This is a genomic window from Lagierella massiliensis, from assembly GCF_001407835.1.
GTDB classification, from domain to species: domain Bacteria; phylum Bacillota; class Clostridia; order Tissierellales; family Peptoniphilaceae; genus Mediannikoviicoccus; species Mediannikoviicoccus massiliensis.
In genome coordinates, this window is sequence record NZ_CYUO01000005.1 from 922743 (window position 1) to 980413 (window position 57671).

The window sequence follows — 57671 nt, forward strand, 5'->3', positions numbered from 1 at the left end:
CAGATAAAAGTGTCAAACTTTGTAATTTTTTTCCAGGAGGCTCTGCAACTATTTCAACTCCAGACTCTAAAGGATTTGTTCCCTCTAACTTAAGCTCTGCATTTCCTCCATCAAAAAGAATTTTAAAAATCTTTTGAAATCTACCATTTATATCTTTAAACGATGTTGTAAACATCTCTTTCATTTCCTTGTTAAGATTTTTAATTATCTCCTCAATATCATTTTTAGATTTCATCAAGTCGTTCTTCTGGTTTAAAAGAAAATTAAGGTCTTCATCAACGATTTTAAATTCTTCAATTGTATCTACACTGAAATAACCAAGTTCTCTTAAATCTTTTTTTAATATTTTAAGTTCTTTTCTTGAAGGTTCCTCTACCTCTTCTACTAACGTAAACTTATCAATATAAACCGAATACTCCTCAAGACAATTATTACGTATTCTAGAAATATTTGAATTTAAATTTTCAATTTTTTCAAAATTCAACCCCATTGAGTATTCTAATTTTACATTTATCTCCTTATTGTCTCGTAGCTCTTCTCTTCTTTCCAAAAGTTCATTTTGTCTCGATTTGAAATCAACTTCATTTTCTTCTAAAATATTTTGAATTTCAATAATCTTTCTATTTAAAACTTTAAGTTCAGAATTGTATTTTTCAATATTTTCTCTATTAACTCTCAAATCTAATTCTACTTTTTCTTTAGACTCCATATCAAGCTTAAGTCTATAAGAAAAATCTTCATTTTCATTTTTAATATCTTTTTCTTTATTTAATAAGATATTTAAATCCCTCTCTAAGCTCTCTATTTTAGAGTTAATATTTATCTTTTCGATTTCTTGTTTTCTATTTTCAGAGTTATTGTTTTCAAACTTTAATTTCAACTCATCATTCTCTATACTTAGTCTTTGAATTTCTTCTTTTATGCTTTCAGGATTTTCTAAATCTAATTCTTCAAAAGAAATATTTAATATGCTTTCATACTTACTAACAGCTTTTTCATATAATGATTGTTTTACTTTTATATCATTGGAAAGAATTTGAATTTTTTCTTCTAATTCAATCTTTTCTTTTTCTTCTATATTTTTTTCTACTTCAATAAGCTTATGTTCTTCATGGTAATTTTTTATTAAGATGTCCAATTTCTTAAGTTCTTTAATTAATTTCTCTTTTTCATTTGACATCTGTTTAGTTTCTTTTTCAAGTTCTAAAATCTTATTGTTTCTATTTAATATTTCTGTATTAGAAGATTTTCCAGTATATCCGCCTACTATAGATCCCCATGAGTTAAATATCTCTCCGTCAAGGGTGACAATTCTATACCTATTATATTTTTTAGAAACTTCTATTGCATCTTCAAGATTATAAACTACTAATGTATTATTTAAAAAGTGATTTATAAGGCCCTTAAACTTTTTGTCACAGTTAATTAATTCTGAAGCAATAGCCAAAATTTTAGGATCCTCAAATTTAAAATTTGAATCATGTTTATTTATTTTATTAAGAGGTAAAAATGTTAGTCTTCCAATTCGTTCTGACTTTAAAAATTCTATTAATACCTTAGCATCATATTCATTTTCAACTACAACATTTTGTAAAGAGCCTCCTAAGGCGTTATTAATTGCAATAAGATATTTATCTTCGACTTCAATTAAATCTGCCAAGGTTCCAATGCACTTGTCTTTTAAGTTAGTTTTTTTAATACGATTAAAAAAATTTGAAACCTGCTTACTATATCCTTCGTAATTATTTCTAACATTTATATAGAAATTAAGTTCCCTATCTTTTGTCTGTAGTTCAACTTCAACCTTATGATACTTTTCGTTTAATTTTGTATAATCATCTTTACAAAACTCGATTTTATTTTTTAATTCTTCAATCTCTGATACTTGTCCAAAAACTTTATTTCTAACTTCATTATAGATTTTATTTAAATTATTATAATCTTGTCTTAATTTTTTTAACTCTTCTTCTAAAGTATGTTTATCCTGGGAAAGTTTTGAAATATCCTCTTTTCGACTTTCAAAAATCCTTTCTCTGGTAAGCTTTTCTACCTGTATATTATTCAAAGTTTCTTTTAAAGAAAGAATTTTAGATTCTTTTTCATTTAGTAATAAATTTAAACTATCTATCTCTTTCTTAAATTCTAATACTTTACAATTGACATTCTCAAGTTCTTTTTTCCTATTGAGCAAAGAGTTATTTATTTCTATTTTTTCTACATCTATTTCTTCAGATTTTATTTTATTTGTTTCCAATTTTTCTTCAAAATACTTAATCTCTTTTGAAATTCTATCAATTTCATTATTGCCATTCAAAACCCTTTCTTCAGTAAGCTTGAGTTTAAGATTGTAATCTTGAATTTTATCTTTTACAGAACTTTCATCCGTCGAAAGTCTTTTTATCTCTTCTTCCAAACTTTTAAGACTATTACTCTCTTCTTCAATCTTTGGTTCAATTTTTGAAATAAGATCGTTATAGTAGTCTATTTCTTCTTTAATTGACTTATTTTCTCTTATTACTTCATTGTATTTATTTTGTATTATCTCAACATCTACTAAGTAATAATAAAGATCTAAAAGCTTTATATCCTTTGTAAGTTTTAACCCAATGGTTGCTTTCTTAGCTTGCTTTTCAAGATAGTCTCTATTTTCTTGTTTTTGTATTAAAACATCTTCAATTCTTCCAAGATTTGTAACTGTCTTGTCAAGCTTTTTTAAAGCTTCTTCCTTCTTATACTTATACTTCGAAATACCAGAAGCTTCTTCAAATATATATCTTCTGTCTTCACTCTTATTAGAAAGAATCTCATCAATTCTACCTTGTCCGATAATAGAATACCCTTCCTTACCTATACCAGTATCCATAAAAAGTTCTCTTATATCTTTAAGACGACAAGCTTTTTTATTGATGTAGTACTGAGACTCTCCTGTTCTAAAAACTCTTCTTGTAACAACTACCTTTTCATATTCTATAGGTATCCACTTTTCGCTATTATCAAATGATAGAGAAACTGAAGCAAAATTTAATGGCGCAATTTTTTCTGTACCTGAAAATATAACATCTTCCATCTTGCTTCCACGAAGTGACTTTGCAGATTGTTCTCCCAAAACCCATCTTATGGCGTCAGAGATATTTGACTTTCCACTTCCATTAGGTCCAACTATGGCACATATAGGATTATTAAATTGTAAATTTACTTTATCTTTAAAAGATTTAAAACCCTTTAATTCAACCGCTTCTAATTTCACCTAATCCAAACCCCTATAACTTTTCAAAAACTTGTCCATGTCAAGATCTACCGAATCCATACTTGATTGAATCCTAATCTTATCAATATTTGTTCCATGAACTCTAAACTTTTTTATTTTGTATTTTTCTATTAAAAATTTCTTATTCGTTCCTTTATTTCCAATAAGATAGTTTAATTCACTATTTTTTACATATACATCTATCTCTTGTCTAATAAAGTTTTTCAAAGCTTCATCCATAGCATCTTTGTAGAGTTCTTGAATCGTAAGCTGTCTTATTGATGGATGAAATGGCCCTGCAACAACATCTTTCCCAAGAGTTATATTATCTGTAGGCTGTAACCCTATTCTTATAACATCAATTCCATTTTTATAAAATTTACAAAAAATATCTTTACAGAGAATTATTGTGTCATTTAGAGTATACGGATTGTACTCTCCAGCTAAATAAAGTTTCTCCAAGAAGCTATCTTTAATTACAAGAGTTGGATATATTCTTACAAATTCTGGCCCAATTTTTATAAATTCATCAGCTGTATATAAATCCATTTCCATATCTGATTTATATAGACCTAACATCTGTTGTAGTCCAAGTCTAAATCCGAATTCCTTTATTAGTTTTGAAGATTTATAAACTACATCTGACAGATGATTTCTTTGGTTTGCAATAAGAACCTCATCCACAAGAGACTGAACACCGAGTTCTATAGTTGAAACTCCATATGCTTTCAATATGTTTAGAATATTTTCATCAATATAGTCAGGTCTTGTTGAAAGTCTCAAAGAATTTACAACCCCTCTATCAATAAAACTCTTTCCTATACTTAAAAATTCCTTCATTACATCCATAGGAAGCCCTGTGAAGCTACCTCCATAAAATGCAATTTGTGTTTCATTATCCTTATTTGAAAAATAATTCAAATACTCTTCAATAGAATTCTTTGTATCTTCATAATCTTTTATATAATCTTGATTTGTTATCTTTCGTTGATTACAGAAAACACAATCATTAGGGCATCCATAATGTGGAACAAATACTGGTATAATATTTAACTTACTCAAAGTCTATCCCCATTTTTATAATAGAATTTTTTGCAGCATCTTGTTCTGCTTGTTTTTTATTTTTCCCAACTCCCTGTTCCAGTGCAGTTGTTCCACAAAATGCAGTAACATAAAAAGTTTTATCATGATCTGGTCCAGTAGAATTGTCAAGTCTATAAGTCAATTTTTCCTTCATTTCCCTTTGAATATAATTTTGTAATATCGACTTGTAATTTAAGCTTGAAGTTTCTAGATATTTCATAAAAAGTCCTATATGTTTTACAGTAATCAAATCATACACAACCTCGTATGAAGAATCTAAATATATTGATGCCATCAAAGCTTCAAATGTGTCTGAAAGAGTTGATATTCTTTTTTTTCCTCCAGACTTAGCCTCTCCCTTTCCCATAATCAATAAATCTCCAAGCTTAAAATGCTCTGCTGCATAACCAAAACTTGGCTCACATGTAACCATGCTCTTCAACTTCGTTAGTTTACCTTCATCTTTCTCATGATATTTTTTAAAAAAATATTCAGCAAATACCGCTCCAAGTATTGCATCTCCTAAAAATTCTAACCTTTCGTTTGATTTGTAATTTTTATTTTTTGACTCATTTACCTTTGAAATATGATGGAAGGCATAATCTAAAAGTTCAATATCATTGAACTTATAGCCTATACGCTCTTCCAAAGCATTCAATTGTTTAAGCCTTTCACCACTCAATATCAATTTTAACCTCTTTTGCTGCTTTCGATGTATGAAACTATATCTGAAACTGTAATTATTTCATCTAACTTAGAATCATCTATTTCAATATCAAACTCATCTTCGAGGGCCATAACAAGTTCTACAAGACCGATTGAATCAGCACCTAAGTCTTCTCTTATTACAGTATCCATGTTTACATTTTCCACATCAAATTCTTCTTTTATAACTTCTGAAACTTTATCAAAAATCATTTTAAACCTCCAAGTTTTCTTCTATTTTTCTTACAACATCTTTTTTTACAAATTGAATTAACTTATCTATTCCGGTTTCGATTGCTCTTTCATTCGAACTTCCATGAGCTTTAAAAACAGCTTTTTTAACCCCAAGAAGTGGTGCTGCACCAACTTCATTATAATCAAAACTACTTTTAAGTTTATATAGTGCAGGTTTCATTAATGCTGCACCTATTTTTGTTCTAAATGAAGACATTATTCCTTCTTTTAAAATTTCTGTAAGTCTTATGGCAGTGCCCTCAATGCTTTTTAATAACACATTTCCTGAAAAGCCATCGGTAACTATAACATCTACATTCCCACTTAATGCGTCCCTTGCTTCAATATTACCTACAAAGTTTAAGTTCATATTCTTTAGATGTTCATAAGTTTCTTTTCTTAAACTGTCACCTTTATTTTCTTCTGTACCTACAGAAAGGAGTCCTATTCTTGGTTTTGCTACATTTAAAACTTCTCTTGAATAAACATTTCCCATTACCGCAAACTGATAAAGAAGTTCTGGAGTACAGTCCATGTTAGCTCCCCCATCAAGTAAAAGTGTATAATTATCTTTTGCAGGTAATACCACCGTCAAAGCTCCTCTTGATATATTATCTATTCTCTTAACTATCAGAGTCGCACCTGCAAGAAGTGCTCCTGTGCTTCCACAGGAAAGAATTCCATCATAGTTCTCTTCTTTTAATTTTTTCAACCCCAATGTAATTGAAGAATTCTTTTTTCTCCTAATTGCAAGAGCCGGCTCTTCCTCGTTAGAAATAAATTCATTTGTATCTATTATTTCTATTCTATTTTTGTTTTTTGAATCTTTAATTAATTCTATAATTTCCTTTTCAGGTCCGATAAAAGTTATTTCAATCTCTTGATGGTTATCTAAAGCTCTAAGTCCACCTTTAACTACCACTTCGCACCCTTTATCTGCACCTAATGTATCCAATAATATTTTCATATTACACCTCACTATATTTTACCATATAAAAAGTGTTTTATGCATTCTTAAAGTTTTATAGATACATTTAATTCAAATTTTGTTACATTCCATTTATTTAATTAATTCTAAAATAAAAAAGAGAGGAAAAATCCTCTCTAATCTCTTATTAATCTTCATCAACTGATAAGATTGATTTGCCATCATAATAACCGCAATTTCTACAAACTCTATGTGGTAATTTTGGTTCATGGCATTCAGGGCATTCAACTATAGTTACTTTAGGTAACTGATATGATGATGCTCTTCTCTTGTCTCTTCTAGCTTTGGAAGTTTTTCTCTTTGGTACTGCCATTATTACACCTCCTCAATAGTTAAATCTTTTTTAATTTTTTTAAATTATGGGAGGCTAACAGTCCCATAAGCTAATAAGTTATGATTTAAATTTATCTAACGTTAGTATTATACTTATTTTTAGAAACCTTGTCAACTACTTACTTAATTCTAATGTATCTCTTGCTATCATAAGTTCTTCATTTGTTGGAACAATAAATACTTTTATCTTAGAATCATCTGCAGAGATTAAAGCTTCTTTTCTAACTTTGTTCTTTTCTTCATCAAGTATGATTCCAAAGTTTTCAAGATCTTTTAATATAGCAGCTCTTGAAGTTATACCATTTTCTCCAATACCACCTGCAAAGCATATTGCATCAACATGACCAAGTTCAAGAAGGTAAGCACCTAAGAATTTTCTAACTCTGTTGTGGAACATGTCAAGTGCAAGTTTTGCTCTTTCATTTCCTTCGTTGCTTGCTTGTTCTAAGTCTCTAAAGTCTGAACTTAGTCCTGATATTCCAAGAACACCAGACTTTTTATTAAGGAATTGATTCATTTCATCTGGTGAAAGACCTTCTTCATTTTGAATAAAGTTTAAAACTGTTGGATCTAAGTCACCTGATCTTGTTCCCATGATAAGTCCTTCCAACGGAGTAAGTCCCATTGTTGTGTTTAAACATTTACCATTTTTTATAGCTGCTAAAGATGATCCATTACCTAAATGTAGAGTTACTATATTAATATCTTTTTGATCTTTTCTCAATAATTCAGCAGTTCTTCTTGTAATATACTTATGACTTGTTCCATGGAAACCAAATTTTCTTAATCTATATTTTTCATAGTATTCATAAGGTATTCCATACATATAATTATATGCTGGCATTGTCATATGGAAAGCTGTATCAAATACTGCTACATTTGGTTTGCCAGGAAGTATTTTTTCACAAGCTTCAATTCCCATTAAGTTTGCTGGGTTGTGAAGCGGACCAAATTTAATATATTCTTTAATGATTGATTTTACATGGTCATCAATAAGTGTTGAGTCAACACATTCTTCTCCACCATGAAGTACTCTATGTCCAATTGCATTAATTTCATCAACGCTCTTGATAGCTCCTTTTTCAGGATCAGTTAAGAAATCAAATACTAAAGTTAAAGCTTCAGTATGTGTAGGCATTGGAGCTTCTTTAGACATTTTTTTGTCTCCAACTTCTTGAGATATCTTTGATCCTTCAATTCCAATTCTTTCAACTAAACCTTTTGCGATAACTTCTTCATTTTCCATATCAAATAATTGATACTTCAATGATGAACTACCACAATTTACTACTAATACTTTCATACACCCTCCTGAAATATTATTATTCACAATTTTACTAAACAATTATATCACAAATTATTATTTTTTGCCTAATTTAGACTCTTGTCCCATTCTAATTCTATGGATATTGGATCTATGTCTCCATATAGCTATAGCTCCTAAAATTATTAAAAGGGCCGCTACTTCATATTTTTTAGTAACAAGGTAATATATTCCTTTGATAACACTTGTACAAGCTGCTGCAATAGAACCCAAAGAAACCATCTTAGTTATTCCAACCACAATCGAAAAAATTAATATTAAAGTTAGTGCAAATAAAGGACTTAAAGCTATAAATACTCCTAAAGAAGTAGCTATTCCCTTACCACCTTTTAAATTAAAGTAAATGGGCCAGTTATGTCCACATACAGCACCAACTCCTCCAAGTAAAAGGCCTACATCTCCAAAAAGTTTATAGCCTATCATTGATGGCAAAAATCCCTTTAGTGTATCGAGTAATAATGTAGCTATTGCAAAGTTTTTACCAAAAGTTCGTAGTACATTGGTAGCTCCAGCGTTGCCTGAACCAAAGTCTCTTATATCTTCTTTGCGAAAAATCTTTCCAAGTATAATAGCCCAAGAAATAGATCCTACAAGATAGGATAATAAAAGGAAAATAAACTTCATTATCTACTCCTTGGTCCCCTTGGTTTTAAATCAAATAATATTGGGACCCCTTCAAATTTAAAATACTCTCTTATTTGATTTTCTAAATATCTTAAGTAAGAAAAATGCATTAGTTCTTTTTTATTTATATGAAAGACTATCTTTGGAGGTCTTGTAGAGACCTGAGATGCATAAAATATCTTTAATCTTTCTCCTTTATCTGTTGGTGGAGCACTATGAAGTACTGCTTCGTTTATGATTTCATTTAATGTCCCAGTACTGATTCTCATTGAGTAATTTTCATTTACCTTTTCAATCATTTGAAATAAATTATAAACCCTTAGATTATTTTTTACTGACATAAAAACTATCGGAACATAATTTATAAATCCAAGTCTTGTCCTAATTTCCTTTTCAAATTGTCTTTGAGTTGTTTCGTCCTTGTCTATTAAATCCCATTTGTTTACAGCAATAATCATTGCTTTTCCATTGTCATGAGCATATCCTATTATTTTAGAATCTTGTTCTGTGACTCCCTCAGCTGCATCAATCATTAAAACCGATATATCTGAATTGTCAATTGAAGAAAGTGTTCTCACAACACTGTACCTTTCAACTTCTTCATCAATATATCTCTTTCTTCTAAGACCTGCTGTATCAATAAGAATATAGTCATGCCCATTATATTTAAAATTTGAATCAATAGAATCTCTTGTAGTTCCAGCAATATTTGTAACTATCATCCTTTCTTCACCAAGAAGCCTGTTAATTAGTGAAGATTTTCCTACATTTGGCTTTCCAATTATGGCAACTTTAGTAACATCGTCTTCAAATTCAGATGTCATTGGTTCAAAGTTTTTAACTATTTCATCTAAAAGATCTCCAATTCCTCGAGAGCCTTCAGCGCTAATTCCCATAACTGTAGGTATTCCAAATTCATAAAATTCATATATTAGATTATCATTTTTTCTGCTATCTATCTTATTAACTACTAATATTATCTCTTTATTTGTTCGTCTTAAAAGATTTAATACATCTCTATCTTCTGGAGTAATACCAGTTTTTGCGTCTACAATAAACAAAATTATATCTGCTGTATCTATTGCTAAATCAACCTGATTAACTATTTGTTTAGAAAATACGTCATCACTTTTTACTTCTATACCTCCAGTATCAACCAACGTGAAGTGTCTGTTTTGCCACTCTGCATCTTGATATAATCTATCTCTTGTTACTCCTGGATCGTCTTGAGTTATAGCAACTCTCTTCCTAACAATTTTATTAAATAAAGTTGATTTTCCTACATTCGGTTTACCTACAACCGCTACTATAGGTTTTCTCATAGTTCCACCTCTTTTCATACAATATAATTTTATCATCTTTTTAGAAAATTAAAAAACATCTTCTCTATTATACTGCATTTTAAAAAAGTTACAAAAATCCCTGAGATTTCTCCCAGGGATATAAATTATATATATAGTGGATATTCATTAGCCAAAGCTAATACATCTTTTTTAATTTCTTCAGGACTTCTTTCTTTCTTTAGTGTTTCTATTATTAATTGACCAATCTTTTTGAAAGCTTCTTCCTTCATTCCTCTTGTTGTACAAGCAGGTGTTCCAATTCTTATACCTGAAGTTACAAATGGTGATTCAGGATCATTTGGAATTGTATTTTTATTTGTAGTTATATTAACTTCTGATAAAAGTGCTTCTGCTTCTTTACCTGTTAAGTTAAGTCCTCGTACATCAAGAAGTAGTAAGTGGTTATCTGTTCCTCCAGATACAAGTCTAATTCCACCTTCTTGTAATGTTTCACCAAGAACTTGTGCATTCTTTACAACTTGTTTTATATAATCTTTGAAGTCATCTTGTAGTGCTTCTTTAAAACATACTGCCTTTGCTGCAATAACATGTTCTAATGGACCACCTTGTAGTCCTGGGAATACTGCTTTGTCGATTGCCTTTGCATGTTCTTCTTTACAAAGGATTACACCACCACGAGGTCCTCTTAAAGTCTTATGTGTAGTTGAAGTTACAAAGTCAGCATATGGTATTGGGCTTGGGTGTTCTCCAGCAGCTACAAGACCTGCAATATGTGCCATATCAACCATTAAATATGCTCCAACTTCATCTGCAATTTCTCTAAACTTCTTAAAGTCAATAATTCTTGGATATGCACTAGCACCTGCTACTATTAGTTTAGGTTTATGTTCTAATGCTTTTTGTCTAACTTCTTCATAGTCTATAGTTTCAGTTTCAGAATTTAATCCATATTCAACAAAGTTGAAATAAAGTCCTGATATATTTACAGGTGATCCATGTGTTAAGTGTCCACCTTCTGAAAGTTTCATTCCTAAAACTGTATCTCCTGGTTTTAAGCAAGAAAGGTATACAGCTATATTTGCATTAGCACCTGAGTGAGGTTGAACGTTTGCATGGTCCGCACCAAAAAGTTTGCAAAGTCTTTTTCTTGCTAAGTCTTCTGAAACATCAACGAACTCGCAACCACCATAATATCTCTTTGAAGGATAACCTTCAGCATACTTATTATTTAATGTAGTTCCAAGTGCTTCCATGACAGGTTCAGAGATAAAGTTTTCCGAAGCGATAAGCTCCAAATGTTCTCTTTGTCTGTTGGTTTCATCTTCAATTACTTGATAGATTTCACTATCAAATTCTTTTAGAGTTGGTAATTCTCTTAAGCTCATCTTGAAATTCCTCCTAAAATGTTTAGTTAATTTTTTTTATAGTTAGAATATTATTAGTATTCTTACTTACTTTTTTGTCTACTCCTCTTAAAATAAAAATAGAAATTGCTAAAAACAATAATCCAAACAATAAACTCAAAAATTCACTGTTCTTTATATTGTACTTTCCAAGTATAATTGTAGCACATCCAACACCTGCGATAAAGGCTATTATCGGTATGATATATACTATTGCAGAGTACTTTAACACAGTAGAACTGTCCATGTTAAGTTCTACTCTATCACCTTTATTAAATCTTCCATCATCTTTAACATTTATAATTAGAGGCTTATCTTCTCCTGAGCATCCAGCACAGCTTTCACACTTTCCGCCACAGGCGCTCTCTCTAATTACAAGTATATCCAACATATTACTGTCTTTATTTATAACAAGACCGCTTTTCTTCATTTAATCATTCCTTTATTAAATCTTTAATCACTTCTCCTGCAATTACAAGTCCACAGGCAGGTGGTACAAAACTTATACTTGAAGGAGAAATTTTACCTGTAGATTCATCAACAAATCTTTCCCCTGAAGGACTTTCTTTAGACCACACAACCTTTAACTTTTTTACATTTAAAGCTTTGAGCTCTCTTCGCATAATGCGAGCAACAGGACACATTTCAGTCCTATATATATCTGATACCCTAAATCCTGTTGGTTCAAGCTTATTTCCTGCGCCCATTGCAGAAATTAATTTCAAATCATAATCCCAAGCGTATTTTGCCAAAGCTATTTTACCCTTTAAAAAGTCTATACAATCTACAATATAATCATATTCCTTGAGATTAAAAATTTCAATATTTTCAGTTGTCAGCTTTTCTTTAATTGGATTTACATTTAACTCAGGATTTATTTCAAGTAGTCTATCCTTCATGACTTCTGTTTTAGCTTTTCCTACAGTTTTTGTTGTAGCAATAATTTGTCTGTTGATATTTGTAATATCTACATCGTCAAAGTCTACGATGGTTATATTGGAAACTCCTGCTCTCACGATCGACTCAGTACATATTCCTCCAACTCCTCCAAGACCAAAGACTATTACTTTGGCCTTGGAAAGTTTTTCTAAAGACTCAGTTCCGATTAGAAGTTCGGTCCTTTGAGTAAATTTATTTTTCATCTTTTCTTAATGATACATGAATTTCTTCTAATTGTTTTTCATCAACTAACGCAGGCGCGCCTGTTAATAAATCTGTGGCAGATTGTGTCTTAGGAAAAGCTATAACATCTTTTATATTATTTGTTTCACAAATTTGCATTGCAAGTCTGTCAATTCCATATGCAATTCCACCATGTGGAGGTGTACCGTATTTAAGTGCATCTACAAAGAATCCAAATTTTGCTTCGATTTCTTCGTCAGATAACTTAAGGGCCCTAAATACCCTTTCTTGAATTTCGGAATTATTTATTCTTATAGATCCTCCCGCAGCTTCTTCTCCATTAATAACAAGGTCATAGGCTTTAGATTTCATCTTTTCAGGAGCTGTTTCTAATAATTCTAAATCCTCTTCTTTAGGCATAGTAAATGGATGGTGTTTCGAAACCATTCTACCTTCTTCTTCAGAGTATTCAAACATTGGGAAGTCAACAACCCAAGCCATCTTAAACTCTTTTGGATTCAATAGGCCAAGATTTGACGCAATATGTCTACGAAGAGCACCTAATGAATCAAATACAACTTCATCTTTATCTGCAACTATTAAGATTAGTGCATTGTCTTTAGCATCAAATGCATTTAAAATGTTTTGAAGCTCTTCTTCGCTTAAGAACTTTGCAATTGGAGAATTTACTTCACCATTATTTACCTTAATCCATGCAAGACCCTTAGCGCCATAGTCCTTAACAAATTTTTCTAAAGCATCTATTTTCTTTCTTGAATATTCACTTTGATACTCTCCAATATTTATACCCCTTACTGAATGTCCTTCTTTAACATTTCCTGAAAAAACTTTAAATTCTGCATCTTTTACAATTTCAGATATATCTGTAAGTTCAAAACCAAATCTAAGGTCCGGTTTATCTGATCCATATCTTGACATAGCTTCATCAAAAGGAATTCTTTTTAGAGGAATTTCTATATCTACTCCCTTAAGTTCTTTAAATACCTTTTGAACCATTCTCTCATTTATATCCATAACATCATCTTCATCAACAAATGACATTTCAATATCCATTTGAGTAAACTCTGGTTGTCTGTTTGCTCTAAGGTCCTCGTCTCTAAAACATCTTGCAAGCTGATAATATCTATCCATACCCGCAACCATTAAAAGTTGTTTCATTAACTGTGGACTTTGTGGCAATGCATAAAACTTATTTGGATTTACTCTTGAAGGAATAAGGTAATCCCTTGCTCCTTCTGGAGTTGGCTTTCCAAGGTAAGGAGTTTCTGTTTCAATAAACCCTTCACTGTCTAAAAAACTTCTCATAAGAGTTATAAGACGTGCCCTCTTAATTAAATTTGCTTGAATAGATTCTTTTCTAAGGTCTAAAAATCTATACTTTAATCTCATTTCCTCTGAAACATTATCATCACTCTTAATGTAAATAGGTGGAGTTTGTGCCTTATCCAAGATTCTAAATTCGTTACATAAAATTTCTATGTCACCATTTGAAATATTTGGATTTATAGATTCTCTCTCTCTCACGCGACCCTTAGCTGCAACGACAAATTCTGATCTTACAGTCTTAGCCTTTTCAAAATAGTCTTTACAATCTTCATCATTAACAACAATTTGAACTATGCCAGATCTGTCCCTAACATCCATAAATATAATATGTCCAAGGTTTCTTTCCTTTGCAACCCAACCCATTACAATAACTTCTTTTCCAACTAATTCATTTGTAACATCTGCACACATGTTAGTTCTTTTAAAATTTTTAATATTATCCATATCTTCTCCTAAATTTAAAATTTTACACAAAAAAACTCGTCACAAAGGGACGAGTTAACTCGCGGTACCACCCTAATTAGGTAAACCTCACTTAAAATTTATAACGCAATTACCATAGCTCATAGGCGTCATCAAAAGTTAGAGCAAGTAGTTTTCACCAAACCCTACCTCTCTTTGTTACTCTTAGCTTTATCCTTCCTAATCAACGCTAATATTAACATGTTTTTATTGTATATTATTTAATATCAAAGGTCAAATGATTATCTTTTTGATTTGACCTTTGACTTTATTTGTCTAATTAAGTTTTCAGCTTCTTTAACTTTAAATACCATTACAAGTACTGCATATATTAAAGCCCCTACAACTATAGCTATAAACATTGCATTTCTATTTCCAAGACTATTGACCAATGCATTATTTGTAAAATATACTGCTACACCCATAACTATAGAAGCTACTGATATTTTTAAAGTTTCTACCATCAAGTGTTTCATCTTAGAAAACTCACCAATTTTTTTCTTTAAATTGTGATAAAGAAGCAACGCTCCAAAATATGCGGCAGTTGTAGTGCCAAGTGCTAAACCATTAAGTCCCAAATATCTTGAACTTCCTACAGATACAATTACGTTAACTAAAATCATCCACATTGTATTTTTTGTTGGTGTTTTAGTGTCTTTTAAACTATAGAAGGATTTAAATAGTATATCTCTAAGTGCTATTGCTACAAGCCCTGATGAATAAAGCATTAAAACAGGTGCAGTCAATGCTGTGTCTCCACTTGTGAAGTTTCCGCCTTCATAAATAAATTCTACTATTGGATGTGCAAGTATTATAAGTCCAACCATTGCAGGTATTACAAGAAAGAACATTGATGTAAAAGTATCTACTATAGCATCTTTAAAATCCCCTATCTTGTTTTGTCCAGCGAATTTACTTAATATTGGATACATTACCGTGCTCACAGACACTATAACAATTCCATTCACAAGTTCACTTAGTCTTGAGGCATATTCCATTACATTTATACCTCTTTCTCCCATAATTAGTGTAGCCAAATTTTTGTCTACAATGACATTAAGTTGATTTACTGAAACTCCAATAATTATAGGAATGGCCATTATTAGCATAGATTTTATCTCAGGTTCTTTTGTATTTAAAATCTTTGTCCATTTATATCCTTTTTTCTTAACTGCTGGAATATATGGTGCAAACTGTAAAGTTGATGCCACTGCAATTCCTATGGCAAGGTAGTACTTGTTTATATACTTACCAAGGTATAGTCCAAGAATTATAAATACATTTAATATAAAACCTTGTAGCGCCGTTACAATAAACTCTCCATGACAATTTAAATAACCCCTATATACAGTTGCTATTCCAATCGGTATTAAGGACACCATTGAAATACGCAAGAAGTTTGTAGTTAATACTCTTGCAGGCTCATTTAATTTAAACGCAAATATATAGGTTAATTGCCTTGCAAATATTTGACATAATATTACAAGAACAATTGTTATGACTATAGTTATGTTAGCTAAATTACTTGTAAATCTATCTGCAAGCTCAACGCCTTTGTTCTCTTCCAATCTCTTATATGTAGGTATAAAACCTGTTGTTATACCTACTGCAATAAAACTGAACACTAAAACTGGAATTGACATTGCCAAGTTAAACGCAGCCGCTTCAATTCCCGTACCAAAAAGCCTTGAAAGAGTTGCAATTCTTACAGCACCCAATATTTTTGAAAGCACCGTTAAAACCATTAATATAATTGATATTCCTCTCATAGTCCCCCTCTTTTCCAATTAGCTCTATAACTTTATCATAAACAGGAATTTCAATCAATATTTTAATATTTACTTTGAGATTTTCACGGTATTTGATATACTCAAAGCAGATAAATATGAGGATAAGGTGAAAAAATGCTCTTAAGTCAAATTATTGAAGTAAAAGAATTAAAAATAAATAATTCAAATATAATTTCAAACGAGGACATCTATACATGTTCAGTTATAAATTCATTTGTAAAAAATAATTTAAACATTGTAAATATTGTAAATGAGGAAGAAATTAGTAATTTAAATCCCACAAGTGGAAATTTTTTAATTGTTAATTCAAAGAATAAATTTCAAAGTAAAAATAACATCAATTACCTACACTCAGGTGTAGATAGCGCTGAAAATGCATTAAAGATATTGCAAAATTCAATTATCGAAAATCAAAATTTTTTAGAACAAATTTACTCAACCATTTATTTAGATAAGGGTATCGAATCTTTACTTAATGAGATTAGTTTAAAATTTTCAGATTTGGTTTGTATTTTAGACAATAATAAAAAACTACTATATAATCCATTTGATTTTAATAAGGTCAGCGAACTCTATCCACTGAAATTTATTTCGTCAAATTCATCAAGATTATTTGCATACTTGGCATTTGAAAACACTCACGAAGAAGAAAAAGAAAGTATAAATAAACTTTGTAATATAATTTCCAACTATGTTTATAATGAAGTTAAAAACCTTCAAACTTCTTTTGATAACTTTTATTTATGCCTAAAGAATTTATTAAAAGGCGATTTCTCAGATGAAGATTTTAAAATACTAAAGGGACTTAACTGGAGTACAAATGATAATTATAAAATGTATGTCATTAAACTTGAATCCGGACTTTTTAAGTATAGGGATATGTTTATTCATGGAAATCGCTTTATACTCGACAACCCACAATATCTTTTTTCAATTTTAAATTCAAACTACCTTATACTTTTAATTAATAAGACAAGACTTAATGGAAACAAATTGGAAGATGAAATATTAAATTACATTTCGAAGTATAATTTAAAGTATTATAGCCATGATTTAAAAAATAAATTATCTAACTTTAAAAAGGCATATGACTTATCCAAATTTATTTTTGATAATGAAATAGCTGTTTCCTCTGACGGACAAGAAGAACTACACTTTTTAATAAAGCCTTTACTCGGACAAATGGATTTTTTAGAAATACTTATACCTGAAGTTTTAAAACCACTTCTTGAACATGATTTAGAAAAAAATTCAGAGTTTTTAAAAACATTATACCTTTATCTAATAGAAGAAAGATCTCTAATAAAAGTTGCGGAAATTATGGATATTCATAGAAATTCTGTAGTTTACAGAATAAATAGAATTTCAGAAATTGTAGATATTGATTTTGAAGACTCTAAAACGAGATACAATTTATTGATTGGAATTGAAATATTAAAGGAGTTATATCCAAAAATACTAGACCTGTAGGCCTAGTATTTTTTATTTTGAGTTTTTTATTTTTTCTAATAAAATCATAGCGTTATTGAAGAGCTCTTCAGATATATCATAATAACTAACTACATTTTCCAAATCCTCTTTTGCCTTTTCAACCTCACCAATGTTTAAATATATGATTGCTCTATTGAATTGTAATGGAGCATTATCCCCTATATTATTAAGAGCCATATTTATAAGACCAAGTGCTTCTAATACAAGCCCTGCTTGACCAAGCACAAAACTATAATCTATAAAAAAATTAGGATCTTTTAAATCTTCATGTTCTTTATGAGCTTCTTTAAAAAGTTCTAAGGCTTTCTCTACCTCTCCCTTGTTATAATATGCCATTGCAAGATATTGCTCTTTTTTATAATTAAAAGTATCAACATCTTCCAAAATTTGAATAACTTCATTGTAGTTTCCCTTTTGAAGTAATTGAAAAGCTTCTTCTATTTTAGAATTTGTTACAACTTCATGTAAAAGCGGTGCAACTTTTTCTCTAAGCTCTGCTTCAAATGGACTACACTTAGAAAATTCCAATGATTTTCGGAAATATAGTTCCGCCTTCAAAAAATTTTGTTCAAACATTTCAATAGTTCCAAACAGAAAGTAATTATATGGAAAATCAGGATAGTTTTTTATATTTTTATTTAAAACTCTCTTTGACTCCTCTAAAAACATCGTCTCTAAAGTGTTATCAAAATAGTCTTTGAGTGCAGATGCGTATGCAAAAGATGAGGAGCTTTTTGGAAAGTTTTCGTATATAAATTTAAAAAATATCATGGCATTTTCATAATTAAGTTCTATCTCTTCAAATGCCATAGTCATTAAATAACTTTCAGTGTTTTCTATATTCCCAATCAAGAAATCCACATAGTCATCTTTATAAATAAAATCTTCATCTAATGCACAAATATACATCATTCCTCTAACAAAATAGATCATATCTATCTCTTCTGTAAAGGTTTCGTTTTTTAATTCGTCCATAAAATCAGATTTTATTATTGGCAGCGGAAATCCGTATACACTTTTATCTTTAAGCTCCAAAAAATATATATTATCTGTCTTAGATTCAAAAAACTCTTTAATATTATTCATTAAAATTCCTCATAAACTCTCTTTTTCTTCTTGATGACCCGTTTAATATTTCAAATAACATTCCTCGATATACTAAATATATTCCCATTATTAATATAACTACTACTGACTCTGCTATAGATTTAAGTTCGCTAAAATTCAATCCATTTAACATTGATACGCCATTGGAGTAAATGTAAATTAAAACAAGAATAATCAAATTTGGAAGTCCCCAGTTAAGGACATTGTCTTTTAAAAATTCCACACTTTTTATAATAGAATTATATCCATCATATTCTTCAAGATAGAGAGTTTCTGGAAGTGCATTTAAAACCATCATAGCTAATATTGTAATAATAGAATAAAAATTCGCTGCAATTGGTCTTAATATTAACTGGGCAATATATATAACAAATCCAACTTGTATAATCTTAAGTGCAAATGGTTTAAAGTCATAATTTTGAAATACAATTGTGTTTTTTGTTTCTTTAACCCCAGTATATAAAATGGACATTAAAAAACCTATTATACAAACTTTAAAAATATAAACTAAAAGTCCTGAAATATATCCATTTAGTTTAAGCACGCCAAATAAAATATTTGTAATAATATTTGTAGCTATGATACCAATAGCTAAAATAACGGCACATAGCACAATATATCTTGGATTTTTAAAAGTGTTTTTTAAAGCATCTTTTTGAATCTGAATAAAATCATTTAAAATATCCATTCTACCTCCAACTTTCTGTAATATCGTAATGTTTTCTATCCTTAATCCTATAAATTAAAACTAAATCTTCTTTCTTGAAGTCACTTATAATTTGATAGTCATATTTTATAAAGATATAATTTTTAATCAGTTTTTTTGCAGGAACATCATGTTCAGATATTTTTTCTAAAACAACTTCATCCCTTAACAAATCATGTTCCCTTCCGCTTTCAATCTTTTTTGGATTTAAAAACCAAGGAACTTTTCCATTAGTTAGTATATAATCATGTGTCAAAATTTCATTTAGTAAATCAATCTCTTCAAATTTTTTTTCAATTAAAAAATCTTTTAGAATCTTATATAAGGAATCTCTTGATTGATTCACAAATAGATAGCCATTTTCTTCCCAATAATTTCCTATCTCTATAAAAAATTCATAGTAATCACTGTAATAATTTTCAAAAAGATAATTTATTGTGTTCTTAAAATAGCCCTCGTTGTAATACTTATCGAGCATCTGTTCAATCTTCTTAACTTCTTGTAGCTCCATATAGCTAATCCACTTTGTGGAGATAACTTCAAAGGGCGATTTCTTATCATAAACTATTTCATATTGCTCTGCTTTGTTGAAAATTGGCGAACCTTTTAAAACCTTTAGAAAGCCTAATTGAAGTTTGTCTGGCCCAATGGATAAGATATCATTAAAAGACTTTCGTAAACTCTTTAAATCTTCATATGGAAGTCCTGCAATCAAGTCAAGATGAAGATGTATATTTTGAAAAGACATTATCTCTTTACAAACATTTTTAATGGTTTCGAAGTCTCCAACCCTTTTAATAGCCTTACAAGTTTCTTCGTTGGTGGATTGAACTCCTACTTCAAATTGAAATAGATCTTTTCTTGCATTTTTAAACAATTTCAAATAGTCTTCATCAATAAGTTGAGGATGTATCTCTAAGTGAAAAGTAGTAAAATTGTTGTCATTATCAATAATATATTTTAGTATTGTAAGACTTCTCTCTTTGTTGAAGTTAAATGTTCTGTCAATAAATTTAACAAGTGGAACATTTTCATCTAAAAATAATTTTATATCCTTTAAACATCTTTCAAGTGGATAAAATCTTACACGTCCCGTAGATGAAGACAAACAAAATTCACAATTATAAGGGCAACCTCTGGAGGTTTCATAATAGACTATTTTCTTGTCTTTAATGTAATCTAAAGTGTATTCTATTTCTGAATTTTGAAGATCTACCACCTGGTAAATATCATTGCCAACTACTTCCTCATCTAACATTGTAACTACACCTGCTGGCAAGTCATTTCTTTCACCATGAACATAGTCAAGTAGTTTTAAAAAGGACTCTTCACCCTCTCCACTCATAATATAATCAACATATGGATGTTCCTTTATTATTTCTTTTGAATTAAAAGAAACTTCTGGACCTCCCATAAAAATAATTAGATTTGGATTGATTAATTTCAGTTTTTCGCAAATTTCTAATGTCATTTCCACATTCCAAATATATGTGGAGAATCCTACAATGTCGTACTTCCCTCTTATTATTTGAAATATTATCTCATCACTATTTTGATTTATAGTAAAGTCAATAGTATCGCATTTGTACTTTGGATACACTGTGTCTTTTAAATATCTAATTGCTATGTTGCTGTGAATGTACTTTGTATTCAATGATGTTAAAAGTATTTTCATCTAATCACCTATTTCAATTGTGCTATAGTAACACCTAATCCACCCTCATTAAACTCACCATCTCTGAACTTTTTAATGAACTTGTGCTTTCTAAGATATTCCTGTACTCCCTGCCTTAGTACTCCCGTACCCTTTCCATGTATAAGAGAAACTTCTTTTAATCCAACTATATATGCATCGTCTAAAAATTTATCAATTTCGAAGATTGCCTCTTCTATATTCTTACCCCTTAAATCAAGTTCACTTTTTACATTTGACCCTGATTTAGATTTTATAATGCTTTTAATATTATAATTTGACTTTTTCTCTTCTTCTGATTCAACAAGCTTTAAATTTTTTATATTAGCAGATATTTTCATAATTCCAACTTGAACCTGTAAATCGCCTTTTCTATCTGGCTCTGTAACAACTTCACCAACTCCACCAATACCTAAAATCTCTACAGTATCTCCAAGCTTAATTTCCTTTTTATCTTTCTTTTTATTTTCTTTTAATATAGATTTTTCTTCAGCTTGCTTGTTTAAATGTGTATTGAATTTATTTTCAATTTCAACTGCTCTTGAAGCAATATTATCCTCATTGGACTTTGAAAGAAATTTCAATTCTTTTAGCAAGCTTGCAGATTCATTTTTAGCCTCGTTTATAATATTGTATGCTTCATCCTTTGCATCTTCTATAATTTTTTCTCTATCATTTTTCGATTTTTCTATTTCTAAGTTAAGTCTTTCTTTTAAACTGGCAACTTCTTCTTCAAATCTCTTTTGTCTTTGTCTACTTTCTTCTATTTCTTTTCTATCTGAGTCAATTTTGTTTAAAATGTCTTCAAAAGATAATTCTTCTTGTGGAATAATCTTCTTTGACTCTTCAATTATATCTTCTGAAAGCCCCAGTCTTCGAGAGATTTCAAAAGCATTTGACTTTCCAGGAATACCTATTGTAAGTCTATATGTTGGACTTAGTGTCTTTACATCAAATTCTACACTTCCATTTTTTACTCCAGGTGTATTTAATGCAAATAGTTTTAATTGTGAGTAATGTGTTGTTGCGACAGTTCTAATATTTCTTTCAAGAAGTTTTTTTAGAATTGATATTGCAAGGGCAGCTCCTTCTGTTGGATCCGTCCCTGCTCCAAGCTCATCAAATAGAACAAGTGACTTATCATTCACTTTTGAAAGTATACCTACAATATTAGTCATATGTGATGAAAATGTACTTAATGATTGTTCTATACTCTGTTCATCACCAATATCGCTAAATACTTCATCAAAAATTGCAACAGTTGTGTCCTCTTTACAAGGTATTAAAAGTCCTGATTGGGTCATAACAGTCATAAGACCAAGAGTTTTTAAAGTAACAGTCTTTCCTCCTGTATTAGGTCCTGTAATTACAAGAGTATTGTAATCTTCTCCAAGAAAAATATTGATTGGCACAACCTTTTTCTTGTCAATCAGAGGATGTCTTGCACTTTTTAAATCTATAACACCATCAGAATTAATATTAGGTTTAATAGCATTCATTTCAATACCAAGAGAGCCTTTTGCAAACACAAAATCCAAATGGGCCATATTTTTTTGATTAAATATAAAATCATCATAAATATTTAAGAGCAAATTTGAAAGTTCTTTAAGAATTCTCTTTATCTCTTCCTGTTCTTTAAGTTCTAAGGTTTTAATATCATTATTTATTTGAACCACCGAGATAGGTTCTATGAAAACAGTTTGTCCTGAACCAGACTGGTCATGTACAATTCCCTGAACAGAGGACTTATTTTCAGATTTTACAGGGATTACATATCGACCATCTCTCATGGTAACATATGCATCTTGAAGTAATTTTTGAGAACTTTGAGCTTTTAAAATTTGTGATAACTTTGTTCTGATTGATTCTGTTTTAGACTGAATTTCTCTTCTAATACGCTTTAAAGTAGGACTTGCGTTATCACTTATCTCTGTTTCAGAAATAATTGCAGAGCTAATTTCTCTTTCAATATTTGGATATGGCTTAAGAAGTGAAATCAAATTTCCAATCCTTGGATACTTCTCCATGTTTTCTTCACTGTCATTAAAGTATTTTTTAGTTTCTTGTACTGACCTAAGCAACATGGCAGCATCTAATAAATCTCTATTATCTAAAGTACCGCCTTTTTCAACATGCTTAAGCATAAGTCTAAAATCCTTAACTTCATAAATTGGGGCTCTCCCGTGGCCATATAGTAGAGATAAAGCTTCTTCGCTTTCAGAAAGATTACTATTTATAGAGTCCATGTCTGTTTCAGGTAAAAGTTCATCACACAACTTTTTACCCAGTGCAGAACTTGCATGACTAATTAGTTTTTCCTTTATAGTATTAAATTCTAATATTTTTAAAGCCTTATTATTCATCTATTCAATCCCCTTTTCGAAGTGTCCAAAAGTGTAATTTTTTAAATCAAATTTGTATTCTGAATTGTTTTTGCCATTAATCTTTTCAAAATATATCTTCGATAAATCTATTTTCTCCCCATCGTCAATGACTCTAATATTTCCACCATTTCTAAACTCAATGTCGGATAAAAAATTATATCCTAAAAGATTTTTGCTATGATATACTTCGCTATAATCATTTATTCTTTTAACTGGAAATATCTCATTATTTCTCCCTTGCATAAATCCAAAACTAAAATTACAATTAGTACATCCATTACTATCTTTACATCCTTTTATAACAGAAAATGGACAATGAACCATAATCATTGAAATTAGAGGGCCATGAACTATTATTTCAATATCATCATCCGTATATTTTAATAATTTATTCAATTCAGCTAAGTTCAATTCTGTGGATAAAGTAGTTCTTTTTAATCCAAATTTTTTTAAAAATTTATAGGAATATATGTTTAAAACATTTAGTCCATAGTCTCCAATTATCTCTTTATTTTTAAATTCTTCCTTGATATATTGAATATCCCCTAAATTATTAATTAAAAAACCTTTAAAATCTTTCTTTTTCAATTTTGTATTGAGATTTTCAAAGTCTTTTTCAAATTGAAGTCTTGGCATTTTATAAAACTTATCACTGGATAATTCATCAATGTTTTCAGTATAGATATCTCCATATTTATTATCGCTTTTATTTGAAAAACTATTTTCTTCAAGGTTTACACTAATGTATTTATTTTCAAATTCTTTTTCACTTATTTTATCTAAAGTTACATAATCTATATAATCTCTTTTATTGAAGTTTGCAATCTCATCATCCAATTTTTCTACAATTTCGCGGCGCATTTCATTTAATGTTCTAACGGGAATAAAGATGTAATCGTCAATTAAAACTTCAATATTTTCTAATACATAGTCCGTATTTCCTAACTTTTCTAAAGAACGAACTATGTCATCCTTGCTTATAGGTACTTTTTTTGCTCTTTCGACTTTCTTTTCTGAAACTACCTCAAGAGATATGTCTTTATATCTTAAAAATAATTTAGCGGGTTCTGTTACTTTCCCTATAAATTTAAAATCTATTTTATTATTTAACTCCAAGCTTTTAGAAATTATTTCATCTATAAGCTTAACAGAACTTGAACGTACTACTTTTGATGAAATCTTTAAGTCGTAGAAATATTTTTCAGAAACTCTTTCTCCCCTTTTTAAATTCCTTTTAAGAGTGTAAGGAATATTTTTATTCTTTTCTGTTTCTAAAATAAGAATATCACCTTTATAACATGGAATATTAAATAAAATAGACTTCCTTCCTCTATCTTCAACTATCTCGCCAACTTCTAACCCCTTTTTACCAGATTGTCTATTTAGTTCTGTGTAGTTTTTACCAAAATCATCAAATATTAGTCCTTTTGTATATCCTCTTAATGAAACTTCTTGTAATCTATTTTTATCATACGAATTGTTTTCTATTTTATTTTTGTAGGACTTTACCACATTATAAACATATTCTGGCTTTTTCATCCTGCCTTCAATCTTAAAAGAATTTATACCTGCATCAAGTAAAGTTTCTACATCCTCAATAGTACATAAATCTTTTGGGCTTATAAAGGAGTCAAAGTCTTTTGTTATCTCATCTTTATTTCTATTTAAAAGCTTATAGTCCAGGCGACATGGCTGTGCACATCTTCCCCTGTTTCCACTTCTATTTCCAATATATGAGCTCATTAAACATTGCCCAGAGCAACCAACACAAAGAGAACCATGTACAAAAACTTCTACTTCAATATCTAAGTTTTTACAAATCCTTCTTATTTCATTTATTGGAGTCTCCCTTGCTAAAACAACTCTTTTAAACCCAAGACTTTGAAGAAGTTTAGCTCCATAGTAGTTATTGATGTTCATCTGTGTTGATGCATGTATTGGAAGATTTGGAAGATATTTTCTTATAAGATGGAGTAATCCCAAGTCTTGAATAATTACTCCATCCACATCCATGTTGTATAAATCTGTAACAAAGTTTAATGCACCTTGTATTTCCTTATCATGAAAGAGTGTGTTTACAGTTGCATATACTTTAACACCCCTTTTATGACAAAAAGTTATAACTTTTTTTAATTCCTCATTATCAAAATTCGTTGCATATGCCCTTGCTGAATATAAAAGCCCTCCAAGATATACTCCAGTAGCTCCCGCTTTTATTGCCGCTTCCAGCATCTCCATGTTCCCAACGGGAGCCAGTATTTCCGGATTATACTTCATTAATTACCATCCTTAATATCTTCTAATTCTAAAATAACATTGTCAATTTTACTATTTATTTGCATATAAGATCTGTTTAAATTTGTATTTTCTTTAGTTAATACGTCATTTCTACTTTCTAATAAAGATTTTTCTCTCTTTGAATTTTCTAAATCTCTATTCAAGTTTTCAATTCTATTTTGAAATTCAAGTTTTATATCTTTATTTTTTAATTCTAAATTATTATTGAGTTTCTTTTCTTCATTATAAAGTTTTAAAACTTCATCGTATTTATCATTTATCTCTTTATATTTTTCATTGGTCGCTTTTTCAGATGATTTATAGTTTTCATTTTCAAATTTCAAACTAATTAAATCACTTTCTTGTTTCTCTATAAGATCTTTATTTTTATTTATTTCTTCAGCAAAATAAAGAAGTGCCAATGTGTAGACCATATCATTTGAAAGGGATGAATGATCTTTTCTTATACTTTTAATTCGTTCATTTATAAGATCTTCTAAAGCTTTTATATCATCTTGAGATTTGTCAGAAAGAAGATTATAGGATCTACCCATAATTTTTACACTATACTTTTCTTTTTCCCCCATCTTAACTCCTCAATTGTGCGTCAAATTTTTCTTCCAATTTAGAAATTATATTCTTCATTATATCGCTTATCTCTTCTTCTCTTAATGTTCTATCCTTTGATTGGAATTTAAGTTTATAAGCTGAGCTCTTCTTATCCTTTTCTATATTTCCACCCATATATACATCGAATAGTTCAACAGATTTTAAAAGATCTGATCCATTTTCAATCATAAACTTCTCTAAAACATCTGTTTCTAAATCTCTATCAATTACAATAGCAATATCTCTTTCAATGCTTGGGTACTTGATTATTTCTTCCATAATCTTATCTTTTACAATATGTGGCATAATATTATTTAAATCAAGTTCACCAATGTAAACTCTTGAATTAATGTCATAATTTTTAGCTAATTCAAAAGAGATTTCTCCTATTTCACCAACCTTTATATCATCTATATAAATCTTAGCGGCTCTTCCTGGATGAAATGTCTTATTGTCAGTTAACGCAACATAACTTACATTTTTTATTCCAAGTTCATTAAGCAACGTGTTTGTTACTTCTTTAATAGAATAGAAATCAACATCTCCATACATTCCAAGACCAATTTTCTTTGTTTCTCCATAATTTCCTTTAGAATCCTTTAAAAATGTATTTGCAAGTTCATATACATTCATGCTTGGTATTTTATTTTTTGAGTTCTTTTCCAAAACATCTAAAATATTTGTAAGTGTAGTAGTTCTCATAACAGAGAAATCTTCTCCAAGCGGATTTAGAAGTTCTATTGATTTTTCAGGATTATAGGAAATTAAAGCTTTTTCATATGACTTCTTGCTTATAAATGAATATGTCATAATTTCAAACATACCACATCCATAGAGTATCTCTTTAACTCTATCTTCTACTTGTCTTTTTTCGCTCTTTTTACCACTTAATAAATCTCCTCTTAGAGAGATTGGTGTGATATTGTGAAATCCATGTAATCTTCCAACTTCTTCAGCTATATCTTCCACTATGGAAATATCTGTTCTATAGAAAGGTATTTTTACATTGACATCATCACTATTTGAATTAACAACAAATTCTAAGTCATTAAGATATGAAATTATTTCATCTTTTGTAAGAGATGTTCCTAAAATTTCATTAATTTTTATATAATTGAAATCAACTTCTATATTTTGACTTTCTTTTTTACCTATATCAAATTCACCTGATACAACTGTTCCTGAGTTTGTCAATTCAATTAAATTACAAACTCTATTAAGGGCTATTTCCGCAAACTCTACAGGAACTCCCTTCTCAAATCTTGCTGAAGCCTCTGTTCTTAAATTTAACCTCTTAGATGTATTTCTTACAGAATCTGGAGAAAAACTTGCTGATTCTATAAAAATAGTCTTTGTATTATCTTTAACGTCCGAGTCAAGTCCTCCCATAACTCCTGCAATGGCAGCTGGTTCGTCTTTGTCATAGATTACTAAATCATCATCGGTCAAAGTTCTTTCTTCGTTATCCAATGTTGTAAATTTAATATCTTTTGATGGCTTCTTTATATGAATTTCTTTAGACTTTATTGTGTCTAAATCGAAGGCATGTATTGGTTGACCAAGTTCAAGCAATACAAAGTTTGTAATATCTACAATGTTATTGATAGGTCTCATTCCTGACTGCATAAGTCTATTTTTCATCCATTGTGGAGATTCCTTTATTACTATATCTTTAACCACTTTACCCATATATCTATAGCAATCATCTGACTCAATTACAACGTCTTTAAAGTAGTCTTTTATATCATCTTTTTCATTTTCAATTTTAAACTCTGAAACTTCAATTTTATCTTTAAATGTAGCTGCAACTTCCCTTGACATACCTATTATTGATAGACAATCTGGCCTATTTGGAGTGATTTCAAATTCAATTATTGGCATAGTTAGTTCCAATGCTTCTGTTATTGTAGTACCTGGTATACCTTCTTCCAATATGATAATTCCATCTTGGGAGTTTTTTGGTACTAATGATTTTGAAAAACCAAGTTCTTCATAGGAACATAACATTCCTGGTGATTCAATACCCACAAGTTTAATTGGTTTTATTTCAAGTCCATTTGGAAGTTTTGCTCCCACTTGTGCAAAGGCAACATAGTCTCCTTCCTTCATGTTTTTAGCACCTGTAATAACATCTATCTCTCCATTTCCGTAATCAAGCTTTACAATTGAAAGTTTATCAGCGTCAGGATGTTTTTCTATTTTTAATATCTTTGCAACTATTATTTTTTCAAGTCCAACACTCAAATCAATAACTGATTCAACATGTGAACCTGTAAGTGTAACTTTATCTGCAATCTCCTTGCTCCCTAAATCTATATTAAGATAATCTTTCATCCAAATTAATGGTAATAACATATTTGCCTCCTAAAATTGTTGTAAAAATCTCTTGTCGTTATCATAAAGTAATCTTATATTATTTATTCCATGCTTAATCATTGTTATTCTATCTATCCCCATTCCAAAGGCAAAGCCTGAGTAAATTTTTGGATCTATTCCGCAATTTCTAAGCACATTTGGATGAACCATTCCACATCCTAAAAGTTCCATACTCCAGCCTGTGTAGTTACATGCCTCACATCCTTTACCGTGACAATTAAAACATGAAACGTCAACTTCTGCTGAAGGTTCAGTGAATGGGAAGTGATGTGGTCTAAATCTGGTTTCCATGTCTTCTCCAAAGAATTCTTTAATGAATACATTTAATGTATCAATAAGGTTTGCCATAGTAACTCCCTTATCTACCACAAGCCCTTCTATTTGATGAAACATTGGTGAGTGAGTATCATCAACTTCATCATATCTAAAGGTTCTTCCTGCAGAAACCATTCTAATAGGAGGTTTTTGTGCTAACATTGTTCTAATTTGAACTGGTGATGTGTGAGTCCTAAGTAATGTATCTTCGTCAATATAAAATGTATCTGAAGTAGATCTTGAAGGGTGATTCATAGGTGAATTCAACTTATTGAAGTTATTTTCAACTGTTTCTATCTCTGGTCCTTCAATAATAGAAAATCCCATTCTTTGAAATAGATTTTCAAGCTCTTCCATTGTTTCATTAAGTGGATGCCTATGACCCATCTCAAATCTATTTATACTTCTTGTTATATCAATCTTTTCAGTTCTAATTTTTATCTCGTTTAATTTTTCTTCTAATTCTATCTTCTTATCACTTATTCTATTTTCAATTTCAGCTCTAACTTCATTTGCATATTGCCCTATTATAGGTCTTTCTTCTTTTGAAAGTTTACCCATCTCACGTAAAATTAAGGTTAAGTCACCTTTCTTACCAAGAACTTTTACCCTTACCTGTTCTAAGTCTTCTAACTTTTCTATGCTCTTTATACTGGAAAGAGCATTTTCTTTGATTAAATTAATTTTATCTTTCATAGTTCCTCCCTTATATTAAAAAAATCTCTCATCCCAAACGGGACGAAAGATTCGCTATACCACCCAAAAGTAATTCTATTAACGTTAGAAACGCTTGGCATTACCCAAGAACTCCAGAGCGAAAAAAGTAAAACCAATTACTATGTTCCACCAAATCCATAGTTCTCTGAAAAATTCGTTAAACTTCCTTCTCCTTCTTCGAATATATTAAGTTTAAATAGAACATCGATATGCTTGAAGCTATCGCCGCATTCAAGGAGTCTATGTTCTTACTGATTGGTATGATGACTTTTTTATGTGCCAAGTCAGATACTTCTTTACTTACTCCATGTGATTCGTTACCAATTATTATAGCATGCTTTGAAACTTTTGTCATAGAAGTAATGTCTATACTCTCTTCATTTAAAGTAGTCGCAAGAAGCATATGGGTCTTTCTTAAGCTTTCCAAAGTCTTTATATCAATCTGATTTACTGACACTCTAAAAATTGATCCCATTGTAGCCCTTAAAACTTTGCTGTTATATATATCTACACAATTTCCCAAAAGAAGAATATTTTTGTAGTTGAAGGCTTCAGCAGTTCTAATTATTGTTCCCATATTTCCAGGATCTCTAATTTCATCAAGTATCAACAAATTTTCATCAAATTTAGTTTCTTTCTTAATCTCTTTACAAACGAGAATAATACCTTCTGGGTTTTTCAAATCAGATATTTGTGTAAATACAGAATTTTTTACTCTCGTAACTTTTTTTTGTAATTCTTCATTTAAATCAAGATTTGCATTTTCATCCAAAATTATATTTTCAATTGATACTTTAGATTCAATTGCTTCTTGTGCCATCTTATAACCCTCAACTAAAAATAGTTTTGTTTTTTTTCTATTTTTATAAAGTTTAAGATTCTTAACTTTTTTTACAATATTATTGTTACTGCTTGTTATTATACTATTCATTTTAAATCTTCACCAAAGATTCAACATTATCTGTAGGTCCAAGTACGAGTAAAATATCTTTTTTATTAATAGTCTCTTGAGGACTTGGATTGATTATATCCTCTTCATCTCTTCTTATTGCTATGATTGTAAGATTATCGTCTTGTCTAATATCTAAATCAATGATTTTTTTATTGACCCAAGCTTCTGGTGCTTTAACTTCCATCATACTAAACTCGTTAGAAACTTCGATATAATCTAATATTGCATCTTTTACCATACTGTGAGCAAGCCTATAACCAGATTCTTTTTCTGGAATTATAACCTTATCTGCTCCTATTTTGTACATGACTTTAGCCTGAAAACTATCTCTTACTTTTACAACAACAGTAGGAACTCCAAGTTCTTTTGCTGTAGTTACTACCAAAACTGAAGCTTCAAAGTGAGAACTCATTCCCACTACTACCACATCAAAATTTTTTATACCTAACTCTTCAAGTACACCTTCTACAGTTACATTTGCCGTTACTGCATGAGTCACATAAGTGCTTAATTCATTAATTACATTTTCATCTTTATCTATAGCTAACACTTCTTGCTCTAATTCTGATAACTTAATTGCAAGTGCTTTTCCAAATCTACCACAACCTATTACTGCAAACTGTTTCATATTTCACCTATCCTAATATAATAGTTCCATAAGCTTCTTTGTATAACTTTTGTTTTCTTCCCTTTGTAGCAAATATTATAGTCAATATTCCAACTCTTCCAAAAAACATAGTAATAATTATCAATACTTTAGAAAGTGGAGAAAGTATTCCCGTTATTCCTCTGGTTATACCTACAGTTCCCAAAGCTGAAATCACTTCATATAGTACATCTGAAGTTTTAAAAGGCTCCATAAACACAATAATATTTCCAACCACAAGTATCCATAACATATATATTATAAAAGCAGAGATGGCTTTTTTTACTTGAGTAAATTTAATTGCCCTATTAAACATAATTATATCATCATCACCACGAATTTCAGAAATCAAGACCATAAATATAAGTGCTACAGTAGTAAGCTTAACTCCTCCTCCTGTACTTGCAGGAGCAGCCCCTATTATCATTGCAACCATTGACACAATTACAGAACTGTTGTGCATACCTGTTTGACTCATTGAAGAAAAACCAGCAGTTCTTAAAGTTACTGATTGGAAGAATGAGTTTAAAAACTTATATCTTAATGGCAATGTTCCTAAAGTTAAATTATTACTATATTCAAAAAGAAAAATAATGATAGTAAATGCAACAAGTAATATAGCAGTTGTGGTTAAAACAACTTTTGCATGCAAAGAGTAATGTTTAAAGTTTAATCTGTGCTTTGTAATATCCATATATACATTAAATCCAATTCCACCTATTATAATTAATAACGCTATGGGAATCATAATCATCGGATTTGTTCTAACTCCAAGCAAACTCTCTTCTCCAATTAAATCAAAACCCGCATTACAAAAAGATGATATGGAATGAAATATTGAAAACCAGATTCCCTTAAAGAAACCATAAATTGGTATAAAGCTAAAAGATAAAACCAAAGCTCCCAGTGATTCAATTATAAGTGTAGATACCAGTACATACCTTATTAGTTTTACGAGTCCACTATAACTATTAGCTCCTACTTGTTCTCTAATTATCAGTCTTGATGACAATGTTATTCTCTTTCCAAGTAACATTGCAACTAAAGTTGAAAGTGTCATTACTCCAAGCCCGCCTATTTGAATGAGGATTATAATTATTAATTGTCCAAAAAAATTCCAATGAGTTGCTGTTACAACCGGTGTTAGTCCTGTAACGCATACTGCAGATGTTGAAACAAATAAACTATCCAAATATACAGTTGATTTTCCATTAGCAGATGAAATTGGTAATGACAAAAGTATAGAACCCGCTAATATTATTATTAAAAATCCAAGAACAAGATATAGCGGTGGATTATTTTCTATCTTTTTATTTAATCCGCTGATTTTTCCAAGTTTTTTTAAAAAATACATAAAATCCCTCTAAACGCAAAAAAACCCCAACAATTTGGGATTTAAGCGTTTTTTGCAATCTCTACAAGTTTTTCAAAAGCTTGAGGATCTTTAATTGCAAGATCAGATAACATCTTTCTGTTCATGTCTATTCCGTTTTGTTTTAATCCATACATAAACTTACTGTAACTAAGACCATGTTGTCTTGTTGCAGCGTTGATTCTTGCTATCCACATTTGTCTGAAATCTCTTTTCTTTCTCTTTCTTCCAACAAAAGCGTAAGCCATTGATTTCATTACAGCTTGGTTTGCTGTTCTATATAATGTAGACTTAGAACCATAATAGCCCTTTGCAGATTTTAATACTTTTTTATGTTTTCTGTGGGTATTTGTACCTCTTTTTACTCTAGCCATTGTATTTTACCTCCTAATTTACGGAATCATATGATCAATTCTCTTTTGATCACCTTTGCTAACTAAAGCAGATTTTCTTAAGTTTCTAATTCTCTTTTGAGATTTCTTTCCTGTTATATGACTTTTATAAGCTTTGTATCTTTTTAATTTTCCAGATGCAGTTCTTTTAAATCTCTTAGCAGAACCTCTGTGAGTTTTCATCTTTGGCATAATTTACCTCCTAATTATTCTCAGAATTTGGTGCAAGGAACATTATCATATTACGACCTTCCATTACAGGTTTTTTATCAACAATTCCATTTTCAGCTGTTAATTCAACGAAACTATCAAGTACATCTTTACCTATAGAAGTATGTCCAAGCTCTCTTCCTCTAAATCTTACTGAAACTTTTACTCTATCACCCTTCTTTAGAAAGTTATTAGCTTGATTAGCTTTAACTTCCAAATCATGTGTATCAATATTAGGTGATAGCCTAAGTTCCTTTACGTTTATAACTTTTTGTTTTTTCTTTGCTTCCTTTTCTCTTTTGATGGCATCGTATCTGTACTTGCCATAATCAATAATCTTACAAACTGGTGGCTTTGCATTAGGAGCAATATTTACTAAGTCTAAATTGGCTTCTCTTGCTTTATCAAGTGCTTCATTAATAGATACTATACCTATCTGTTCACCTTCCGCGTCAATCAGCCTTACTTCTTTTGCTCTAATGTCCTCGTTAATTTGTAATTCCTTAATGATTACACCTCCATAAAATTTCATTAAAAAAAGGCAGATAGAAATATCCGCCTAAAAATAACAACTAAATTATTACCTTATGCACTCGATTGTGATAAGGTGAGAGCGGATAACTCTACTTTCACTAACATTGACTATTATATTATTTAAAATTTGATTTGTCAAATAATTTTTTAAAATTCGCAGTGTCCTACAGTTCTTGGGAAAGGAAGTACGTCTCTGATGTTTGTCATTCCAGTTAAATACATAACCATTCTCTCAAATCCAATTCCAAAACCACCATGACGAACTGTTCCAAATCTTCTTAAGTCCATGTACCATTCATAATCTTTTGGATTCAACCCTCCATCGATTATTTTTTGTTTAAGAACTTCAGGTCTATATTCCCTTTCACTTCCTCCAATTAACTCCCCAATTCCAGGAACAAGTAAATCTGTTGCAGCTACCGTTTTTCCATCGTCATTGAGCTTCATATAGAAAGCCTTAATGTCCTTTGGATAGTCTGTTATAAATACTGGGCCACCAACTACTTGTTCAGAAATATATCTTTCATGTTCAGTTTGTAAATCCATTCCCCATTCTACTGGATATTGGAATTCAATCTTTGAGTCTTTTAAAATTTCTATGGCTTCTGTATAGGTCAGTGTTTTAAAATCACTGTTAACAACTTTTTCAAGTCTTTCTATTAGACCTTTTTGAATAAACTTATCAAAAAATTCCATCTCTTGTGGACAACTTTCTAAAACGTATTTGATAATGTACTTTATTACATCTTCTGCTAAGTTACAAACATCTTTAAGTTCTGCAAATGCTATTTCAGGTTCAATCATCCAAAACTCTGCAGCATGTCTTGGAGTGTTTGAGTTTTCAGCTCTAAAAGTAGGTCCAAAAGTATAAACATTTCTATGAGACATTATAAAAGATTCAACTTGAAGTTGACCACTTACTGTTAAGTTGGTTTTTTTCCCAAAGAAATCTTCTTTAAAATCTATATCTCCATTTTCATCCTTAGGTAGATTGTCTAAATCAAGTGTAGAAACTTCAAACATCTCTCCCGCACCTTCAGCATCAGATCCAGTTATTATTGGAGTGTGAACATAAACAAATCCTCTATCGTTGAAGAATTTGTGGATAGCATAGCTAAGTTCTGAACGAACTTTAAAAACTGCATTAAAAGTATTTGTTCTGGATCTTAAATGCAGGATAGTTCTTAAAAATTCAAAAGTATGTCTCTTCTTTTGAAGTGGGTAATCATCGTCAGATGCCCCTTCTACATATATGTTTTTTGCTTGAACTTCATAGGCCTGTTTAGCTTGTGGACTTTTAACCAATTTGCCTTTAACAATAATAGCTGAGCTTAATCCAAGTTTACTTATTTCTTCAAAATTTTCTACATCTTTATCTACAACTACCTGTACAGGTTTAAACTGAGTTCCGTCATTTAATTCAATAAATCCTAAGTTCTTTTGAAACCTTGAGTTTTTAATCCAACCTGCAATTTCTACTTCTTGGTCTATGAATTTTTCATAATCTCTTTCAATATCTCTAAGTAAAATCAAATTATTCCTCCCTTAAAATTTTAAGTAATTCATATATCTTTTTTTCATAACCTATTTCTTTAGGATTATAATACTTTTTATTTTCAAAATTAATCGGCATATATCTCTGTTTAACGTATCCATCTTTATAATCATGAGGGTATTTATACCCAATTCCATGACCCAAGTCCTTTGCTCCACTATAATGAGCATCTCTTAAATATCCAGGAATTTCCAAATTTGGATTAGTCTTAACATCTTCTATCGCTTCAAGTATAGCCATGTATGAGCTATTACTTTTAGGTGCAGTTGATAGATAAGTAACTCCTTGGGCAAGATTAAGTCTACATTCAGGAAGTCCAATTACTTCTACAGCTCTAAATACATCATTTGCTACAGTTAAGGCTCTTGGATCTGCATTACCTATGTCTTCTGAAGCAAATATTATCATTCTTCTTGCGATAAATTTTGGATCTTCACCAGACTCTAACATCTTTGCTAAATAGATTAACGCCGCATCAGGGTTTGAGCCTCTCATAGATTTTATAAATGCAGATATAGTGTCATAATGAATGTCTCCATCTCTATCATAACCTAAATGATTTAAAAAGAAACTGTCTTTTATAATATCTTTTGTCAGTTTTATCTTTCCATCTACTTCTTTCGTTGAAAGAACTGCAACTTCCAAACTATTTAAGGCGTTTCTTACATCTCCATTTGAAAGTTTAGAAATATAATCGAGCTCATCTTCCCCAATCTCAATATTATACATAGAAAGTCCATCTTTGTGCTCAAGAGCCCTCTTTAAAGCTTTTTTTATATCAGCTGATGATAGATGTTTAAGCTCGACTATCTTTGTCCTTGATAAAAGCGCTCTATTTACTTCAAAAAATGGATTTTCAGTTGTTGCACCTATTAAAGTTATAAGACCCGACTCTACGTGAGGTAGTAGTGCATCCTGTTGAGATTTATTAAACCGATGAATCTCATCCACAAATAAAATCGTCTTCTTATTAAAGAAATTTTGATTATCTTGTGCGTTTTTTACAACTTCTTTAATATCTTTAACACCAGATGTTACAGCAGAGAGTTTCTCGAATACTCTATTTGTAGATTTAGATATTACATATGCTAAAGTTGTTTTTCCAGTACCTGGTGGCCCATAGAGAATCAAAGAACCTATTCTATCTGTTTTTATTAACCTATCTAAAGGGCTATTTGGATAAATGACATGGTTTTGGCCATAAAAATCTTCAAGCTTTTCAGGTCTAACCCTTTCAGCCAAGGGTGCAGAATTTTTCATTTTTCTCTCTAAATCATATTCAAATAAGTCCATATGTCCCCCTATTTTATTTATATTATCACAAAAACAGTTCTAATAACATACTATTTTTTTACTTCCATTACATTTTTATCCTTAGAAATGATTTAAAAAGAAAAAAGCCTCAATTAATGAGACCTTAATCTTTGATTTCCTCCAACTCTTCATAAAAAGATTCAACACGTTGAAACTCTTTATAAACTGAAGCAAATCTTATATATGCAACTTTATCAATGCTTTTTAGCTTTTCCATAATTAATTCACCAATTTCAGAAGATGGAATTTCTTTTTTATTTAAATGGTTTATTTCCAGTTCTATCTCTTTAGTTGCGTTTTCCAACACCTCTAAAGGAACCTTTCTTTTATAACATGATTTAATCATTCCATTTAAAATTTTATTTCTATCAAAAGCTTCTCTCTCTTGATTTTTTTTAATTACAATAAGTGAGTTAATTTCATATTTTTCATATGTCGTAAATCTTCTTTTGCAATCATTACATTCTCTCCTTCTTCTGATAGAGGTTTCGTTATCAACTTGTCTCGAATCTACAACTCTCGTATTAACAGAGTTGCAAAAAGGACATCTCATATCTTAAAAACCTCTTTTCTTTAAGAAAGAAGGTATTTCTATATCATCAAGTTCATTTGATTCTTTAGAATCGCTTTTTTCTTCCTTTTCGTCACTACTAATGCTATTAGTAAAGTTTTCTTTATTAAAACCAGTCGCAATAACAGTTATCTTTATATCATCTTTTAAAGTTTCGTCAATTCCTGCACCAAATATTATATTTGCGTCTGGATCTACAGCTTCTCTTATAAGTTCAGAAGCCTCGTTTACTTCAAATATACCTAAATCAGATCCAGTTACATTTATAAGAACTGCCTTTGCTCCATCAATTGAAGTTTCAAGAAGTGGACTCTTAACCGCAAGTCTTGCAGCTTCAACTGCTCTGTTTTCACCAGTAGCAACTCCAATACCCATGTGAGCAATACCTTGGTCGTGCATAATTGCTTTAACGTCAGCAAAGTCAAGATTGATTAGATTAGGCACAGCTATTAAATCTGATATACCTTTAATACCATTAAGTAATACTTCATCAGCCATAGCAAAAGCTTCCTTCATAGTAGTTCTCTTTTCAGCGATTTGAAGTAATCTATCATTAGGAATAGTAACAAGTGTATCTACTTTGTCTTTTAAAGCTTCAATCCCTTGTTCAGCTTGAAGTTGTCTTTTTCTTCCTTCAAAGGCGAATGGTTTTGTAACAACACCTACAGTTAGTATTCCAAGTTCCTTAGCTATTTCTGCTACAATTGGAGCAGCACCTGTACCAGTACCTCCGCCCATGCCTGCAGTAATAAATACCATGTCAGCACCTTGAAGCATTTCAACAATTTCGTTTCTGCTTTCTTCTGCCGCTTTTTGTCCAATAGATGGATTAGCCCCTGCTCCAAGTCCCTTTGTAAGCTTTTCACCAATTTGTAATTTATTTTCAATCTCACTTGCCATAAGAATTTGTTTATCAGTGTTCATTGCGATAAGTTCAACGCCAGTAAGACCTGTTTCAAGCATTCTCATTAAAGCGTTATTACCGCCTCCACCAACACCAACCACTTTTATATTCGCCATTGAATTGTCATTTGCAATTTCCATTTCAAAACTCATTTGTTCATCCTCCCAAAAATATTATTCATCTCTTAACTATTATTATATATGACCAAAATTAAATGTCAAAATCAGAACCCGCATTTTCAGATGTTTTAAGACATTGGTGATTTTTTTGTATTCTAAGTACATTTATTTTATTAACATAATTTATATGTTAGTTTTTCAATGTTTTTATTTATGATATGAGTTTAGTTGTAAAGATTTGTCTTTTAATTCAAAAAAATAAATGGAATTGACAAGAATTTTAATTCCATTATTTTAAATCATTATTCCTATTTGTTCACTTTGTTTGTCTTGATAATACAACCCGATTAGACTCTCTAATTCGCTATAACTACAGGTTTGTTAACATTTAAAACTTTTATCTCTTTTATCTTTATACCCTTAGTATTGTTCTCTGAAATAATTTTAGAAATAATCTCAAATTTTCTTTCTATTTGTCTTTTATCTCCAAAATAAGCATTTATACCTTCAATCTCAATGAACATATTTTTTTTATCAATTAAGTTTAGTTTTGAAAAATCGATACTATATTTTTCAATACTATCAAATATCTCTTTAATTGTAGCATCATTAAATATACTTGTATTTACTATTAGGTCTGTATTGACTCCAATAATCTCAGGTAAATTTTCGATATCTCCCTTGGTATCACTGATATTCCCTAATGTATCTATAAAGACAATTTCTTTATTTTTATTTACAATGTAAGCAATATTTGACTTTTCTAAAATATCAACTTTTACCTTGTTAGGAAATTCTTTTTTTATATCAACTTCTACTATCTTATCATTTTTAGATACATTTTTCTTTGCTTCTTTAATACTTGCTAAAAAATAATTTTTACCATATATTTTAGAGTCATTTTTAAAGTCTTCCAATGTATATATTTTATTGCCATCTATTTTAATACTTGTTAAGTTAAAATAAGGATGATTTAGTAAAAAATAAGCCACAATAGATATCACTGCAATTATGATAAAAATTGTCCATATTAGTGCAAAGTTATTTCTATTTTTGTTATTTTCCATTATTTCCTACTTTTACTATTTCCTGTACTATTTCGTATCCTGCATTTGGAGTTTCAAATTCTTTCGCTCTTTTACCCATTTGATTTAATCTATTGTCATCATTTAAAAGTTCCACTATCTTCTTTTTCAAATGATCAACATCTAAATCTTTTTCTTCTATCATCAGAGCTGCACCTTTGTTTTTAAATTCCAATGCATTGTACACTTGATGGTTTTCTGTAGTATATGCTTTTGGAACTAATATTGAAGGCATTCCCAAATAAGAAAGTTCAGCTAATGTAATTGCTCCAGAGCTTGTTATAACAAGGTCCGAAATAGCATAAGCCTCTTGAATGTTATCTAAATATGGATATACTTTTACATTAGGTAAAACTTTCATATCTTTAACAAAACTATCATAGTTGTTTTTTCCTGTTACAAAAAACAAATTGAAATCATCCTGTTTCAAATTTTCATTAATCATTTCTTTAAATACTTGATTTAATTTACCTGATCCATTGGATCCACCAAAAACTAAAATATTTTTATTGTTATTTTTAAACCCCATATGAAACATTGCTTCTTCTCTTATTTCATCTATGTTTAAAAATTTATTTCTAATTGGATTTCCTGTGATTATTCCGTTTTCCTGATTTTTAAAATATTTTAAACTCTCTTTAAATGTTACAAAATATTTATCTGCATATCTTGACAATATTTTATTAGTAACTCCAGGATATGAATTTTGTTCATGAAAGAAAACTTTTTTTCTTAATTTATGTGCCGCATATAAAACTGGCCCTGTAACAAATCCTCCTGTTCCTATAACAAAATCAGGATTGAATTCTTTAATTATTTTTTTTGATTCACTAATTCCCTTTATCGTATCTCCCCCAGTCCGAAAAATCTTTTTTATTGACTTTCTTGAAAGAGGAGATGCAGTAATTCCTTTAAATATATATCCTTGATTAGGTACAAGAATTGACTCTAAGCTATTTTTTCTTCCAATATATAAAACTTCTGTATCGGGATAAAGCTTTATAAACTCTTCAATTATGGCTATAGCTGGATATATATGCCCTCCAGTACCTCCACCACTTACTATAATTCTCATATTACCTCCTATCTGCCTGTTTTGAAATCCCTAAAACTATTCCCATCATAAATAAAAAAACCATTAAGGATGTACCTCCATAAGAAATAAATGGTAAAGTCAATCCTGTAGGAGGAATAATTCCAAGGGCAACCGATATATTTATGAACGCCTGCAAGCCTATTAATAACATAATTGATATAACCAAAAGTTTTGCAAAACTGTCTTTCAATTTAAATGCCATCTTCATGCCACAATATATAAGATATAGGTATAGTAAAATGACCATTATACTTCCTAAAAAGCCTAACTCTTCTGCAATAACAGCAAATATAAAGTCATTGTGCGCCTCTGATAAATAGCTAAACTTATGTCTGGATTTACCAAGTCCTACACCAAAAATTCCACCATATGACACTGCAAATAAAGATTGAGCAAGCTGCCAACCTTTGTTTGAAAAGTCTTTTAACGGATCTAACCAAGCCTCTATTCTTGAAGAACGACTGTAGGCACTTTTCGAAAATACTATTCCTAAAACACCAGACGCTCCCAATATTCCAAGCCCAATAGCAGATTGAATAAGATTTACTCCCCCAACTATAAAGGTACATATTATTACTGCACCAATTACCATTGTTGTTGATAAATCAGGTTGTAAAAAAACTAATGTACATGATATTCCAAGAAATAAAAACATTGCTAAAAATCCATTTAATATACTATTTAGCTTCTTTTTATTTCTGTCTATATATTTACAAACTGCCAAAATTGTTCCAAGCTTCAAAAAATCTGAAGGCATTATTGTTACTGGTCCTATATCGAGCCACCTTTTTGCATTATATGTTTCAAGATCTCCAAAAATTAAAACGATAACTGATAGGATTATGGATAAAATATAGAACACATATCCATATTTTTTGAAAATTTTATAGTCTATGTTTGAAGTAATAATCATAACCACAATTCCAACAAGTGAAAAGAGCAAATTCTTATTTATGAAAAAATAGGGATTCAATCCTTTTCTAACTGCATATGGCCAACTGGAACTAAATACCATGATATTACCTACAATAAGTAATAGTATAGTAGCTATAAAAATATTATAATCTATCTTTGTCCTTTGCTTTGGCTTCTTAACCATCTAATCACCTAAATTATTGACTAACTCTTTAAATTCATTTCCTCTATCTTCAAAATTTTTATACATGCCCCATGATGCACATGCTGGAGAAAGTAAAACAACATCTCCTTTTTTACTCGATTTATAGGATAATTTTACTGCTTCTTCCATATTATTTACTATGGTTATATCTTTTACCCACTTAGCCTCTTTTTTCATTTGTTCAGCAGTTTGCCCCATAAGTATAAGTTTTTTGATTTTTTGCCCATATTGTTTAAACATCTCTTCAAAAGATACTTTCTTATCATATCCGCCAGCAATTAAAATAATCGGATTTTCAAAAGATGATAATGCTTTAATAGTTGAATCCACATTTGTTCCTTTAGAATCGTTGTAAAACTTAACTTCATTAAATTCTCTAACAAATTCTATTCTATGTTCTACAGCATTGAAACTATAGCATGCCCTTTCTATATCATCATCAGATACATTCAAAGTATTCGCTATTGCTGTTGCTATAAGAACATTTTGTATGTTGTGTAGCCCTGGAATTCTAAGTTTCCGAGTATCTATTATCTTTTTTTCATTATGATATATATATGGTTTATCATAATAAAATGATGCTTCTTTTTCTGTAAGAGAAATAGGTATAATTTCAGAATTTATTTTATCTTTTAATTTCACTAAATTTTTGTCATCGATATTTAAAATAAGTTTATCTGTTTCCTTTTGATTTATAAAAATATTTTGTTTAGATTTGAAGTAAGCACCAAAACTACCATGCCAGTCAGAGTGATCTGGTGAAATGTTTGTAAAGGCTGCAACTTTTGTCCTGAAAGTAGTTGTTGAGTCAAGTTGGAAGCTTGAACTTTCTATAACAAAATATTCTATTTCAGGATGTGAATAGATCTCCCATAGCATTCCAACTCCAATATTCCCTATGGCTCTGGATGATTTTCCACTTTCGTTTAATATGTGGTTTACAAGCATTGTAGTTGTAGTTTTCCCATTGGTTCCTGTAATTGCTATTAAATTTTTGTCTCCAAATAATCTATACGCCATTTCCAAATCTGAAACAACTTCTATCCCTTTTTGTAAAAGTTTTTGAATCAACTCGTTATGAGGAGGTATTCCCGGACTTTTTATACAGATAATATCTTTTGAAGTAATATCATCTAAGTCAAATAATAAAGTATATTTTAAATTTTTAAGTTCTTCAGGTTCATTCTCTCTATCTTTTATTTTGCTATCATATCCATAGACATTAAAGCCCAACTTGCTTAATGTCTTTACTGTAGAAATTCCTGTTATACCTAATCCTATTACTAAATAATCCATCTTATCTCCCTAATCCAAATACTGTTAGTATCGAAAATACTATTGATAACGCTGTAAAAGCTGCAACAATTTTAGGTTCCTTATATCCCTTTAATTCATAGTGATGATGGATTGGGGACATTAAAAATACTCTTTTTTTATTTCTGGTTTTATAGCTTATTACTTGAATTATTACAGACATCGTTTCAATAACATAAACTCCTCCAAGTATCACAAGGTAAAGAGGTGCGTTTAATATTAATGCCATCATAACTAAGGCCCCACCTATTGCCATAGATCCAGTATCTCCCATAAATACCGATGCAGGGTTCGAATTATATATTAAAAACCCAATCAATGAACCAACAAATATTGTTGAGAACACTGTCATTGATGAGTCTTTTAAAACTCCTATTATTGCAAGTGCCATAAATACCGGAATCGAAACAGAGGTTGCAAGACCATCAAGACCATCTGTGATATTTGTTGCATTAACAGTTCCAATCATTATAAATGTAAGTATTGGGTATGTTAAAATTCCTAAGTTTAATTCTTTAGTTGTAAAAGGAATCTTAATCATTGAAATAGGTCTTGCTGATACCTTTGATGCTAAATATATTAATCCAAAACTCATAATTATTTGAAAAATTATCTTTTGAATTTCAGTTAATCCCAATGACCTTTTCATTACAAGTTTAAAAAAATCATCTACAAAACCAACAAGTCCAAATCCAAGCATACTTACAATTATAAGTATATTCTCATGAGTGTACCCTTTAAATATAAATAACGTTATTAGGGTTGATATAATAAATATTATCCCACCCATTGTAGGCGTTCCTTGCTTTAACAAATGAGCTTTAGGCCCGTCATCTCTTATACTCTGTCCTATTTTTGCTCTAACTAAAATTTTAATAATATACTTTCCAATTGCGATTGATATCAACATACTAACCAAAAGCATTGTAAGTAGTCTAAATATATCCATATTTTTTCTCCTTTACTCATCTTAATATTATATCCTAAAGAAGGTCTAATGTTAACTAAATAGTAAGTTCCGTCAAACCTTTTAAATCTATAATCTCTATTTCACCTTTTGGACATAATTTTATTAAACCCAAGTCTTCAAAGTGACTGAGTTTTCGAATCATAGTTTCCCTTGCTACTCCTGAAAAACTTCCAAGTTCCATCCTGTTCATATTGTGTTTTATCAATATTTCCCCAGAATCTTTTTTTACTCCATATCTATTTGCAAGGTCTATCAGCCCCTTTGCAACTTTCATATCCCCATTCATTACGGAGAGTCTATCAATTAACTCTTCACTTTTCCTTATTCTAAGATATGACTGAATTAGTATCGACTTTAGAAAAAGTTCATTATGCATTAGTACATTTAAAAAATCTTCCTTAGAAATTTTTAAAATTTCACATTTTGTAAGCGCTATCCCATTGTATAGATATGATTCGGATGTGATTAAATTAAGTCCACCAACAAAATCTTCATCTTTATATACATATAAAATCTGTTCCCTTCCATCAGACAAGTTCATTGATATTTTCATTGAACCGCTTTTTATGATGTACATATACAAAGCCCTATCTCCCGGGCGAAATATATATTCACCTTTATTTACGTCCACAAGTTTAACAGAATTAGATAATCTCTTTTTATCTTCTTTTGATAAGTCCTTAAAAAGTTTTGTTTCTTTAATTATATCTTTCATTTTTCCTCCAAATATAATTATATATTAAAGACTTTAAATAATAAAATAAGGCAGAGCATATGCTCCACCTTAAGAGTAAAGAGTATCACTCTGTCAATTATTATTTTGATTATCTTCCACATCTTCTTGGTCATCTTGCTCTTCATTATCTTCTACATCATTATTGTTATCTTTATCATCATCTTTCTTTAAAGGCTCATATATAAGCTCTAAAGTGTCTTTTTGTCTTAAGAAATCATCAGCAGGTGGATTAGTCTTTATAATTCTCGTCTTTTTAGAGTCACCTGTATGAATTATCTTTAGATTTGTATCCTTTAATATCGATAAAGCTTCATTTTTATATTTACCAACTAAATCTGGTACTTTTACTGTTGATTCTCCAGAATCATCAGCTACGAGAGTTATAACCTTAGTATGATTAATTTTTGTTCCTGGGTCTATAGATTGACTCTTTATTATAATACCATCATTATCAGATGTGTTAACTATTTCAATTTTAATTCCCTTAGCATTTGCCTTATTAACTGCATTTCTTAAAGTTTCACCTGTGAAGTCAGGAACTTCAACATCAGTAATGTCTGTTTCTTTGTTCACTTTATTTAAATTCTTAAGCTTTGCAATTTCATCGTTAATTTTTTTTGTAATTTCTCCTGCAACTGCATTCCCAGAGTTCATTCCAGTTGGCTCGTCTACTACAACAAGAACAGAATATTTTGGATCTTCCATAGGAAAAGCTGCATAAAAAGATGCTATTGTCTTTTCAGATGTATATACGCCATCTTCAAGCTTTATAGTTGTACCTGACTTGCCTCCTACAGTATATTGAGAAGATTTTACCGCGTTAGCTCCTCCATTCTCAACATTATTTATCATAAGTTGCTTCATTCTATCGCTTGTGCTTTTAGATATAACCTGCCTCTTAACAAGTTCTTTATCATCTTCAATCTTTTTGTCTCCAACTTTATTTAAAACTCTTGGTGTAATTACATATCCACCATTTACAATTGCGTTTGCTGCAGTTATAACCTGTATTGGTGTTGCAGAAATTCCATGTCCATAAGACATCGTACAAAGTTGAGCTATATTCATACTTGAAGCTGAATCAGGTATAAGCCCCTTTTGTTCTCCAACCAGATCTATTCCTGTTAATTCTCCAAATCCAAATGACTTTAGATATTGATGCATCTTAGCATATCCTATCTGTTCCGACATTTGAGCAAAGGATGGGTTACATGAATTTGCGAGAGCTTCCTCCATTGTTTGTTTCCCATGGGGATCATACCAGCTTACACATTTTATGGTAACTCCACTTGCAATATTGTAAAACCCTTTACATTCATAATTTGAGTTCTCATCAAACACTCCTTCTTCTAACCCAATTGCAGATGTTACCAACTTATAGACAGAACCTGGTTCATAAATATCACTTATACATTTATTTCTCCAAATATCATAATATTTATTTAACCTTTCTTTTTCACTCAAACTTTCTAATTCTTTCTTTTCTTCTTTGTTTCTTCCCTGTCTTGGATTATTTGAATTAAATCTTGGATAATTTTCCATTGCGATGATCCTATTAGTCATAGGATCTGTAACAATAACAGATATAGACTTTGGTTTGTATTTTTCATTTGCTTCTTTTAAAATATTACTAACTAAAGCAGAAATTCCTTGGTCTATATTTAATGTAATATCCTTTCCTATATCTGACTTGAACTCTTTATTTTCCTCAAAAGAAATAATACTTCCATTTCGTGAACCAGAGAAGATATTAAGACCATATTTACCTCTTAGATAATTATCATAATAACTCTCAACTCCATAAAGACCATTTCCATCGCTATTCGTAAAACCTAAAACATAAGAAAGCGTTGACCCTTCAGGATAATATCTTCTATTCTCAACAGTCAGACTTAAAGAGTTTTCATCCAATTCTCTAATTTTTTTTACTTGTTCAGAAGTCAAATTTTCTTTAACCCTAATAATATCTTCACTATTTAAAACTTCATCAATTTCACTACTATCCATTCCAAGTATTGTAGAAAAGCCCTGAATTAGTTTGTTTTTTGAATTTTCTTTTAAATCCTTTGGAAAAAAATAAAGACAATTAACTTTTACATTCCTCGCAATTATATTTCCTGAAGAATCAAATATCTTACCTCTTTGTGCAGGTATTTTAACGACTTTCAATCTCTGTTGTGCCGCTCTCATCTTATACTTTGAATTATAAAGATATATCATTCTACCCGCAAAAATAAACACCATTATTATACTAAGTAAGAATATAGCTATTGTCCTATTTTTAAATTTTCTATCAAAATTAAATTTTCTATTTTTCATTGTTATTAACAGCCAAGGAAGTTTTATTTTTATTATCTACCTTATTATCCTTAGATATATAAAAAAATTGATCCTCATTAGGATAAACCATTCCCAATTTATACTTGGCTATTTCTTCAATCCTTTCAGCAGATGAGTATTTATCAATTTCCATACTATAATAATCTCTGGTAGCTTCTAAGTCTTCTATCTCAGATTTGATATTTGATATCTTTCCAGTAAGAACAGTGGAAGTTACATAGGTATATAGCAAGCAAATAGATAGAACTATATTAAGAGCACCAAGAAAGACCAAAGACTTTTTATTTGTTCTTTCTCTAACTTTAGTTCTATTCTTGACTTTAATATATCTTCGTTCTTTTTTCAAGACCCTTGGCCTTACATTTATATCTGAATTATACTCTTCAGGATATAAATAATCATAATTTCTTGCTTCCATTATATCTTCTCCACAACTCTTAGTTTAGAACTTTTAGACCTGGAATTTGTTTCCATTTCTTTTTCACTTGGCGTTATTGGTTTTCTTGTGATTAGCTTTACTTCCCTTTTCTTATTACATACACATACGGGAAGTTCCGGAGGACAAATGCAATCTGTATTTAAATCTTTGAAAATTTCTTTAACTATTCTGTCCTCTAAAGAGTGGAAAGTTATAACACATAATCTCCCACCCTTATTTAGTCTTTTTACAATTTTAGGAAGTACGTATTCAAGCACCCCAAGTTCGTCATTAACTTCAATACGAAGAGCTTGAAACACCCTCTTAGCATAATGTCCCTTTGAATTTCTTCTAACCTCTGCAGGGACAGCCCTATCAATTATCTCAACAAGATCAAAAGTAGATTCAATTTCCTTTTCCCTTCTTGCTTCTACAATGAATTGTGCAATTCTCTTAGACCATTTCTCCTCGCCATATTTAAAAAATATATCAGATAAATCTTCTTGAGAATAATGATTTACAATAAATTTAGCTGTAAGTTCCCTTGTTCTATCCATTCTCATATCCAAAGGCGCATCCTCCATGTAACTAAATCCCCTTGAAGCTTCGTCAATTTGGTAAGAAGAAACCCCTATGTCCATAAGAACTCCATCAACCCTATCTATTTGAAGTTCATTTAAAATCTCTTCAAAATATTTAAAATTTGACTTAATAAAAATTATCTTATCCAAGTAGTCATTTAGTTTTTTCTTAGCAGCTTCAATAGCATCAATATCTTGATCAATGCAAATCAATTTACCCTTGTCCAATTTTTTTGCTATTTCAAGAGAATGACTACCCCCACCTAAAGTACAGTCGACATAAACCTTATCCTTATCTATTCTCAAATTTTCAATTGTTTCATTTAATAATACTGGTATATGTTTGAATTCCATTTAAAACCTCTAAAAATCTATATCTAAATCCGCCATGCTCTCTGTCAACATGTCATAGTTAAAATCTTCATCATCATTGTAAGATTGCCATCTATCCTTGTCCCAGATTTCAACCCTCGATGATACACCTATAACAATAGCTTCCTTGTTTAACGATGCATATTCTCTTAAATTTCCAGGCAAAAGCACTCTTCCCATCTTATCCAGAGATACATCAATCGCACCTGCATAAAATAATCTCGCTATACCCCTTGCATCTTTTCTCGAAAGTCGAAGTCCCTTTATCTTCTTGTCCATTTCAATCCATTCCTCTTCAGGAAAAACAAATAGACAGCCATCCATTCCCTTTGTAATGTAAAAAGTGTTCCCAAGTTCTTCACGAAACTTTGAAGGCATAGTTATACGTCCTTTAGTATCCAAGTTATGCTGATATTCACCTATGAACATATTCCTTCCCCCTAAAAATTAAACACTTTTACCCACTTTCTGCCACTTAATATTATAATACCCTATATTACTGATAATCTCAATAGTTTTTAAAGAAATATCTCAATAATTTCGATAAAATAATCAGTTTCAAAGCTGAAAAAACCAAAATTAATTAAAAAATCATTAAAATGTGGGAAATTGTGTTTGTATTTTAATTGATTTTTGTAAAAGAAAAATAAAAAAGAGACTGGCTTAAATTCCAATCTCTCAATTTAAAACATAAATATATAATTTATTATTTTGACATAAAATAATTGCTAATGATGTTGTTAAAACAGTTAAAGCTCTTCCTATAGGAAATATTACCAAACTACATTTTTTTATATTTCGGTGGAAATACAACATGATATTTACAATTCCATTTAGTATGTGATAAACTATGAGTGTCATTTAACGATGTCATTAAATACCTCCTTGATTTTTTATTTTGCAGTTTAAAGACCGCAAACTTTTTATATCACTGAGGTATTTTAGTTTGGTTATCATCGCTAAAGCTATACTGAACCCCCAGTCTAACTGGGTGGTTATTATACAAAAAAATAACAGCCGTCTAAGCTGTTATTCTACCTTTATCAATATGAATAATTTTATCTGCTAATATTTTAGCCTCATCATTATCATGGGTAATAATTAAGACTGGAATATCTAAACTCTTTATCAATTCTCCAAAGCTCGGATATAATTTTTCTTTTAATTCTGTATCAAGAGCACTAAAAGGTTCATCCATTAGTAAAACTTCAGGCTTTGTAACTAAAGTTCTTAAAAGAGCAACTCTTTGTTTTTCTCCTCCCGATATATCAGAAGGATATCTCTTTAATAAGTCTGTTAAGTTTAAAACGTCTAACAAAATATCGTAAAGCTCATTATCCTTCATGGCAAATTTTATATTTTTTTCAACATTCAAGTGTGGAAAGAGTCCATAATTTTGAAACATATATCCAACATTTCTATTTCTCGATGGAAGATAAATTTTTTTATTTGATGATTCTAAAATAACATCTCCATTAGCTATCTCAGACCTGTCTGCTTTAACAAGCCCAGCAATTATATTTAATATTGTTGTCTTTCCACTTCCTGAGGCACCTTGAATCGCCAAAACTTCTTTCCCGATATTAAATTTTATATCTAACTTGAACAATTCCAACTCTTTTTCAATATCTACAGAAAGCATCAGTTTACCTTCCTCTTCTTTATCCATTTGTTCAGCATATAAATATTTATAAAGCTAAAGCCTATGACGATTGCCATGAGCAGATTGGCCTTTTGTCTATTATTTGACTCAACCGCGTAAAAAATAGCAAGTGGTATCGTTTCAGTTTTACCCGGAATATTTCCAGCAACCATTAAAGTTGCACCAAATTCTCCTATTGCCCTCGAAAAACTAAGTACAATTCCACTTACAATTCCGGGAAGAGCTAAAGGTATTGTCACCTTTGTAAAAATTTCAAACTCTGACTTACCTAAAGTTCTTGCCACGTTTTCATAAACTGGATCGGTACTTAGAAAAGATGATTTTATACTCTGATACATAAGTGGTAGTGAAACAACCACCGCTGCAATACATCCAGCTACCCATGTGAATATTACATTTATATCAAATGCATTATAAAGTATTTTTCCTATTGGTCCCTTCCTACTAAATAATAGTAATAGAATGTAACCCATTATAGTTGGTGGCAGTGTCATTGGTAAAGTTAGTATAACTTCCAATGCATCCTTAAACAAAAATTCGTGCTTAGTGAATACATACGCCAATATCAAACCTAAAATAAGAGTTATTAAAGTTGAAATTAACGCTATTTTTAATGATAAGAGTATTGGCGCAATGATTTCAGCTTTATTCATTTACTTCAAATCCATATTTTGTAAGTATATCTTTAGCTTCGCTTTCTTTTAAGAAATCTAAAAACTTTTGTGCAAGTTCTTGATTCTTTGTAGATTTTACAATTCCAGCAGGATAAACTATCGGATCATGTACATCGTCTTTAACTTCTTCAGCTATTTCAACATTGTCGTCTATAACAGCGTCTGATTTATATACAAATCCTGCTTCACATTCTCCTGTAGATACATAGGCAAGAACAGCTCTTACATCCTTTGCAAAAACAAATTTTTCTTGTCCGCTTTCCCAAAGATTCAAATTTTCTAAACTTTGTTTCGCATATTGACCTGCCGGAACCACATCTGGTTGACCAATGGCAATCTTATTTGAATTTTCAACAAAATTTTCCATGTTGATATCTACATTAGCTTCTTTGTTCTTAACTAAGACAAGTTTATTCTTTAAAAGTGGGAAAATAGAATCCTTAACCATCAAATCCTTTTCGTCAACTGCATTCATCTTTGATTCGCTTGCTGAGATAAATACATCTATTCCACCATCTTCTTCAATTTGTTTTTGAAGTGTTCCACTTGCCGCATAGGTAAAATTCAATGTGCAGTTTTCTTTTTCTTCAAATATTGGTTTAATTTCGTTCATTGCATCAGTTAAACTCGCTGCAGCACCTACTAAAATTTCTCCCCCTGAAGTTTTTTCAGTTTCCTTTGAAGCTGTATCTTCAACTTGTGCATTGTTTGTTTCTTTAACATCTTCCTTTTTGTTACATGAAACTGCAAATGTTAAAATTGATAAACATAATGTGAAAATAAGTAATTTTTTGATATTTTTCATATTTTAAATTCTCCTACTGTTAATTATTTTTAAATATCTTTCATCTTTCCTGTAGTCATCAAAATCATGGTCTACTTTTAAATAATCCATTAACTTCGGGTTTTCTATAACCGCATTTTCTAAATCACTAAAGCTTTTCTTCTCATCTCCAATCTTTAAATGTATACAAGCTCTGTTGTAATAAAGATTATATTTCTTTTCTGCATTTAAAATTCCATCTGTAAGTATATCAATACTTTCCATCAACCTATTTCTCTTGATGTAAAAAGCAGATATATTTAAATATATATCTTGGTACTCAGGATTTAATTCAAGAGCCTTATAATAATATTTTAAAGCCTTATCCTCTACATCTAACCTATCATATGCAATTCCAAGATTAAATGTAGATCTGAAATACTCTGGATTTATCTCTACTGACATCTTAAAATATTTAAGTGCATCTTCGTAGTCCTTTTGCAACTCATAAATACTTCCTAAATTATTGTATGCCATATAATCCGTTGGGAATTTTTTTATCGTCTTTTTATAATAGCAAATAGCTTTTTTTGTATATCCATTTCTATCATATAAATCGGCTAAAAAGAAATAACCTTCTCTAAAATTTTCGTCTATTGATATGGACTTCTTATAATACTTTTCAGCCTGGTAAAACTCATTTAAAAAGTCATACATAACACCTATACCATAATAGGCCTGTAGAATTTCTCCAAATCTCTCAATTATGACATTATATACTTTTATGGCATTATAATAATTTTCCAGTTCAAAGTATATTTGAGCCTTATCGAGATAGATTTCTATATATTTTTCTTCAGTATTATCAAATCTTAGAGCCTTATTGAGTAGTTCAACAGATTTTTTGTATTCGCCATTTAAATAGAAATTTTGCGCTAATTTAATGTAATTATCGCTTCTTCTATACTTGTTCATATTTTAGAAATTAGTACGTCCAATATACTTGAAATTAGTTTCAACTTCTGGTGCATTATCTAAATACCATACCGCATCTATACTTGAAAGCTCTGCCATCTTCACATAATAGTACATTACAATACCTGAATCTGTATAGTTTGCATCCCCTTGGAAGTCTTCAATGTATAGATAAATATTTTCGCCTTTTATTAAAAATCTCCATGGTTGGCTGTTGTATGCTGATGGAGCATTTTTAATGTAGTAGAAAATTTCATCAAGCCCATAGCTATAAAGTTGTTCAACTGTACATGGTGTATCAAAATCATTAAAGTAAACAAAGTCTTCAATACCATGTCTTGCAGAATACTCTTCTAATTCAAAAGTAGGTTTGCTTTCAGGATATCCAAAAGCAAGTATAAAATCTATTTTGTCTTGAGTTCCAAAAGTCTTTGCCTTTATTTCATCGTCTATTGAGAATAGTGTAATCCAACAAGTTCCAAGTCCTAATTGAGAAAGTTCTCCTACAATCTCTTCTAAATGATAAGCACCATAAATCAAAGACTCTTTGTCTTTAACCTTATAATTCATAGTGATATAATTAGGTGACTTAATCATAACGCCAGCATATCCACCTACGCCTTCAAGACAGTCATATATGGAACTTCCATATAACTTGTATTCTACATTATGTTTCAATGCCTTCTCGTTTTCAGCTTTTAAAAGATTTTTAACCTTTTCTAACACTTGTGAAGAAACTTCCCTATCTTCATACTTCCTACATGATTTTCTTTTTTCTAAAAATTCTTTTAAGTCCATAATTCCTCCGTTTTATATTTTTTCTGTTATAATCAACTCAGGTGATTAAATGAAGATATCTACTCAGCAAAAAATTGCTATTGAGCACAATCAAGGTCCAGCTCTTGTACTTGCAGTACCTGGTTCTGGTAAAACCACTGTGCTACTAAATAGAATCGTTTACTTAAATAATACCTTTAAAATTAAGGATAATCAAATATTAAATCTAACTTTTTCTAAAACTCAGGCTTTAGATATGGAAAGTAGATTTTTTAAGTTAAATTCATCTCTAAAACCAAAATTTTCTACTATACATGCTTTTTGTTATAGCATTATAAGATTTTATGCAAAAGAGAAAAAATTAAATTTTAGACTTATTGAGGGAAGCCACGAATTTAATAAATATGCTGTTGTTAATAGAATCTCAGCTCAGAATCATAATAAGTATCTTAGTAAAGAAGACTTAGACACCTTCTTTACTAACTATTCTTTTGCTAAGAATAATTTATTAAATTATGACTTTCAAAACAACAGTTTTTTTAAAGAAATCGCATTGGAATACGATTCTTTTAAAGAAGCAAATCATTTTATAGATTTTGATGAAATGCTTACATTTGCCTATAAAATCTTATTATCTGAAGAAAAAGTTTTAAATTCAGTTAGAAGATTTTATAAGTATATTCAACTGGATGAAGGGCAAGATGCCTCATTAATCCAATTTAAAATACTTGAAAAAATTGCCAAACCAAATAATAATCTATTTATTGTGGCAGATGATGATCAATCCATATATGCCTTTAGAGGTGCAAATCCTCAATACCTACTTAACATACAAAATATATACCCTGATATCAGCCTGATGTATCTAAACATTAACTATAGATCTTCCAATGATATTGTACGACTTTCTGACTTCCTTATCCAGAAAAATAAAAAAAGATATTTAAAAGAAGTTAAGTCCAATAGTAATCAAAATCTTCCAATAACATTGGCAAAGGTCAAAAATCTAAATGTTCAAAATAATTATATACTAAATTACATCTTTAAGGATATTAAAAAAGGAGAAACCCTTGGTATATTGTTCAGAAACAATATAAACGCAATCCCAGTTATAAATCTATTAGACGAAAATAAAATTCATTATACAAAGAGACTAAACTTTAAATCAGATATTTTAAATGAAATTTTACTTGATTTGATTGACATAATAGAACTTTCTATTGATAAAAATAATATGGATGTATTTAAGAGAATCTATTACAAACTAAATCTATACCTTAGAAAAGATTACGTATATTCAATAATTCCCGATAACTCTGAAGGTGTTATTAAAACAATTCTTTTAGACTGTTCACTACCATCCTATCAAAAAGACATATTGGTAGATTTTTCAAATTCTTTAAATAGAATAAGGAGATTTAATTTAAAGGGAAAGCTTGAAGAAATATTTTTTAATACTGGATATTTAGACTATTTAAAAAGACACTATGAAAATTTTTCCATAGATCTTGTTCAAGAAATTTTACTAAATCTTTCAGAAAATCATGAAGATTTATATGAAATAAAAACTTTTATTGAAAATATAAGCAGTAAGAACTTAATTGGCCATGGTAGTGAAAACCCAATATATGTATCGACAGTACACCAATCAAAGGGGCTGGAGTATGACCATGTAATCATAACCGACTTAGTTGATGGCGAATTTCCAATATATGATGAGAGGGTTGTTGACAGTGAAGAAGAAAGAAGACTTTTTTATGTGGCCATAACAAGAGCTAAGAAACATTTAACTCTATTGGTGCCTAAAAAAAGAATGCATAAGAAGGTTAATCCTTCTGTCTTTATAAGAGAGATAAAAAACGCAAAATAAAAAGGGTTAGATTTTTCTATCCCTTTTGCTCTCTTCTCTTTCTCTTTTTTACAAAGAATATGTCTAAAAACCATGCGGTACATAATGATACTATTCCACTTGCAAGGGACAGTACAAAATATTCCAGCATAGACAACGCCACTGGATCCGTTAGATTTGTTATTGCCACTATAAATGTAACCATCGCCACCGCAAGTAATAAAAGTCCAAAAAGATATTTTACAATTCCCTCTCGTTTTATAAAAAAGAAAACAATAATTACAATGAGCATTGCAAAAACACAAAACATTGGAACCTTTACTACTTTATCCATATTGTCATTTACCATTTCTAAAATTGATCTCATAATATCTCCTTTGCTCTATTAGAGTTATTATATCATGAAAATATGTTGCTGTAATTATTTTTGCTCTATGATAGAATAATTTTGTACGCACCAGTAGCTCAAAGGATAGAGCATCGGTTTCCGGAACCGTGTGTTGGGGGTTCGAATCCTCTCTGGTGCGCCATTTTTATTTTAGATTATCATAGATTTCCTTTACTTCATCCTTTGAAAATTCATACATCTTATTGCAGTAACTGCACTTTATTTCAACTTTTCCTTCTTCTTCAATAATCTCTTTTACTTCTTCATTACCAAGGGAGATTATTAATTTTTCAATCTTTTCACGATTGCATGAACATTTATATCTTCTCTCGTCAATTCCAACTAACTTTGGATTAAACTCTTTAAAGTATTTTTCAATAACTTCTTGAGGAGTCTCTTTTGAAGCAAAGATGGAACTTATTGGAGGAAAGTTTTTTAAAGCTTTTTCAAGCATATCCAAATCTTCATCATCGTAATTAGGAAGAGCTTGAATAAATAATCCACCTGCAGATTTTACGGTATAATCGACATCAACAAGTACACCTAAACTTACAACTGTAGGCATTTGATATGATGAATAAAAATATTTTGCAAAATCTTCAGCAATTTCTCCATTTACAAGTTCAGTATATCCATTATAAGGCTCTCCAAATCCAAGATCCCTTGTTACAACCAAATTTCCATTATGCCCTACAAAACCTCCGACATCAAGCTTTGGTTTTCCCTCAATTGAAGGTATATCAATCTCTGGATTTTGGATATAGGATCTTATATCTCCTCTGTAATTTATTTCAGATACCAGTAGTCCTGCTGGACCATCTCCTTGAATTTTTAAAATTATTCTCTCTTTTTCGTTTTTAATTTCTGATCCCATTAATGATGCCATTGTTGAAAGTCTTCCAAGAGCTGCTGTTGCTGTGGTTGAAGTATTATGAACTTGTCTCATCTCTTCTACAAGGTCAGTTGAGTCTATTATAAAAAAACTTAATGTTTCCTTCTCATTTAAATATCTATATAATTGAACCATTCTATCATCCTTATTATTTTATTTACAAGCCCAAAGCTTATCACTAAATATTTTTATAATATCAATTAGTTAATTTAAGAAATGCAAAAGCCCCTTTACAGGGGCTAAGTCATACTTCTAAAAAAATTTATATTATAATTTTACTACATTAGAAGCTTGAGGACCTTTAGTTCCTTCAACTATTTCGAATTCAACTTCTTGTCCTTCGTCTAAAGTTCTGAATTCACCGTTATCTTCTAAAGCGGTATAGTGAACGAAAACGTCTTCGCCTTCTTCTGTAGAAATAAATCCAAATCCTTTAGTTGCATTAAACCATTTTACTTTACCTTTTGCCATTTTGTTCCTCCAAAAAATTTAACCAATAAATAACTAACAGCTTTATTTACTGTACTTTATTAATATATCATATATCTTTTTATATAGCAAGAATTGTCTTGTTTTTGACAGATATTAAGTTTTAAATATCAAGTGCCATTGTATTTATTACTTTATAAAATTTTTATTATTTAGACTTCTTTTCTTTATTTACATGATATGTAATAGCAATAACAGATGCAGAAATAGCTATTTTTAAAAGAAGTAAAACTATAAACTGCCATGACAGTGGATTCAAAATTACATCTCCAAGTAAGGTATTTGTAATTACACCAATAGTACATCCAAGAAGTGATGACGTTATATATTTTAGATAATTCGTTCTACAAGCTCCAAAGTAAAAACTTAATACATCACATGGAAACCATCCAATAAGTCTAATTATAAAACTTGCTAAAAATTCATTTCGCTCTTGTATTTCGATTACTTTATCTATTTTAGGATATTTATTTTTAATATAATCCATTTCATCAGATCCTGACCATCTTCCTAATACAAATGGTATTGTAAGGGTTATTGCAAGTCCCAAGTAACTTATAATAACAGCTTTTATCGGAGAAAATAAAATTCCACTTGCAACATAAAGTGATGGCAATGGTATTACAATGGTTAAACTTTTAATTGCAAATAAAAGCATAAGCGATGTTATGGATTTCTTTGGATTCCCCTGTGCATTTTCTGTAATTGAATCCACACTAAAATTTCCACTTCGTGTAAGTAAGATTACAATTATCGCTAATACAAAACAGACTATAGCAACTATCTGAATCTTTCTTATTCTCTTCGAAACTTTTTCATCTGACTCATTTAATACAACTTCTTCGTTTTTTTCAAATATTTTATCTTTATAATAAACCATTTTTCTTTTAAAATTGCCCATAACTTCCTCCAACCCTTTATTAATTATATTTAGTATCTCTCTAAATTCTGTACAGTTA

At 30.2% G+C, this 57671-nt stretch carries 54 protein-coding genes, 1 tRNA gene and 1 pseudogene (2 of these 56 cut by a window edge); 3 read left to right on the forward strand and 53 right to left on the reverse strand.

Annotated elements, in window-relative coordinates:
* The 14 genes from smc to murJ all read right to left on the reverse strand — a co-directional run.
* A protein-coding gene (smc, locus tag BN2746_RS08055) for a chromosome segregation protein SMC (protein ID WP_055079269.1) crosses the window boundary here: on the reverse strand, window positions 1–3247 show its 5' portion. It extends 269 nt beyond the left edge of the window; only the first 3247 of its 3516 coding nucleotides appear in the window; its start codon is at window positions 3245–3247; the stop codon falls past the left edge of the window.
* Window positions 3248–4309: an elongator complex protein 3 gene (locus BN2746_RS08060; RefSeq protein WP_055079270.1), complete on the reverse strand. Its 1062-nt coding sequence runs from the start codon at window positions 4307–4309 to the stop codon at window positions 3248–3250.
* On the reverse strand, window positions 4302–5018 hold the full coding sequence (gene rnc, locus BN2746_RS08065; RefSeq protein ID WP_055079271.1) for a ribonuclease III: 717 nt from the start codon (window positions 5016–5018) through the stop codon (window positions 4302–4304). The genes BN2746_RS08060 and rnc overlap by 8 nt, the downstream gene beginning before the upstream one ends.
* A gap of 2 nt (window positions 5019–5020) precedes the next feature.
* The gene (acpP, locus tag BN2746_RS08070) at window positions 5021–5248 is read right to left on the reverse strand and encodes an acyl carrier protein (RefSeq protein WP_055079272.1); all 228 of its coding nucleotides are present in this window, start codon (window positions 5246–5248) and stop codon (window positions 5021–5023) included.
* A gap of 1 nt (window position 5249) precedes the next feature.
* Complete coding sequence (plsX, locus tag BN2746_RS08075; protein ID WP_055079273.1) at window positions 5250–6236, reverse strand: phosphate acyltransferase PlsX; 987 nt, start codon at window positions 6234–6236, stop codon at window positions 5250–5252.
* Window positions 6237–6384: 148 nt separating this feature from the next.
* Entirely contained in the window at window positions 6385–6570 is a 186-nt protein-coding gene (gene rpmF / locus BN2746_RS08080) for a 50S ribosomal protein L32 (RefSeq protein WP_055079274.1), read from the reverse strand.
* A gap of 135 nt (window positions 6571–6705) precedes the next feature.
* Window positions 6706–7893 carry an acetate kinase gene (locus BN2746_RS08085; protein WP_055079275.1) on the reverse strand — a complete coding sequence of 396 codons (1188 nt, stop codon included), beginning with the start codon at window positions 7891–7893 and terminating at the stop codon, window positions 6706–6708.
* A 57-nt stretch (window positions 7894–7950) separates the two neighbouring features.
* Complete coding sequence (plsY, locus tag BN2746_RS08090) at window positions 7951–8538, reverse strand: glycerol-3-phosphate 1-O-acyltransferase PlsY (protein WP_055079276.1); 588 nt, start codon at window positions 8536–8538, stop codon at window positions 7951–7953.
* On the reverse strand, window positions 8538–9860 hold the full coding sequence (der, locus tag BN2746_RS08095; protein WP_055079277.1) for a ribosome biogenesis GTPase Der: 1323 nt from the start codon (window positions 9858–9860) through the stop codon (window positions 8538–8540). The genes plsY and der overlap by 1 nt, the downstream gene beginning before the upstream one ends.
* Before the next feature lie 125 nt (window positions 9861–9985).
* Window positions 9986–11227, reverse strand: a complete 1242-nt coding sequence (gene glyA / locus BN2746_RS08100) for a serine hydroxymethyltransferase (protein WP_055079278.1) — start codon at window positions 11225–11227, stop codon at window positions 9986–9988.
* Window positions 11228–11249: 22 nt separating this feature from the next.
* Window positions 11250–11675: a SoxR reducing system RseC family protein gene (locus BN2746_RS08105; protein ID WP_055079279.1), complete on the reverse strand. Its 426-nt coding sequence runs from the start codon at window positions 11673–11675 to the stop codon at window positions 11250–11252.
* Between the two features lie 4 nt (window positions 11676–11679).
* Window positions 11680–12387: a tRNA threonylcarbamoyladenosine dehydratase gene (locus BN2746_RS08110; protein ID WP_055079280.1), complete on the reverse strand. Its 708-nt coding sequence runs from the start codon at window positions 12385–12387 to the stop codon at window positions 11680–11682.
* A complete protein-coding gene (gene aspS / locus BN2746_RS08115) occupies window positions 12377–14158 on the reverse strand; it encodes an aspartate--tRNA ligase (protein ID WP_055079281.1) in 1782 nt (593 codons plus the stop codon). Before aspS ends, BN2746_RS08110 begins: the two co-directional genes overlap by 11 nt.
* A 260-nt stretch (window positions 14159–14418) precedes the next feature.
* The gene (gene murJ / locus BN2746_RS08120; protein WP_055079282.1) at window positions 14419–15945 is read right to left on the reverse strand and encodes a murein biosynthesis integral membrane protein MurJ; all 1527 of its coding nucleotides are present in this window, start codon (window positions 15943–15945) and stop codon (window positions 14419–14421) included.
* A 135-nt stretch (window positions 15946–16080) separates the two neighbouring features.
* Here murJ and BN2746_RS08125 point away from each other — a divergent pair, with 135 nt between their 5' ends.
* Entirely contained in the window at window positions 16081–17436 is a 1356-nt protein-coding gene (locus BN2746_RS08125) for a PucR family transcriptional regulator (RefSeq protein ID WP_055079283.1), read from the forward strand.
* 12 nt (window positions 17437–17448) lie between these two features.
* On the opposite strand, the gene BN2746_RS08130 is transcribed toward BN2746_RS08125, so the two are convergent.
* From BN2746_RS08130 to BN2746_RS08290, 34 genes and pseudogenes are all read right to left on the reverse strand, one after another.
* Complete coding sequence (locus BN2746_RS08130; protein ID WP_055079284.1) at window positions 17449–18543, reverse strand: tetratricopeptide repeat protein; 1095 nt, start codon at window positions 18541–18543, stop codon at window positions 17449–17451.
* Complete coding sequence (locus tag BN2746_RS08135; RefSeq protein ID WP_055079285.1) at window positions 18536–19252, reverse strand: hypothetical protein; 717 nt, start codon at window positions 19250–19252, stop codon at window positions 18536–18538. The genes BN2746_RS08130 and BN2746_RS08135 overlap by 8 nt, the downstream gene beginning before the upstream one ends.
* Before the next feature lies 1 nt (window position 19253).
* Window positions 19254–20945, reverse strand: coding sequence for a B12-binding domain-containing radical SAM protein (locus BN2746_RS08140; RefSeq protein ID WP_055079286.1), 1692 nt, complete (start codon window positions 20943–20945; stop codon window positions 19254–19256).
* Window positions 20946–20953: 8 nt separating this feature from the next.
* Entirely contained in the window at window positions 20954–23326 is a 2373-nt protein-coding gene (locus tag BN2746_RS08145; RefSeq protein ID WP_055079287.1) for an endonuclease MutS2, read from the reverse strand.
* On the reverse strand, window positions 23327–25624 hold the full coding sequence (locus BN2746_RS08150) for a U32 family peptidase (protein ID WP_055079288.1): 2298 nt from the start codon (window positions 25622–25624) through the stop codon (window positions 23327–23329). It abuts the gene before it with no gap.
* Window positions 25624–26211, reverse strand: coding sequence for a cell division protein ZapA (gene zapA, locus BN2746_RS08155; protein ID WP_055079289.1), 588 nt, complete (start codon window positions 26209–26211; stop codon window positions 25624–25626). Before zapA ends, BN2746_RS08150 begins: the two co-directional genes overlap by 1 nt.
* Before the next feature lies 1 nt (window position 26212).
* A complete protein-coding gene (pheT, locus tag BN2746_RS08160) occupies window positions 26213–28588 on the reverse strand; it encodes a phenylalanine--tRNA ligase subunit beta (RefSeq protein WP_055079290.1) in 2376 nt (791 codons plus the stop codon).
* A 9-nt stretch (window positions 28589–28597) separates the two neighbouring features.
* Complete coding sequence (gene pheS, locus BN2746_RS08165; RefSeq protein ID WP_055079291.1) at window positions 28598–29620, reverse strand: phenylalanine--tRNA ligase subunit alpha; 1023 nt, start codon at window positions 29618–29620, stop codon at window positions 28598–28600.
* A 178-nt stretch (window positions 29621–29798) separates the two neighbouring features.
* Window positions 29799–30572 carry a TrmH family RNA methyltransferase gene (locus BN2746_RS08170; protein WP_055079292.1) on the reverse strand — a complete coding sequence of 258 codons (774 nt, stop codon included), beginning with the start codon at window positions 30570–30572 and terminating at the stop codon, window positions 29799–29801.
* Between the two features lies 1 nt (window position 30573).
* Entirely contained in the window at window positions 30574–31221 is a 648-nt protein-coding gene (locus BN2746_RS08175; protein ID WP_055079293.1) for a potassium channel family protein, read from the reverse strand.
* Between the two features lie 7 nt (window positions 31222–31228).
* Window positions 31229–32593, reverse strand: a complete 1365-nt coding sequence (locus BN2746_RS08180; RefSeq protein WP_055079294.1) for a TrkH family potassium uptake protein — start codon at window positions 32591–32593, stop codon at window positions 31229–31231.
* 41 nt (window positions 32594–32634) lie between these two features.
* Entirely contained in the window at window positions 32635–32985 is a 351-nt protein-coding gene (rplT, locus tag BN2746_RS08185) for a 50S ribosomal protein L20 (protein ID WP_055079295.1), read from the reverse strand.
* 18 nt (window positions 32986–33003) lie between these two features.
* Complete coding sequence (rpmI, locus tag BN2746_RS08190) at window positions 33004–33195, reverse strand: 50S ribosomal protein L35 (protein WP_055079296.1); 192 nt, start codon at window positions 33193–33195, stop codon at window positions 33004–33006.
* A gap of 10 nt (window positions 33196–33205) precedes the next feature.
* Window positions 33206–33745 carry a translation initiation factor IF-3 gene (gene infC, locus BN2746_RS08195; protein WP_148445410.1) on the reverse strand — a complete coding sequence of 180 codons (540 nt, stop codon included), beginning with the start codon at window positions 33743–33745 and terminating at the stop codon, window positions 33206–33208.
* Between the two features lie 149 nt (window positions 33746–33894).
* Window positions 33895–35280, reverse strand: coding sequence for an asparagine--tRNA ligase (asnS, locus tag BN2746_RS08200; protein WP_055079298.1), 1386 nt, complete (start codon window positions 35278–35280; stop codon window positions 33895–33897).
* A 1-nt stretch (window position 35281) separates the two neighbouring features.
* A complete protein-coding gene (locus tag BN2746_RS08205; protein ID WP_055079299.1) occupies window positions 35282–36595 on the reverse strand; it encodes a replication-associated recombination protein A in 1314 nt (437 codons plus the stop codon).
* Window positions 36596–36719: 124 nt separating this feature from the next.
* Window positions 36720–37169 carry a transcriptional regulator NrdR gene (nrdR, locus tag BN2746_RS08210; RefSeq protein ID WP_055079300.1) on the reverse strand — a complete coding sequence of 150 codons (450 nt, stop codon included), beginning with the start codon at window positions 37167–37169 and terminating at the stop codon, window positions 36720–36722.
* Window positions 37170–37172: 3 nt separating this feature from the next.
* Complete coding sequence (gene ftsZ, locus BN2746_RS08215) at window positions 37173–38243, reverse strand: cell division protein FtsZ (protein ID WP_055079301.1); 1071 nt, start codon at window positions 38241–38243, stop codon at window positions 37173–37175.
* A gap of 323 nt (window positions 38244–38566) precedes the next feature.
* On the reverse strand, window positions 38567–39277 hold the full coding sequence (locus tag BN2746_RS08220) for a cell division protein FtsQ/DivIB (protein WP_055079302.1): 711 nt from the start codon (window positions 39275–39277) through the stop codon (window positions 38567–38569).
* A complete protein-coding gene (gene murG / locus BN2746_RS08225; protein WP_055079303.1) occupies window positions 39267–40370 on the reverse strand; it encodes an undecaprenyldiphospho-muramoylpentapeptide beta-N-acetylglucosaminyltransferase in 1104 nt (367 codons plus the stop codon). Before murG ends, BN2746_RS08220 begins: the two co-directional genes overlap by 11 nt.
* 1 nt (window position 40371) lies before the next feature.
* Window positions 40372–41490, reverse strand: coding sequence for a putative lipid II flippase FtsW (gene ftsW, locus BN2746_RS08230; protein ID WP_055079304.1), 1119 nt, complete (start codon window positions 41488–41490; stop codon window positions 40372–40374).
* On the reverse strand, window positions 41491–42807 hold the full coding sequence (murD, locus tag BN2746_RS08235) for a UDP-N-acetylmuramoyl-L-alanine--D-glutamate ligase (RefSeq protein ID WP_055079305.1): 1317 nt from the start codon (window positions 42805–42807) through the stop codon (window positions 41491–41493). It lies immediately after the preceding gene.
* Window position 42808: 1 nt separating this feature from the next.
* Window positions 42809–43774, reverse strand: coding sequence for a phospho-N-acetylmuramoyl-pentapeptide-transferase (gene mraY / locus BN2746_RS08240; protein ID WP_055079306.1), 966 nt, complete (start codon window positions 43772–43774; stop codon window positions 42809–42811).
* A 55-nt stretch (window positions 43775–43829) separates the two neighbouring features.
* On the reverse strand, window positions 43830–44510 hold the full coding sequence (locus tag BN2746_RS08245) for a Crp/Fnr family transcriptional regulator (protein WP_055079307.1): 681 nt from the start codon (window positions 44508–44510) through the stop codon (window positions 43830–43832).
* A gap of 93 nt (window positions 44511–44603) precedes the next feature.
* Window positions 44604–46850: a penicillin-binding transpeptidase domain-containing protein gene (locus tag BN2746_RS08250; protein ID WP_055079308.1), complete on the reverse strand. Its 2247-nt coding sequence runs from the start codon at window positions 46848–46850 to the stop codon at window positions 44604–44606.
* Window positions 46840–47289, reverse strand: coding sequence for a septum formation initiator family protein (locus BN2746_RS08255; RefSeq protein WP_055079309.1), 450 nt, complete (start codon window positions 47287–47289; stop codon window positions 46840–46842). The genes BN2746_RS08250 and BN2746_RS08255 overlap by 11 nt, the downstream gene beginning before the upstream one ends.
* A complete protein-coding gene (gene rsmH / locus BN2746_RS08260) occupies window positions 47289–48224 on the reverse strand; it encodes a 16S rRNA (cytosine(1402)-N(4))-methyltransferase RsmH (RefSeq protein WP_055079310.1) in 936 nt (311 codons plus the stop codon). Before rsmH ends, BN2746_RS08255 begins: the two co-directional genes overlap by 1 nt.
* Before the next feature lie 9 nt (window positions 48225–48233).
* Window positions 48234–48671 carry a division/cell wall cluster transcriptional repressor MraZ gene (gene mraZ / locus BN2746_RS08265; RefSeq protein WP_055079311.1) on the reverse strand — a complete coding sequence of 146 codons (438 nt, stop codon included), beginning with the start codon at window positions 48669–48671 and terminating at the stop codon, window positions 48234–48236.
* A gap of 358 nt (window positions 48672–49029) precedes the next feature.
* Window positions 49030–49116 (reverse strand): annotated as a pseudogene (locus tag BN2746_RS09290) (IS200/IS605 family transposase); the annotation flags it as partial.
* A 147-nt stretch (window positions 49117–49263) separates the two neighbouring features.
* A complete protein-coding gene (locus tag BN2746_RS08270; RefSeq protein WP_197273096.1) occupies window positions 49264–49911 on the reverse strand; it encodes an ATP-binding cassette domain-containing protein in 648 nt (215 codons plus the stop codon).
* Window positions 49884–50558 carry a molybdate ABC transporter permease subunit gene (gene modB / locus BN2746_RS08275; RefSeq protein WP_055079313.1) on the reverse strand — a complete coding sequence of 225 codons (675 nt, stop codon included), beginning with the start codon at window positions 50556–50558 and terminating at the stop codon, window positions 49884–49886. Before modB ends, BN2746_RS08270 begins: the two co-directional genes overlap by 28 nt.
* Window positions 50551–51384, reverse strand: a complete 834-nt coding sequence (modA, locus tag BN2746_RS08280; RefSeq protein WP_055079314.1) for a molybdate ABC transporter substrate-binding protein — start codon at window positions 51382–51384, stop codon at window positions 50551–50553. The genes modB and modA overlap by 8 nt, the downstream gene beginning before the upstream one ends.
* Window positions 51385–51387: 3 nt before the next feature.
* Window positions 51388–52317 carry a tetratricopeptide repeat protein gene (locus tag BN2746_RS08285; protein ID WP_055079315.1) on the reverse strand — a complete coding sequence of 310 codons (930 nt, stop codon included), beginning with the start codon at window positions 52315–52317 and terminating at the stop codon, window positions 51388–51390.
* A 3-nt stretch (window positions 52318–52320) separates the two neighbouring features.
* The gene (locus tag BN2746_RS08290; protein WP_055079316.1) at window positions 52321–53115 is read right to left on the reverse strand and encodes a nitroreductase family protein; all 795 of its coding nucleotides are present in this window, start codon (window positions 53113–53115) and stop codon (window positions 52321–52323) included.
* Window positions 53116–53164: 49 nt separating this feature from the next.
* Between BN2746_RS08290 and BN2746_RS08295 the strand changes: the two genes are divergently transcribed.
* On the forward strand, window positions 53165–54964 hold the full coding sequence (locus tag BN2746_RS08295; RefSeq protein ID WP_055079317.1) for an ATP-dependent helicase: 1800 nt from the start codon (window positions 53165–53167) through the stop codon (window positions 54962–54964).
* Window positions 54965–54980: 16 nt separating this feature from the next.
* On the opposite strand, the gene BN2746_RS08300 is transcribed toward BN2746_RS08295, so the two are convergent.
* Entirely contained in the window at window positions 54981–55310 is a 330-nt protein-coding gene (locus BN2746_RS08300) for a hypothetical protein (RefSeq protein ID WP_055079318.1), read from the reverse strand.
* Between the two features lie 87 nt (window positions 55311–55397).
* Here BN2746_RS08300 and BN2746_RS08305 point away from each other — a divergent pair.
* Window positions 55398–55473 (forward strand) — tRNA-Arg (locus BN2746_RS08305).
* A 3-nt stretch (window positions 55474–55476) separates the two neighbouring features.
* Here the strand turns inward: BN2746_RS08305 and hslO are convergent.
* The 4 genes from hslO to BN2746_RS08325 all read right to left on the reverse strand — a co-directional run.
* Complete coding sequence (gene hslO / locus BN2746_RS08310; RefSeq protein WP_055079319.1) at window positions 55477–56358, reverse strand: Hsp33 family molecular chaperone HslO; 882 nt, start codon at window positions 56356–56358, stop codon at window positions 55477–55479.
* 132 nt (window positions 56359–56490) lie between these two features.
* Entirely contained in the window at window positions 56491–56694 is a 204-nt protein-coding gene (locus tag BN2746_RS08315) for a cold-shock protein (RefSeq protein ID WP_055079320.1), read from the reverse strand.
* A 166-nt stretch (window positions 56695–56860) separates the two neighbouring features.
* The gene (locus BN2746_RS08320; RefSeq protein WP_055079321.1) at window positions 56861–57613 is read right to left on the reverse strand and encodes a TVP38/TMEM64 family protein; all 753 of its coding nucleotides are present in this window, start codon (window positions 57611–57613) and stop codon (window positions 56861–56863) included.
* Between the two features lie 29 nt (window positions 57614–57642).
* On the reverse strand, window positions 57643–57671 hold the 3' portion of the coding sequence (locus BN2746_RS08325; RefSeq protein ID WP_055079322.1) for a patatin-like phospholipase family protein. 823 nt of this gene lie beyond the right edge of the window; the window shows 29 of its 852 coding nt (coding positions 824–852); its start codon lies beyond the right edge, outside the window; the stop codon is at window positions 57643–57645.

Bases quoted from the DNA above. Each gene is read 5' to 3' on its own strand.
- infC (WP_148445410.1), bottom strand. From the start codon at position 33,745: ATGAAATTTTATGGAGGTGTAATCATTAAGGAATTACAAATTAACGAG.
- rsmH (WP_055079310.1), bottom strand. From the start codon at position 48,224: ATGGAATTCAAACATATACCAGTATTATTAAATGAAACAATTGAAAAT.
- BN2746_RS08245 (WP_055079307.1), bottom strand. From the start codon at position 44,510: ATGAAAGATATAATTAAAGAAACAAAACTTTTTAAGGACTTATCAAAA.
- murJ (WP_055079282.1), bottom strand. From the start codon at position 15,945: ATGAGAGGAATATCAATTATATTAATGGTTTTAACGGTGCTTTCAAAA.
- BN2746_RS08250 (WP_055079308.1), bottom strand. From the start codon at position 46,850: ATGAAAAATAGAAAATTTAATTTTGATAGAAAATTTAAAAATAGGACA.
- BN2746_RS08300 (WP_055079318.1), bottom strand. From the start codon at position 55,310: ATGAGATCAATTTTAGAAATGGTAAATGACAATATGGATAAAGTAGTA.
- nrdR (WP_055079300.1), bottom strand. From the start codon at position 37,169: ATGAGATGTCCTTTTTGCAACTCTGTTAATACGAGAGTTGTAGATTCG.
- BN2746_RS08130 (WP_055079284.1), bottom strand. From the start codon at position 18,543: ATGAATAATATTAAAGAGTTTTTTGAATCTAAGACAGATAATATATAT.
- glyA (WP_055079278.1), bottom strand. From the start codon at position 11,227: ATGAGCTTAAGAGAATTACCAACTCTAAAAGAATTTGATAGTGAAATC.
- BN2746_RS08135 (WP_055079285.1), bottom strand. From the start codon at position 19,252: ATGGATATTTTAAATGATTTTATTCAGATTCAAAAAGATGCTTTAAAA.
- murD (WP_055079305.1), bottom strand. From the start codon at position 42,807: ATGGATTATTTAGTAATAGGATTAGGTATAACAGGAATTTCTACAGTA.
- BN2746_RS08085 (WP_055079275.1), bottom strand. From the start codon at position 7,893: ATGAAAGTATTAGTAGTAAATTGTGGTAGTTCATCATTGAAGTATCAA.
- BN2746_RS08270 (WP_197273096.1), bottom strand. From the start codon at position 49,911: ATGGATAAAGAAGAGGAAGGTAAACTGATGCTTTCTGTAGATATTGAA.
- rplT (WP_055079295.1), bottom strand. From the start codon at position 32,985: ATGGCTAGAGTAAAAAGAGGTACAAATACCCACAGAAAACATAAAAAA.
- BN2746_RS08205 (WP_055079299.1), bottom strand. From the start codon at position 36,595: ATGGACTTATTTGAATATGATTTAGAGAGAAAAATGAAAAATTCTGCA.
- der (WP_055079277.1), bottom strand. From the start codon at position 9,860: ATGAGAAAACCTATAGTAGCGGTTGTAGGTAAACCGAATGTAGGAAAA.
- mraZ (WP_055079311.1), bottom strand. From the start codon at position 48,671: ATGTTCATAGGTGAATATCAGCATAACTTGGATACTAAAGGACGTATA.
- pheS (WP_055079291.1), bottom strand. From the start codon at position 29,620: ATGAAAGATAAAATTAATTTAATCAAAGAAAATGCTCTTTCCAGTATA.
- BN2746_RS08285 (WP_055079315.1), bottom strand. From the start codon at position 52,317: ATGAACAAGTATAGAAGAAGCGATAATTACATTAAATTAGCGCAAAAT.
- pheT (WP_055079290.1), bottom strand. From the start codon at position 28,588: ATGTTATTACCATTAATTTGGATGAAAGATTATCTTAATATAGATTTA.
- modA (WP_055079314.1), bottom strand. From the start codon at position 51,384: ATGAAAAATATCAAAAAATTACTTATTTTCACATTATGTTTATCAATT.
- rpmI (WP_055079296.1), bottom strand. From the start codon at position 33,195: ATGCCAAAGATGAAAACTCACAGAGGTTCTGCTAAGAGATTTAAAAGA.
- BN2746_RS08110 (WP_055079280.1), bottom strand. From the start codon at position 12,387: ATGAAAAATAAATTTACTCAAAGGACCGAACTTCTAATCGGAACTGAG.
- ftsW (WP_055079304.1), bottom strand. From the start codon at position 41,490: ATGGTTAAGAAGCCAAAGCAAAGGACAAAGATAGATTATAATATTTTT.
- BN2746_RS08255 (WP_055079309.1), bottom strand. From the start codon at position 47,289: ATGGAAGCAAGAAATTATGATTATTTATATCCTGAAGAGTATAATTCA.
- rpmF (WP_055079274.1), bottom strand. From the start codon at position 6,570: ATGGCAGTACCAAAGAGAAAAACTTCCAAAGCTAGAAGAGACAAGAGA.
- modB (WP_055079313.1), bottom strand. From the start codon at position 50,558: ATGAATAAAGCTGAAATCATTGCGCCAATACTCTTATCATTAAAAATA.
- BN2746_RS08150 (WP_055079288.1), bottom strand. From the start codon at position 25,624: ATGAAGTATAATCCGGAAATACTGGCTCCCGTTGGGAACATGGAGATG.
- BN2746_RS08320 (WP_055079321.1), bottom strand. From the start codon at position 57,613: ATGGGCAATTTTAAAAGAAAAATGGTTTATTATAAAGATAAAATATTT.
- plsX (WP_055079273.1), bottom strand. From the start codon at position 6,236: ATGAAAATATTATTGGATACATTAGGTGCAGATAAAGGGTGCGAAGTG.
- BN2746_RS08180 (WP_055079294.1), bottom strand. From the start codon at position 32,593: ATGTATTTTTTAAAAAAACTTGGAAAAATCAGCGGATTAAATAAAAAG.
- ftsZ (WP_055079301.1), bottom strand. From the start codon at position 38,243: ATGAGTTTTGAAATGGAAATTGCAAATGACAATTCAATGGCGAATATA.
- hslO (WP_055079319.1), bottom strand. From the start codon at position 56,358: ATGGTTCAATTATATAGATATTTAAATGAGAAGGAAACATTAAGTTTT.
- BN2746_RS08220 (WP_055079302.1), bottom strand. From the start codon at position 39,277: ATGGAAAATAACAAAAATAGAAATAACTTTGCACTAATATGGACAATT.
- murG (WP_055079303.1), bottom strand. From the start codon at position 40,370: ATGAGAATTATAGTAAGTGGTGGAGGTACTGGAGGGCATATATATCCA.
- BN2746_RS08105 (WP_055079279.1), bottom strand. From the start codon at position 11,675: ATGAAGAAAAGCGGTCTTGTTATAAATAAAGACAGTAATATGTTGGAT.
- plsY (WP_055079276.1), bottom strand. From the start codon at position 8,538: ATGAAGTTTATTTTCCTTTTATTATCCTATCTTGTAGGATCTATTTCT.
- BN2746_RS08295 (WP_055079317.1), top strand. From the start codon at position 53,165: ATGAAGATATCTACTCAGCAAAAAATTGCTATTGAGCACAATCAAGGT.
- BN2746_RS08175 (WP_055079293.1), bottom strand. From the start codon at position 31,221: ATGAAACAGTTTGCAGTAATAGGTTGTGGTAGATTTGGAAAAGCACTT.
- BN2746_RS08315 (WP_055079320.1), bottom strand. From the start codon at position 56,694: ATGGCAAAAGGTAAAGTAAAATGGTTTAATGCAACTAAAGGATTTGGA.
- zapA (WP_055079289.1), bottom strand. From the start codon at position 26,211: ATGGGGGAAAAAGAAAAGTATAGTGTAAAAATTATGGGTAGATCCTAT.
- mraY (WP_055079306.1), bottom strand. From the start codon at position 43,774: ATGGATATATTTAGACTACTTACAATGCTTTTGGTTAGTATGTTGATA.
- acpP (WP_055079272.1), bottom strand. From the start codon at position 5,248: ATGATTTTTGATAAAGTTTCAGAAGTTATAAAAGAAGAATTTGATGTG.
- aspS (WP_055079281.1), bottom strand. From the start codon at position 14,158: ATGGATAATATTAAAAATTTTAAAAGAACTAACATGTGTGCAGATGTT.
- BN2746_RS08140 (WP_055079286.1), bottom strand. From the start codon at position 20,945: ATGAAAATACTTTTAACATCATTGAATACAAAGTACATTCACAGCAAC.
- BN2746_RS08125 (WP_055079283.1), top strand. From the start codon at position 16,081: ATGCTCTTAAGTCAAATTATTGAAGTAAAAGAATTAAAAATAAATAAT.
- BN2746_RS08145 (WP_055079287.1), bottom strand. From the start codon at position 23,326: ATGAATAATAAGGCTTTAAAAATATTAGAATTTAATACTATAAAGGAA.
- BN2746_RS08290 (WP_055079316.1), bottom strand. From the start codon at position 53,115: ATGGACTTAAAAGAATTTTTAGAAAAAAGAAAATCATGTAGGAAGTAT.
- BN2746_RS08170 (WP_055079292.1), bottom strand. From the start codon at position 30,572: ATGAATAGTATAATAACAAGCAGTAACAATAATATTGTAAAAAAAGTT.